Annotated in this window: 44 protein-coding genes and 5 pseudogenes; 25 read left to right on the forward strand and 24 right to left on the reverse strand. The window is 69.0% G+C overall.

Annotation, left to right across the window (positions count from 1 at the left end):
* The first annotated feature begins 209 nt into the window (after positions 1-209).
* The 5 genes from ACFV8T_RS36015 to ACFV8T_RS36035 all read left to right on the forward strand — a co-directional run bounded on the left by ACFV8T_RS36015 (position 210) and on the right by ACFV8T_RS36035 (position 2,515).
* Positions 210-689 (forward strand): hypothetical protein, encoded by a 480-nt coding sequence (locus tag ACFV8T_RS36015; protein WP_385335806.1) that lies wholly within the window; start codon positions 210-212, stop codon positions 687-689.
* Between the two features lie 55 nt (positions 690-744).
* Positions 745-873, forward strand: coding sequence for a hypothetical protein (locus tag ACFV8T_RS36020; RefSeq protein ID WP_385335808.1), 129 nt, complete (start codon positions 745-747; stop codon positions 871-873).
* 20 nt (positions 874-893) lie between these two features.
* The gene (locus tag ACFV8T_RS36025) at positions 894-1,754 is read left to right on the forward strand and encodes an alpha/beta fold hydrolase (protein WP_385335810.1); all 861 of its coding nucleotides are present in this window, start codon (positions 894-896) and stop codon (positions 1,752-1,754) included.
* Between the two features lie 135 nt (positions 1,755-1,889).
* Positions 1,890-2,144 (forward strand): hypothetical protein, encoded by a 255-nt coding sequence (locus ACFV8T_RS36030; RefSeq protein ID WP_385335812.1) that lies wholly within the window; start codon positions 1,890-1,892, stop codon positions 2,142-2,144.
* Positions 2,141-2,515 (forward strand): PIN domain-containing protein, encoded by a 375-nt coding sequence (locus ACFV8T_RS36035; RefSeq protein ID WP_385335814.1) that lies wholly within the window; start codon positions 2,141-2,143, stop codon positions 2,513-2,515. Before ACFV8T_RS36030 ends, ACFV8T_RS36035 begins: the two co-directional genes overlap by 4 nt.
* 37 nt (positions 2,516-2,552) lie before the next feature.
* On the opposite strand, the gene ACFV8T_RS36040 is transcribed toward ACFV8T_RS36035, so the two are convergent.
* Positions 2,553-2,825, reverse strand: a complete 273-nt coding sequence (locus ACFV8T_RS36040; protein WP_385335815.1) for a DUF6225 family protein — start codon at positions 2,823-2,825, stop codon at positions 2,553-2,555.
* A 214-nt stretch (positions 2,826-3,039) separates the two neighbouring features.
* On the opposite strand from ACFV8T_RS36040, the pseudogene ACFV8T_RS36045 reads away from it, so the two are divergent.
* Positions 3,040-3,310 (forward strand): annotated as a pseudogene (locus tag ACFV8T_RS36045) (Ku protein); the annotation flags it as partial.
* Here the strand turns inward: ACFV8T_RS36045 and ACFV8T_RS36050 are convergent.
* Positions 3,225-4,082, reverse strand: a complete 858-nt coding sequence (locus ACFV8T_RS36050; protein WP_385335943.1) for a zeta toxin family protein — start codon at positions 4,080-4,082, stop codon at positions 3,225-3,227. The pseudogene ACFV8T_RS36045 and the gene ACFV8T_RS36050 sit on opposite strands and share 86 nt — an antisense overlap.
* Before the next feature lie 260 nt (positions 4,083-4,342).
* The gene (locus ACFV8T_RS36055; RefSeq protein WP_385335817.1) at positions 4,343-4,903 is read right to left on the reverse strand and encodes a zeta toxin family protein; all 561 of its coding nucleotides are present in this window, start codon (positions 4,901-4,903) and stop codon (positions 4,343-4,345) included.
* Positions 4,904-5,287: 384 nt separating this feature from the next.
* On the opposite strand from ACFV8T_RS36055, the gene ACFV8T_RS36060 reads away from it, so the two are divergent.
* Both ACFV8T_RS36060 and ACFV8T_RS36065 read left to right on the forward strand, forming a co-directional pair.
* Positions 5,288-6,544 (forward strand): IS110 family transposase, encoded by a 1,257-nt coding sequence (locus tag ACFV8T_RS36060; protein ID WP_385335945.1) that lies wholly within the window; start codon positions 5,288-5,290, stop codon positions 6,542-6,544.
* A 752-nt stretch (positions 6,545-7,296) separates the two neighbouring features.
* Positions 7,297-7,665, forward strand: coding sequence for an SH3 domain-containing protein (locus ACFV8T_RS36065; protein WP_385335819.1), 369 nt, complete (start codon positions 7,297-7,299; stop codon positions 7,663-7,665).
* Positions 7,666-8,098: 433 nt separating this feature from the next.
* On the opposite strand, the pseudogene ACFV8T_RS36070 reads toward ACFV8T_RS36065, so the two are convergent.
* Together ACFV8T_RS36070 and ACFV8T_RS36075 are read right to left on the reverse strand one after the other, a co-directional pair.
* Positions 8,099-8,602: pseudogene (locus ACFV8T_RS36070) on the reverse strand (transposase); the annotation flags it as partial.
* On the reverse strand, positions 8,557-9,129 hold the full coding sequence (locus ACFV8T_RS36075) for a winged helix-turn-helix domain-containing protein (protein ID WP_385335947.1): 573 nt from the start codon (positions 9,127-9,129) through the stop codon (positions 8,557-8,559). The pseudogene ACFV8T_RS36070 and the gene ACFV8T_RS36075, both read right to left, overlap by 46 nt.
* Positions 9,130-9,421: 292 nt before the next feature.
* Between ACFV8T_RS36075 and ACFV8T_RS36080 the strand changes: the two genes are divergently transcribed.
* Positions 9,422-9,802, forward strand: coding sequence for a hypothetical protein (locus tag ACFV8T_RS36080; protein WP_385335821.1), 381 nt, complete (start codon positions 9,422-9,424; stop codon positions 9,800-9,802).
* 11 nt (positions 9,803-9,813) lie between these two features.
* Complete coding sequence (locus ACFV8T_RS36085; RefSeq protein WP_376220966.1) at positions 9,814-10,389, forward strand: TetR/AcrR family transcriptional regulator; 576 nt, start codon at positions 9,814-9,816, stop codon at positions 10,387-10,389.
* Between the two features lie 478 nt (positions 10,390-10,867).
* Here ACFV8T_RS36085 and ACFV8T_RS36090 read toward each other — a convergent pair.
* Positions 10,868-11,032, reverse strand: a pseudogene (locus ACFV8T_RS36090) (transposase); the annotation flags it as partial.
* A gap of 126 nt (positions 11,033-11,158) precedes the next feature.
* Positions 11,159-11,878: pseudogene (locus tag ACFV8T_RS36095) on the reverse strand (IS6 family transposase).
* A 279-nt stretch (positions 11,879-12,157) separates the two neighbouring features.
* On the opposite strand from ACFV8T_RS36095, the gene ACFV8T_RS36100 reads away from it, so the two are divergent.
* Positions 12,158-13,825, forward strand: a complete 1,668-nt coding sequence (locus tag ACFV8T_RS36100) for a serine/threonine-protein kinase (RefSeq protein ID WP_385335823.1) — start codon at positions 12,158-12,160, stop codon at positions 13,823-13,825.
* Between the two features lie 215 nt (positions 13,826-14,040).
* Positions 14,041-14,283 (forward strand): annotated as a pseudogene (locus ACFV8T_RS36105) (transcriptional regulator); the annotation flags it as partial.
* A gap of 53 nt (positions 14,284-14,336) precedes the next feature.
* Here ACFV8T_RS36105 and ACFV8T_RS36110 read toward each other — a convergent pair.
* From ACFV8T_RS36110 to ACFV8T_RS36140, 7 genes are read right to left on the reverse strand one after another with little or no spacing between them, the layout of a single operon-like run.
* Positions 14,337-14,942 carry a hypothetical protein gene (locus ACFV8T_RS36110; protein WP_385335953.1) on the reverse strand — a complete coding sequence of 202 codons (606 nt, stop codon included), beginning with the start codon at positions 14,940-14,942 and terminating at the stop codon, positions 14,337-14,339.
* A gap of 2 nt (positions 14,943-14,944) precedes the next feature.
* Complete coding sequence (locus ACFV8T_RS36115; RefSeq protein WP_385335825.1) at positions 14,945-16,765, reverse strand: DNA/RNA non-specific endonuclease; 1,821 nt, start codon at positions 16,763-16,765, stop codon at positions 14,945-14,947.
* Positions 16,762-17,655 (reverse strand): sensor domain-containing protein, encoded by an 894-nt coding sequence (locus ACFV8T_RS36120; protein ID WP_385335827.1) that lies wholly within the window; start codon positions 17,653-17,655, stop codon positions 16,762-16,764. The genes ACFV8T_RS36115 and ACFV8T_RS36120 overlap by 4 nt, the downstream gene beginning before the upstream one ends.
* Before the next feature lie 37 nt (positions 17,656-17,692).
* Entirely contained in the window at positions 17,693-17,920 is a 228-nt protein-coding gene (locus ACFV8T_RS36125) for a hypothetical protein (RefSeq protein WP_385335829.1), read from the reverse strand.
* 54 nt (positions 17,921-17,974) lie between these two features.
* The gene (locus ACFV8T_RS36130) at positions 17,975-19,921 is read right to left on the reverse strand and encodes a hypothetical protein (protein ID WP_385335831.1); all 1,947 of its coding nucleotides are present in this window, start codon (positions 19,919-19,921) and stop codon (positions 17,975-17,977) included.
* Positions 19,918-20,889 (reverse strand): protein phosphatase 2C domain-containing protein, encoded by a 972-nt coding sequence (locus tag ACFV8T_RS36135; protein ID WP_385335833.1) that lies wholly within the window; start codon positions 20,887-20,889, stop codon positions 19,918-19,920. Before ACFV8T_RS36135 ends, ACFV8T_RS36130 begins: the two co-directional genes overlap by 4 nt.
* Positions 20,886-21,569 (reverse strand): hypothetical protein, encoded by a 684-nt coding sequence (locus ACFV8T_RS36140; protein ID WP_385335835.1) that lies wholly within the window; start codon positions 21,567-21,569, stop codon positions 20,886-20,888. Before ACFV8T_RS36140 ends, ACFV8T_RS36135 begins: the two co-directional genes overlap by 4 nt.
* Positions 21,570-21,789: 220 nt before the next feature.
* Here ACFV8T_RS36140 and ACFV8T_RS36145 point away from each other — a divergent pair, with 220 nt between their 5' ends.
* Both ACFV8T_RS36145 and ACFV8T_RS36150 read left to right on the forward strand, forming a co-directional pair.
* Positions 21,790-24,129 (forward strand): helix-turn-helix domain-containing protein, encoded by a 2,340-nt coding sequence (locus tag ACFV8T_RS36145; RefSeq protein ID WP_385335837.1) that lies wholly within the window; start codon positions 21,790-21,792, stop codon positions 24,127-24,129.
* Positions 24,126-25,022, forward strand: a complete 897-nt coding sequence (locus tag ACFV8T_RS36150) for a DUF6801 domain-containing protein (protein WP_385335839.1) — start codon at positions 24,126-24,128, stop codon at positions 25,020-25,022. The genes ACFV8T_RS36145 and ACFV8T_RS36150 overlap by 4 nt, the downstream gene beginning before the upstream one ends.
* An 88-nt stretch (positions 25,023-25,110) precedes the next feature.
* Here the strand turns inward: ACFV8T_RS36150 and ACFV8T_RS36155 are convergent, their stop codons facing one another.
* Positions 25,111-25,272 (reverse strand): DUF6207 family protein, encoded by a 162-nt coding sequence (locus tag ACFV8T_RS36155; protein WP_385335841.1) that lies wholly within the window; start codon positions 25,270-25,272, stop codon positions 25,111-25,113.
* Between the two features lie 142 nt (positions 25,273-25,414).
* Positions 25,415-25,546: a hypothetical protein gene (locus tag ACFV8T_RS36160; RefSeq protein WP_385335843.1), complete on the reverse strand. Its 132-nt coding sequence runs from the start codon at positions 25,544-25,546 to the stop codon at positions 25,415-25,417.
* Between the two features lie 122 nt (positions 25,547-25,668).
* Here ACFV8T_RS36160 and ACFV8T_RS36165 point away from each other — a divergent pair, with 122 nt between their 5' ends.
* A complete protein-coding gene (locus ACFV8T_RS36165; RefSeq protein WP_385335845.1) occupies positions 25,669-25,866 on the forward strand; it encodes a hypothetical protein in 198 nt (65 codons plus the stop codon).
* Between the two features lie 995 nt (positions 25,867-26,861).
* Here the strand turns inward: ACFV8T_RS36165 and ACFV8T_RS36170 are convergent.
* The gene (locus tag ACFV8T_RS36170) at positions 26,862-28,139 is read right to left on the reverse strand and encodes a hypothetical protein (protein WP_385335847.1); all 1,278 of its coding nucleotides are present in this window, start codon (positions 28,137-28,139) and stop codon (positions 26,862-26,864) included.
* A gap of 728 nt (positions 28,140-28,867) precedes the next feature.
* On the opposite strand from ACFV8T_RS36170, the gene ACFV8T_RS36175 reads away from it, so the two are divergent.
* The 5 genes from ACFV8T_RS36175 (at position 28,868) to ACFV8T_RS36195 (ending at position 34,494) form a co-directional block, all read left to right on the forward strand.
* Positions 28,868-29,779: a hypothetical protein gene (locus ACFV8T_RS36175; protein ID WP_385335849.1), complete on the forward strand. Its 912-nt coding sequence runs from the start codon at positions 28,868-28,870 to the stop codon at positions 29,777-29,779.
* A 65-nt stretch (positions 29,780-29,844) separates the two neighbouring features.
* The gene (locus ACFV8T_RS36180; RefSeq protein ID WP_385335851.1) at positions 29,845-30,948 is read left to right on the forward strand and encodes a tyrosine-type recombinase/integrase; all 1,104 of its coding nucleotides are present in this window, start codon (positions 29,845-29,847) and stop codon (positions 30,946-30,948) included.
* Positions 30,949-30,962: 14 nt separating this feature from the next.
* Positions 30,963-31,310, forward strand: a complete 348-nt coding sequence (locus ACFV8T_RS36185; protein WP_383080021.1) for a helix-turn-helix domain-containing protein — start codon at positions 30,963-30,965, stop codon at positions 31,308-31,310.
* Positions 31,307-33,721, forward strand: coding sequence for a site-specific integrase (locus tag ACFV8T_RS36190; RefSeq protein ID WP_385335853.1), 2,415 nt, complete (start codon positions 31,307-31,309; stop codon positions 33,719-33,721). The genes ACFV8T_RS36185 and ACFV8T_RS36190 overlap by 4 nt, the downstream gene beginning before the upstream one ends.
* Positions 33,721-34,494, forward strand: coding sequence for a carbon-nitrogen hydrolase family protein (locus ACFV8T_RS36195; protein WP_385335854.1), 774 nt, complete (start codon positions 33,721-33,723; stop codon positions 34,492-34,494). Before ACFV8T_RS36190 ends, ACFV8T_RS36195 begins: the two co-directional genes overlap by 1 nt.
* A 53-nt stretch (positions 34,495-34,547) precedes the next feature.
* Here the strand turns inward: ACFV8T_RS36195 and ACFV8T_RS36200 are convergent, their stop codons facing one another.
* The 6 genes from ACFV8T_RS36200 to ACFV8T_RS36225 all read right to left on the reverse strand — a co-directional run bounded on the left by ACFV8T_RS36200 (position 34,548) and on the right by ACFV8T_RS36225 (position 39,096).
* On the reverse strand, positions 34,548-35,543 hold the full coding sequence (locus ACFV8T_RS36200; protein WP_385335856.1) for a recombinase family protein: 996 nt from the start codon (positions 35,541-35,543) through the stop codon (positions 34,548-34,550).
* Between the two features lie 197 nt (positions 35,544-35,740).
* Positions 35,741-35,926, reverse strand: coding sequence for a hypothetical protein (locus ACFV8T_RS36205; RefSeq protein WP_385335858.1), 186 nt, complete (start codon positions 35,924-35,926; stop codon positions 35,741-35,743).
* On the reverse strand, positions 35,902-36,351 hold the full coding sequence (locus ACFV8T_RS36210; protein WP_385335860.1) for a hypothetical protein: 450 nt from the start codon (positions 36,349-36,351) through the stop codon (positions 35,902-35,904). The genes ACFV8T_RS36205 and ACFV8T_RS36210 overlap by 25 nt, the downstream gene beginning before the upstream one ends.
* Positions 36,352-36,612: 261 nt before the next feature.
* On the reverse strand, positions 36,613-37,062 hold the full coding sequence (locus ACFV8T_RS36215) for a hypothetical protein (protein ID WP_385335862.1): 450 nt from the start codon (positions 37,060-37,062) through the stop codon (positions 36,613-36,615).
* Positions 37,063-37,273: 211 nt separating this feature from the next.
* Positions 37,274-38,086: an aminoglycoside N(3)-acetyltransferase gene (locus ACFV8T_RS36220; RefSeq protein ID WP_385335864.1), complete on the reverse strand. Its 813-nt coding sequence runs from the start codon at positions 38,084-38,086 to the stop codon at positions 37,274-37,276.
* A 47-nt stretch (positions 38,087-38,133) separates the two neighbouring features.
* Positions 38,134-39,096, reverse strand: coding sequence for an alpha/beta hydrolase (locus tag ACFV8T_RS36225; RefSeq protein WP_385335866.1), 963 nt, complete (start codon positions 39,094-39,096; stop codon positions 38,134-38,136).
* A gap of 109 nt (positions 39,097-39,205) precedes the next feature.
* Here ACFV8T_RS36225 and ACFV8T_RS36230 point away from each other — a divergent pair, with 109 nt between their 5' ends.
* Positions 39,206-39,835: a TetR/AcrR family transcriptional regulator gene (locus ACFV8T_RS36230; RefSeq protein WP_385335868.1), complete on the forward strand. Its 630-nt coding sequence runs from the start codon at positions 39,206-39,208 to the stop codon at positions 39,833-39,835.
* 198 nt (positions 39,836-40,033) lie between these two features.
* Here ACFV8T_RS36230 and ACFV8T_RS36235 read toward each other — a convergent pair whose 3' ends face one another.
* Positions 40,034-43,243, reverse strand: a complete 3,210-nt coding sequence (locus ACFV8T_RS36235) for a Tn3 family transposase (protein WP_385335870.1) — start codon at positions 43,241-43,243, stop codon at positions 40,034-40,036.
* Between the two features lie 165 nt (positions 43,244-43,408).
* Here ACFV8T_RS36235 and ACFV8T_RS36240 point away from each other — a divergent pair, with 165 nt between their 5' ends.
* The 4 genes from ACFV8T_RS36240 (at position 43,409) to ACFV8T_RS36255 (ending at position 45,071) form a co-directional block, all read left to right on the forward strand.
* Positions 43,409-43,840, forward strand: coding sequence for a hypothetical protein (locus ACFV8T_RS36240; RefSeq protein WP_385335872.1), 432 nt, complete (start codon positions 43,409-43,411; stop codon positions 43,838-43,840).
* On the forward strand, positions 43,833-44,048 hold the full coding sequence (locus ACFV8T_RS36245; RefSeq protein ID WP_385335874.1) for a hypothetical protein: 216 nt from the start codon (positions 43,833-43,835) through the stop codon (positions 44,046-44,048). Before ACFV8T_RS36240 ends, ACFV8T_RS36245 begins: the two co-directional genes overlap by 8 nt.
* Positions 44,045-44,506: a hypothetical protein gene (locus ACFV8T_RS36250; protein WP_385335876.1), complete on the forward strand. Its 462-nt coding sequence runs from the start codon at positions 44,045-44,047 to the stop codon at positions 44,504-44,506. The genes ACFV8T_RS36245 and ACFV8T_RS36250 overlap by 4 nt, the downstream gene beginning before the upstream one ends.
* Before the next feature lie 70 nt (positions 44,507-44,576).
* Entirely contained in the window at positions 44,577-45,071 is a 495-nt protein-coding gene (locus tag ACFV8T_RS36255; RefSeq protein WP_385335878.1) for a DinB family protein, read from the forward strand.
* Positions 45,072-45,182: the final 111 nt, after the last annotated feature.

Raw genomic sequence — 45,182 nt, forward strand, 5'->3', positions numbered from 1 at the left:
GCGCTCCCCGATCGCTTACGAAAACACCTTCCGCCCAACAACAACTACCCTGACCCGAGCCGCATAGACGTGTTCAAGATCCGGGGTCAAGGCCCCTGCGGGACACCAGCGCACATCTGTACATGGACTACTGACCTGGGAGGGGCGATGACCGACAATTCCCACAGTGCATCGGCCCGCTGCGTTGCCGCAGTCCAGGAGGAGGGGCAGTGATCGAAGACTTCTTCGCACGAGTGGAGGGCCGGTGGCCGGCGGGCCGGGCCGAGGCCACCCCGGCCACCGACGACCGGGACGTCGCCGTGCTCTGGTACGACGCCCTGCGCGAGCAGGGCATCGAGGGGATCGTCTGCAAACGCGGCAGTGTCGGCTACCCGTCAGGTCAGCGACGGCGGTTGAAGGTTCGGCACGCGGACACGGTCGACGCCCTGGTGCTGGGCTTTACCGGCCCCCGGCTCAGACCGCACCATCTGGTCCTTGCGGTGGGGGACGAGGGCGGGCCGGCCAGGATGTCCGCGCGCCTGGAGCCCGTCCTTGCGACTCGTGTCAGTGAGGCATTGAGCGGCACGGTCGTGGTGGGGGAGAGGACGGCAGGGGGCGAGCCGTACACGCGGGTGGAGACGGATCTGGTCGTGGAGGTGCTGGCCGGGTCTGGCCGGCACGGCACCCTCACCGCGATCCGGATATGGTGAGGGTGCCGTGCCCGCTGGTCAAGCGGCGACCGGGCAGGGCACACGGTGACGTTCAGTGGATGCCGGCTGTGGTTTCTTCGGCATCGACGAGAAGACCGCCATCCGCTACGCGAACTCCGCCCGGCAGCTGCTGGACCTGGTCCCGAGGACAACGGGCGCGAAGTGCTGTGGCACGTCCGCGTGAGCGTTCTCTACGGTGAAGCCATGCCCACCGAACCAGCCCCGGGTCAACCCGTACGCGCGCACCTCACCACTCCCGACGGGCGGCGCCTCTCGTACCTCGACTTCGGGCCGGCAGAGGGAAGGCCCTTGCTCGGGTTGCACGGACACCTTGGCGAAGGAGCTGACTTCGCGGACCTCGCCCGCGACCTGAGCCCCGACGGGTGGCGGGTGGTCGCACTGGACCAGCGAGGGCACGGGGACTCCGACCGGGCGAAGCAGTACGACCGGAACGGATACCTCGACGATCTGAGCCTCCTGCTCACACACCTGGGCCTTGATCATCAGCCCCTGCCCGTCCTGGGGCACTCCCTCGGTGCCATCAACGCCTACTACCTGGCCGCGGCCCGACCTGACGCGGTAAGCGCCCTGATCAACATTGACGGGCCTGCGCACCTGCCACTTGTGAACCCCGCCCCGCTGTCCGTACTGCTCGGCCTTCCGTACTCCGCCCCCACACGCGAGGAACTCCTAGCCGCCTGCGGCTCCCTGACACCCTTGCTGGAAAACGGACTCCGACCGCACCACGACGGGTGGCGGCTCGGCTCTCACCCCACGGACATGATCGACTCCGACACCCACGTACTTGGCAACCACTGGCACCAATGGCTGGGCTCCCACTGCCCCGCGCTGCTCCTGCACGGCACGGCCAGCACCGTGCTGCCCACCGCGCAGGCCCGCGAGATGGCATCCCGACGCCCCGGCACCGCCCTGGTTGAACTGAACGCCGACCACTGGCCTCATCTACGGAGACCGAAGGAGTCGGCGGTTGCAATCCGCCAATTCCTCTCCGCACTACCGACAGGACTTGGCCCTGGCGGTGACCGGTCTCAGCGTCCGTGGTGAGCTTCCAATGGCCTGGCCTTGCGGCCTACCGGCGACCGCTGCGGCGCCGGTAGGCCGCAGGTGCGCTCCGTGCCGCGAAGCCTGTGGTCCGACAGCACTCTCCCTCAATGTTCTACCGGCGGTAGAGTCGGTGGTATGAGCAAACCGACGAGCATCAAGACCAGCGAGGAAGTGCGCGACCGGCTGCGGGTCCTCGCCGCTGAGCGCGGTACCACCATCACCGAGCTCCTGGAGGAGCTCGCCGGCCGCGAGCTCACGGGAGCCGAGCGTGAGCAGCGTGCTGTCGAGGCTGCCAGGGAGCTCGGCATCGAGTACACCGAGCGGGTCCAGCAGGCTGGGCAGGATGCCTGGGCGAGGATCCGCGCGCATCAGGGCGGCGCCGCCGCGTGAACCTGACGGTCGTCCTGGACCACACCGCTCTGGCAGCTCTGTATCGTGCGGATCCCTTCTTCGCCGGCCTGTACATCGAAGCCTCCCGCGGCACCGGCCGCGTCATCGTGCCGTCGCTATCAGTCCTCGCTGCGGAGCGGAAGGTCACGGGTGCGGGCCGGCACGCGGCGTCACTGCGGTTCGCGGAGAACGTCCCGTTCACCGCCGGGCATGCGGTGGATGCGATGGACTGGAGGAACGTGGACTGGCCGGTGGCTCACGCGGCTGCGATCGCCTGGCACGCGGTGAAGGCGGGGAACCCGGTGACGGTCCTGTCGCTGGAGCCCGAGCTGTACGCGGGTACCGGCATCACTCCGCTGAACCTCACCTGATCCCTTGCCTGGGTGAGGCGCCGCGGCGGGTACCGGTTCAGTCCAGACGGTCGTAGGCGCCCGGCTCCCAGTCGGCGAACAGCGTCAGCGCCTCCGCCGTCTCGGTACGTTCCGGCGCCGTGGAAGTGGCCGGCCACCAGTTCTCCACCTGATGCGCGTCCACGAGGACGAAGTCCCGGTACCCGTCGAAGTCGCCGGGGTCGCCTGCCACCCCGATATGGACGGGCGCGTCATCGGGCAGGCCCTTGAGCGCGTCGCGAAGCTGCGCGGCATTCCAGATTTGCGGGGTGTGTTCGAAGGTGTCGGTCATGGGCACAGCGTGCCGGACCGGACAGCACTGCTGGCGCAGACACGGCCACGCCCCGGGCCCGAGCACCGATCCAGGCCATGGCCCGGGGTTCGCGAGCGGCGCAGACCGGGCCCACGCCGGCAGCCGTGCCCCCGGCGACCACGACAAGGGTGAGCAGGCGTCGGGCAGGGAAGGAGACAAGGCACGGCATCGCAGGTCGAGGTGGTGACCCAGGATGGCCAGACCCGTATGGACAGGGATCGTCTCATTCGGGCTTGTCTCGCTGCCGGTCGCTCTGTGACACCGCGACCGACAGCCATACGATCCGCTTCCACCAGCTGCAGCGCGGCACCGCGGACCGGATCCGCAACCGGCGCGTCAACGAGCGCACCGGCGACGAGGTGGACCTGGACGAGATCGTCAAGGGCTACGACACCGGCAGCGAGTACGTGATCGTCGAGCCCGAGGAGCTCGACGACATCGCGCCGGGGCGGTCCAAGGCCCTGTGGGCATCAGTGGCCAGGCCAGTGCGGCGATGTCGACCAGGTCCAACCGGTACTGCGGCAGCTCGCCCTTCAGTCGCTGGAGGGTTGCGAAGAGCTGGGCCGCTTCGGCCGCCGTGTACGGGCGGTGCTGCTCGGCCTCCAGGACGTCCCCGCCCCGGGGCGTTCTGTTCCAGGCCCCGTCCGGGGTGCGCTCGTTGCGGTACACCGCGGTCAGGTCTCTGCGGATGACGGAGGTGCAGTGCACGTACGGCGAGTGCTCGGCCGCGCGGACCACGTCGGGAACGACCTGGAAGGTCGTGTCGTGGGCGGCGGCCGCGGTGAACCTCGGGGTTCCGCCCAGGCGGGCCACCTCGGCGCACCGGGTCGCGGTGCCCAGCCGGCTGTCCGCGGCGCGCGCCCCGATCACGACCAGCTCCACGCGGCGGCCCTCCCGGTGATGGCGGCGCGCACCGTCGAGGAAATGGCTGACGCTGTCCGGGGCGATCTCGATCAGCATGTCCCCGCGGCGCGCCCGTACGTACGCCTCGGCCATCTCCTGCCAGGCCCGGTAGTCGGGCCTGATGCGGGCGGAGGCCGTACGCGGTTGCTCCTCGAGGAGCCGGCGGTAGTCGGGGTGCATCGCTTTGAAGGTGCCGCCCTCGATCCGGGTGGGCCTGCGCCGGCGCAGCGCGCGGCGCAGCATGCGCGCCGTGTGGGTCTTCCCGGATCCCTGCGGGCCCATCACGTACAGGGTGACCGGGTCGTCCTGCGGGGTGATGGAGTTCAGGTACATCGGGACGATGAGCTCGTCGAAGATCCACGTGTGCTCGCTGGGGGACAGGCGGTGGTAGTCGATGCCGGGCGGGCCCGTGAGCGGCTGGGCGATCCGGCGTACCGGCTCGGCCAGCGCGAAGGCGCGCTCCAGCCCACCGGCCACCGTCAGACGGCGTTCCGGCGTGAGCACGGCAGGGTGCAGCCGCTGCTCCGCGCCGGAGAGTTGGTGGCGGAAGCGCCAGGTCTCCGGCCCTGTCCACGGCCGGGCCCAGTCCGCGGTCAGCGCCTGGGGCGCGGCCGGCGCACGAAGCCAGGAGGTGTTGTCGGGAGCTCGTTGCGGTACAGGGCCTGAAGGCCGCGCCGCGCCACCATGACCTGGTCCGCCATCCGCTCGGCTTCGACGGCCTGTAAGAAGAGCGGCAGGTTGCGGGCGCACTGGTCGAAGTTGCCCCAGGAGACGTACCGGCCGACGCCCTCCTCGGCGACCTGCGTCAGGTAGCGGTCCAGGCCGCTGAGTTGTGCGGTGGCCTCCGCCACCAGCTCGACGCGGTAGCCGGCTGCGCGGTAGGAGCGGGCCGTCGCGCACGCCTCCTCCAGGTCGGCGACGGGCTCTTCCAACACGATGTCGAACCGCTTGTTCCGTGCGTACGCCTCGACCTCCGCCTGCCACCGCAGGACGTCCGGACGGATCCGCACGCCCGCCGTGCGGTCATCACTCCGCAGGAGGTCGGCGTAGTGGGGGTGGGCCCTCTTGTAGAGGTCGCGCCCGATCAGTACCGCGCCGCCCCGCCGGGCAAGGACTGCCAGCAGGAGGTCGCACAGCCCGGTGGCTTCGTACACGACAGTGAGCAGCGTTCTGACAGCAGTTCGGGAGGCGCTGCGGAGGCTAGCCCGCTTCGAATGTTCACGGCTTTGAGTAGCAGCTCGGGGCGTAGGTGAGGTCGGCCGCCTGCCGCTCCCAGAAGGGCCGGGCAAAAGCGCTGGCTACGGGGGCAGGTGGTCCGTCGGTGCATGTGGTAAGGCTTCCTCGGGCCTCAAGCCCCCCATTACCTTCTTGGTGGCCTCGCAATGGGGCGCCCGGCCTCCGGAGTTGGCATGACTTTCTCCCCCTGTTGAACGCATGGCCAGGGGGTGGTGTCACCGGCTCCGGAGGCATCGACAGACCGCTGATTAGGGGCATGACCACCGGCTTGTCCGCAAGTCGGGAGGCTCTTCGTAATGTGGATGTGGCGATCGGTGCCGTGGGACGGCTGGGCAGGGGACGACCGGAGGACGCACGTGATCGACACGAGTGACATCGGCGCTTTCCTCGGCCTGGACGTCGGCAAGGGCGAACACCACGCCACCGCCGTCACCCCGGCCGGGACGAAGGCCTTCGATAGGCGGCTGCCCAACAGCGAACCCAAGCTCCGCGAGGTCTTCGGGAAACTGCAGGCCAAGCACGGCATTGTGCTCGTGGTGGTCGACCAGCCGGCCTCCATCGGGGCCCTGCCCCTGGCGGTGGCCAGGGACATGGGCTGCCCGGTCGCCTATCTGCCTGGGCTGACGATGCGGCGGATCGCCGATCTCTATCCGGGCGAGGCCAAGACCGATGCCCGCGACGCCTTCGTCATCGCCGACGCGGCCCGCGTCATGCCGCACACACTCCGCTCGGTCGACCTCGAAGACGAGACCATCGCCGAGCTGGAGATGATCGTCGGGTTCGACGATGACCTGGCCGGCGAAGCAACCCGCGTCAGCAACCGGCTCCGCGGCCTGCTGACGCAGATCCACCCGCACTTGGAGCGAGTCCTTGGCCCGCGGATCCAGCACCCGGCCGTCCTGATGCTGCTGGAGCGGTTCGGGTCCCCGGCCCAGATCCGCAGAGCCGGTCGCCGTCGACTGATCACTTTGATACGTCCGAAGGCGCCGCGGATGGCCGAGAGACTGGTCGAAGAGATCTTCACCGCCCTGGACGAGCAGACCGTGGTCGTCCCGGGCACGGACGCGGCCGCACTGATCGTCCCCAGCCTGGCCGGCTCGCTGACCGCCGTCCTCGACCAGCGCAAGCTCCTCGCGGCCAGGATCGAGGAACTGCTGGCGAACCACCCTCTTTCCAAGGTCCTGACGTCCATGCCGGGGATCGGCGTCAGGACCGGAGCCCGCATCCTCATCGACGTCGGCGACGGCAGTTCGTTCCCCTCCGCCGCCCACCTTGCCGCCTACGCCGGCCTCGCCCCAGCGACCCGGAGCTCAGGCTCGTCGATCCGCGGCGAACAACCGTCCCGGAGAGGAAACAAGCAGCTCAAACGGGCCTTCTTCCTCTCCGCGTTCGCGGCCCTGGCCGACCCGGTCTCCCGGGCCTACTACGACAAGAAGATCAGCCAGGGCAAGCATCACACCCAAGCCCTCCTCTGCCTCGCGAGACGACGAGCCGACGTGCTCTTCGCGATGCTCCGCGACGGCACCTTCTACGAGTCCCGGGCCGCCATGTCAGGCTGATCCTCATCACGATCACCACAAACAGCGCAGTCGTATTCGTCAATCGAGTCGATCACGACTGAGTGACCGCAGTAGTCGCACGGACGCATGCCCTCATCAACCGACTCCTGCTCAGGCGCTCCATCGCTCATGCCAGCCAGAGTGCCAGGTGAACTCACGCCCGACACCGACCTGACCACCTTGACCAAACCCATAGGGGCACCCCCCCCGGGAACGGGCCTGGTTCGCCCTCTGCCGGGCGCCTGAGGGGCTTGTGTGGCCGCCGGGGCGGCCGGGCTCATGGGGCTGCACGCTCCGTGATCACCGTGGCGCAGGCAATGCCCTGCATCTGCTGTCGCGGTGTAGCCGGTGCTGCGGGTCGACGGCGATGCCGTGGATGACGCCGACCTCGGGGTGCGCGGTCTGCCCGTCCGGACCGAGCTGGGTCGGGCCTCGGTGAGCACGACCCGCGCGCCCTCCTCCACCAGCTGCTTCTCGCAGGCGTCGAGCAGCGTCGAGGCGACTCCCCGTGAGACCGGTGCGCTGGAGGTCGACCCGCATCGGTCTACCATTGCAATTGACGCTGCGCCATGAAGTGTCGCAGGATCGAGCCGGATAGGGAGATCTTGCTCCCCTTTCCGAATAGGAACATTCAACGGGGCCCACCTGACGTGCTGTTACGTCGGCGCAGTTCGGGAGAAGCGCGAATCGCTGCAACAAGCCCGTCGGCTTCTTCTGGTGTCAGGCCCCCTACACCATCGGGGAATATTTCAATGCACAAGCATCTCAGCAGCTCGCGCCGGACCGGGCGAGTAGCCGCGTCTGCGGCCATCACCCTCCTCGTCGCGGCTGGTGCCACGCTCGCCACCGTCTCCCCGGCTGCCGCCGTCGGGACGTCGGCCTGCACTAACTACCGGTACGACTGGAACGCCACGATCAACACCGCCTCCGTGAACTTCCGCAGCGGGCCGGGTACCTCCTACTCGTCCAAGGGCCTTCTGGCCAAGGGGACCAAGCACCTCATGCGCTGCTTCAGCTCCTCCAAGCCCGCTGGCTACTCCTGGAGCTACATCAAGGTCACATCGGGCCCCCACACCGGCGTGTGGGGCTGGGTCCGCGCGGACCTCAGCACCCCGGCGTAGGAATCGCGCGGCCGCCGCACCCGGCACGACAGCCGTGCGGCCCGAACGATGAAGTGGGGAGCCGACGCCCGACCCCGGGCGCGGCTCCCCACAGCACGTCAACGGCGGGCAGCCGACGCCCGGCCGCCCGCCCCGTTCCCCGCGCCCGCCCGCGAGGAACTCGCCGTCGCCGAGCCCGGCACGCCCACGCCTGGCCACCAGGCCCCAAGGACGGCGCGATCCCCGAGCAGGTCGCCGCCGAGCTCGGGGTGAGCCGCTCCACCCTGTACCGGGAACTGCGCAAACACCCCGAGAGCACCACCGTCGAACAAGTCGCACAGGAGGGCTGATCAGCCACCCATCCCACATCCCTACTGTGCGATGTGTCGGTTTCATGTCGGTGAGCTGGTGGCAGTGACGGGTGATCAGGTGGGCGTCTTCTTGCAGGTCTCTGGCTTATGGCGACGGCTGCTATGAAGCCGTCGAGGGTGTCTGGCCGGTATTGAAGGCGTTTGAGCCGGTTGCGTACGAGGACTTCAAGCCTGTCCAGGGCGACGACGGCGAGGTTTGCCAGGCTGCGTTTGACGTGCGCCCGCACCCCCTCGACCGGGTTCAGGTCGGGCGAGTAAGCGGGCAGCAGGAACACCGTCAGCCATTCCCGTGCGTCGATCAACTCTCGTATCGTGCGGGAGACATGGGTGTTGAGCCGGTCCCACACCAGCACGATCGGTGCCTTGATGAGCTGGTGGGTGCCGTCGACCAGGGCGATGAAGTCGCGCTCGCTCATGCTGCGGCGCTTGCCCTTGCCCGAGGGGTGGGTGCGCAGGCGGTGGCAGAGTCGGGTGCGGGAGCCGGGCCGCATCGCAATCAGCCCGGCCACCGACAGGCGTCCCGAGCGCCGTCCGCTCACCGTCACGACCGGGGTGCGGCCGCGTCGGCCCCAGGTCCGGCCTCGCAGGGGTCTGCGGGTGAAGCCTGCCTCGTCCTCGAAGCAGATGTAGCCCCCGCAGGCCGCCCGTGCTCTTTTACCTCCGCCCAGGTCGCCTCCTTCCACACGGTGACAGCCTGCTCGTCGCGCTCGGCGACCCGCCGGGCGGGGACCTGCGGGGAGAACCCGAGCCGGTGCATCAGCCGGGTGGCACCCGAGACGCTGTAGGAGACGTGGAACTTCCTGCCGATCAGCGTGGTCACCCGAGCGGCCGTCCACACCTGGTCCTCCACCCAGCCGTGCGCGGCCGGCCCCTGTTGGAGATACACGGCCAGCTTCTCCAAGCAGCGCGGGGACAGGCGGCACCGCGACCCGCTCGGACCACGGGAGGCCAGAGCCTGAACACCGCCCTCCCGCCACCGTTGGTGCCACTGGTAGGCCGATTTCAGGCTCACCCGCAGCCGCCGCGCGGCCTCCGGCGGCTTGATCCTCTGCTCGAACAGCTCGGCTGCCTGCATACGCACCGTCTCCCGGCGCCGACGTCCCGCGGCGGTCAGCCCGCCCCCATCCGCATACCTCACACACCACGGGATACAGCCACCACTCCAGGCCCTTCAGGGACTTCGCGCAGATTCACCCCAACGAGCCGAGGTCAGTACAGGTGGCTCACTGTCATGAAGGCGGTACATCGTAGCCACGGCCTGGACCACACGGCAGAAGGAAAAGTCAGAACTTGCGGCAGGTCGCCAGCTCTCCGCCCCACCGTCGCACCAGCGTCACCGGTGGCGCCTCATGGGATGTCGCGCAGACAGGTTGCATTTCCTTATCCACCCGGATAACTTTATCCGGGTGGATAATAATCTCTACGGGTGCGTTCGCGCCCTGTTCGTCACCGTGCTCGCCATCTCCATCGCCACCCTCGGCATCGCCGCCCTCATCGGTGGCAACGCCGCCGTGTGGATCCGCAGCATCATCGTCACCGCGATCGCCGCCGTGCTCATCTCGTTGGCAGGGAAGGCATCCCGCGGCAGCCGCGCCGCTTACCTGCGGATGCGGTTGATGTCCACCGTCGCGCCGCTAGCAATCATGATCATCATCGCCCTGCCGCACGACGGCTTCCCGATCTGGATGAAGGTCGAACAGGCCGTCGTCGGCGTCTTGCTGCTGGCGGTCGCGGTCATCGTGGGCCGCAAGGACGTACGCCAGGCCTACCCCAAGGCCGGTGAGTAGGCCCGATGAGTATGACCACCCGTCAGGCGGCGACCGCAGCCCGCAAGGACCAGATCATCCGTGCCGCAATCGCTTTGCTGGCCGAGCGCGGCTACCAAGCCACCACCTTCGAGGCCATCTGCGACAAGGCAGGACTCAGTAGCAAGCGACTGATCACCTACCACTTCTCCAGCAAGGACGAGTTGTTCGCAACCGTGGCCGACCAAGTTGTCGCCGACGCCGAAGCACACATGCAACCCACCCTCGACGCCGCAACCGGCGCCCGCGAACTACTCGCTGCCCTCATCCAGACGAACGTGGCATTCATCGCAAGCCATCTCGAACAGATGCGAGCGCTCCAACAGATCGTCCTCAACGGCGACCACGCCTGGGACCGGCACCACCTCGAGTCGCTGAACCGACTGGCCGGCCTATTCGACAACGGCCAGCGCACCGGCGCCTTCCGGCCCTGCAACTCGCAGATCATGGCGGCGGCGCTACGAGCGTCGCTCGACAGCACATACGGGCTGCTTTCCGCCGGCGTCGACGCCGAACTATGCGCGAAGGAACTGGTCGAGCTCTTCGACCGCGCCACCCAGCCCGCATGAGCACACGCACATCCTCGCCTGCACTACCTGTCCCGGCGAGTTCTCGAACGGCTTCTTCGGTATCTGAACGAAATAGGAGACGGGTCCTCTTTCCGCCGCGCAACTGTCAGGGAGGCGGCGAGGAGGACCCGCAACCACAACCTACCGACGCCCCCACCCCGGCGTTCCCGGACACTCCGCCATCCCTGCGCGCGTCACCCGATCAGTGGCTCCCGATCTCGCTGGCGCCGGTGATGTCGAGTCGGTCTTTGACCAGGTGGCGGCAGGCGCCCTCGATGATTCCCGTCGCGATGGGCCAGCCGCGTTCCAGCGCGGTGTCGTAGCGCAGGTAGCCGATGGCGTCGTCGATGCCTTGCGGCGGTTCTTTTTCAGCCGGGCGGCGCGGGCGGCCTTGTCGAGGGAGGTCGCGACCTGTTCGGCGCCGCCGCCGAGGATTGTGCGGGCGTGACGGGCGACGAAGGTTCGGCGGCCGGGAACCCCGCAGCTGGCCGCCGGTGACCTCGGTCGCGTCGTCCACCGGTCCCAGCCGGACCGCGTCCAGGATCGCGGTCCAGGACGTGGCACCCGGCTCCAGCACGGCCACGAAGGAGTAGGGCCAGCCCGGAATGAACCGCGACGCCGTCTTCGCCCGGCCATAGACGTGGGTGCGCCCGTCGCGGCCGAGGTCGGCGGCCAGGGCGGCTGACCGAGGGCGCTGTCACGTTGTTGGTTGCGTGGGTCTCTGACGGTGCGTTGGGGCGTAGTGGGGGCCGGGGTTTCGGGCTGGTGCTCAGGCTTCGGCGGGCTGGTCGGCGGCGCCGGTGGCCTGGTCCCAGCTCGCGAAGCGGATGGTCGTCTCGGCTCGGTAGCCGGGGGCACTCATCAGGTGGTGGCGGGGCCGGAAGTGCGGTGAGATGCCACTGAACGCGGACAGGAACCGCTAGGCCCCGCCGGTACTGCGGAAGCCCTTCATCGCGCGTTCACGCTGCCTCGTCGGCTGATGACTGTTCTCGGCCCGGTTGTTCAGGCCCTTGTGTGAGCGGTGCTCGACCGAGGGCATGACCTCGCGGTGGGCCGCGCCGTAGGAACGGAGCTTGTCGGTGACGATCACCCTCGGTACCGAACACGTCTTCTTCATAAGGCGGCGGAAGAACCGCCTGGCCGCAGCGGTGTCCCGCCGGTTCTGTACGAGGATGTCGAGCACGTTGCCGTCCTGGTCGACGGCCCGCCACAGGTACTTCTGCTCTCCGTTGATCTTGAGGAAGACCTCGTCCAGGTGCCACTTGTCCCCGGGCCGGGGCTGCCGGCGGCGCAGCGCGCCGACGTAGGCCTGCCCGAACTTGGCGCACCAGCGACGGACCGTCTCATAGGAGACGGCGACACCGCGCTCGAGCATCAGCTCCTTCACCTCGCGGAACGACAGCGGGGAGCGGAAGTACAGCCACACGCAGTGGGAGATCACCTCGACCGGGTACCGGTGCCCCTTGTACGACGGCGGTGCGCTGTCCACGGACGACCCCTCCCACCATGACCAACCAGAAGATCATCCCACCCGGTCAGTCAACGTGACAGTGCCCAGTCTTGAGCATGGAGATTTCCATGACCCAGTGCAGAAGGCCCAGCCGTCCAAGATCTTGGGCCAGAAGGTAGTACTGGATCCACGCCGCCTTGCCGACGCAGCGTCAAGTCGGCAGTCCTCACGGCGCCGGGCTTGCTGTTGGGCCCGGTGCCATTTGGGTACCGGAGTAATGTCGGGAGGTCAGATACATTCTGAACGGGGGCTTGTGTGGTGCAGGACCAACTTCTCGGGGGCCGTTACCGGCTGATTCGTCAGCTGGGTGAAGGTGGCATGGGCCAGGTGTGGGAAGCGCACGACGGCACCCTGGAACGCCTGGTCGCGGTAAAGGTGATCACCCTGCTGTCCGGCGGCGGCAGTCGGGGCGACGAGGCGCGGACCCGGTTCCTCCGCGAGGCACGGATCACCGCCCTGCTACAGCATCCCAACATTGTGACCGTCCACGACCTCGGCCAGGCCGAGGTCGAGGACGGCAAGGCCCCTTTTCTAGTGATGGAGCTGCTCCGCGGCGAGGGGATTGACGCAGTGCTGCGTCGCGGACCGGTTGGCCTGTCCGAGGCGGCCGAGTGGGGCGCGCAGATCTGCGACGCGCTCGCCGAAGCGCACCGGGCCGATGTCCTGCACCGGGATATCAAGCCGTCCAACATCCAGGTCATGCCGTCGGGGGCCGTGAAGGTCCTGGACTTCGGCATCGCGCGGGCGGCCGACCCGTACGCAACGGCGGACCGGCTCACCCAGACCGGCTTCATCGTGGGAACGCCCCCGTACATGGCCCCCGAGCAGGCCCGCGGACGCCCCGAGGCACGCAGCGACCTGTACGCGCTCGGCTGCCTCCTCTTCGAGATGATCACCGGTCGACTGCCATTCCAGGCCCCGGACACCCTCGGCTACATCACGGCCCACCTCACCCAGGAGGCACCCGCCCCCAGTTCGATCGCAGAGGGAATCCCGCCGACCTGGGACGAGGTCATCCTCACACTGCTGCGCAAGGACCCGCGCGAGCGAGACACCAGCGCAGGCGAGCTCGCCCGCGTCCTGCGGCAGCTTGGGCGCGCCTCCTGGCACCCGCCGACATTGGTGGACCGGCGCGGTGCAGCCGCCGAGTTGGCAGCAGCGCGCAGGCATCAGATGCGGGAGTTAGCCGCAGCGCTTTGGCGTCTCGAGCACAGACGTGCTCAAGAGCGGCGGCAGCAGCAGCATGAGCTGGAGCAGAGGCAGGCGCGGAAGCCGGAACAGAAGAGGGATCGCAAGGAACCGCCCCGGGACGCCTTCGCGTTGAGCGTGAGGGACCGCCGTCCGGGAGAGTTTCCACGCGCGTTGCGCTGGCATGTCCCAGGACTCTGCTTGAAGCTGCTAATCGGCGCGATGGTACTGATCCTGTGGGCAGCGATCTACTACCAATTCCACCCAGAGGAAGGCTGGATTCCCGTCGGACCGGATTACGGCGTGATCGCCATTATGGTGCTCGTGTGCGCGGCCTGGGAGCACGTCTTGGTGACGGACAAGAAGAATCACTGGCAGAGCAGGACCCGCCTCGACGCGGGGCATCTCACCATCGAACAGGAGGTCAAGCGGCACGGGCAGATGCGCGTCGCCGTGTTCTCTATCCCCTGGGCGTCGATCGACCGGATCGGGATCCAGGGGAATGGGTGCGAGGCCCCACTCGTCGTCTGGTTCCGCGCCGACAGCAGGCCCACGAAGGAGTGGATGCAGCGGACCGGCGTCAGGCGCCCCGCGGCCGGGGACTGCTTGATCCTCTGCTACCCGGCTCGCGTCGCCTACGGGCTGTGGCCCGCGAGGGCCGTGATCCACCAGCTGCGCACGGAGCTCGCCGCGTATGCCGACGGCAAGCACGTCCTGCCCTCCGAGCGCCTGGTCTGAGACTGGCCCGAAGACAGCTCCCGGGGCGTCATAACGAACTCGACCAGGTAGCCGCCCCGGCAGGTAGTCAGCTTCTGCAGCATTGCGGGCACATAAGCCGTGGGCTGGGATTGGTGTTCGTGCAGGCGTAGGTCACCCGGCGGGCCACGACCAGGACGAAGCCCGCGAGGCGCTGACCGCCGCCTACCCGCTCATGCGCGAGGGCGCCGACGCCGTTGGAGGAGAGGCGCCGGCCGTCGACCGCGAACCTGGACCGCATTGAGGCCGCCTACCGCCAGGTCCGTCGCCAGAACGTCGCCCGGCACTTGCTCCGGCGCCTGAACGCCGACGGCGGGACCCGGGTGGAGATCCACCCGCTGAACCAGTCGCAGGTACCCCGCCCGCTCCAGCGGATGGCGGAGTACCGCGCGATGAACGTCCGCCGCTGGGACCGCATCGTCGAAGCCTGGTCGGCCGGCAGCGGGCCGCCCCCGGCACCCGAAGGCACTGGGGGCGGCGGACATGCCAGCAGTCATTCCCAAGGGTTGGTCCCTGACTCCCACGCGGCTTCCTCGTCCTGGTCATGCAGGAATCGCGGCCGGGTGACACCTCGGAGGGAGGTGTCGCTGATCGGCCACTCCTCGAACCCGTCACGCAGCAGCCGGAGCAGGAATTCGGCCATTCCGCCCGGGTACACGGACCAGGCGAGTTCGAAGCGCGAGTACACCGCGACCGGCCACCGGTCGGGGTCCGAATCAGCGGCAATCCAGGCGAAGGTGTCGGCCGCGGTCGTCTCTCCCCAGATGAGGAGGTCCTCCAGGCGGTACTCCCCGGCTTGGACGGGAGCAGCCCAGTTGTTCACGGTCGTGTCGGCGAGCGCGTGAGGTGCGAGCGGTGAGACCTTGTTCTGATGCAACTCTTCAGAAGTGACGGCGGGAGTGCGGATTCCCACCATCTCCTCGATCGAACCGTGGCCGAACAGTGCCACGAAGGCCCGGTAGTCGGCCGGGAAGAGGCGACCATACACCGCCTCGGACGCGTTCCAGTCGATGGCGTCGCCGCGGGTCGGCCCGATGACCGTCAGTTCCTTCGCGAGGTCCGTCACCACGGCAGGCCCCCGGCTCTGTTCGTCGCTCATTTCTACGGTTCCCATTCGGTCGGGGCGTCTTTGCCCATGTTGTGCCACTGCTGGTCCTTCAGGCTGAAGATGTCGTTGGGGACGTAGTTGTTGAAGAGTGTCACCGCTCCGACGCCGGGCGTGTACTTGGTGGCCTGCATGTGGAATTGCGTCGGGACCACCCTTGTCCCGTTGTACTCCGGGGTCACGGTGTAATGGACGACCACACCACGCTCATTGTTCAGCACCTTTCGAACTTCACCCTCGTAGTAGGCCATGTTCCCGGTGTGGTGAGGCGGCGATCCCCCCTGCTTCGTGGAGTTTGCCGTACGGGAGCACGTGGCGAGGTTGTCGTAGCCGGTGCCCGAGCCACCGAGCGAACCGGCCAACAGGTGGCAGGCGTTGCGCCAGAACTGGGCAGGCCGGTCGCCGAGGCCGGCCGCGTATATCGCCGCCCAGCGGTATGCGGGTGGAGCCACCGTCTTGGGGGCGGTGCGGGTTCCCTTGTTGTTGTCGATGAAGTCCTTGGTGAGGCATGCCTCCGCGCCTTGGGCACGGCCGGACCGGTCGACCGGCAGGTATGTGCGCCATCCGCCACCGAAACCGCTCCGGCAGTCGGCAGGATCGGGATCGGGGGACGGCGGGTTCGAGGGGCCGGGCTGGGACAGGCTCGGCGCTTCCTCGACGGACGTGACCTCGTCGACGACGCGCTGCTCGCCGGCCTGGTGGACGACGAGCCCGCCGGATGCCAGCACCTCCGGCGCCGGGGCCGGGAGGGCGGCCGTCCCGGGCGCTCGCACCCGCAGCGCCGTGTAGTGTCCGTTGGGCTTGCGGACCAGCCCGTCGTAGGTGACGGACGGGCTGCCGAGCGCCGCCGCCTGCGCGGCCGGGAGCCGCCGGACGGCTTCGGGTGTCAAGTACGCCATGCCCGGTCGCATGTCGACGGTAGTCCCGCTCTGCTTCGCATACTGCTTCAGTGCAGAAGTCCGGGGCTGCCGGTAGGGGGTGTCGCCGGTGTCCTCGTCCTGGCTGACGGACCGGTTGCCGGCCTGCGGGGCTGGAGCAGGCGCGTCCCCGCCCCGGTCCATCGCGGCCGCCGGGTTCGACGGAGCGGAGGCGAAACTCTGGATCACCTGCGACATCTGCGCGAGCAGTTGCTGGCTCTGGGACTGGAGCTGCTGTGCCTTCGTCCTGAGCCCGTCGGCCTTGGTGTCGTTGGCCTTGGAGGCGGCGCCGAGCCGGGAGGACCTGGCGTCGACCTGGGAAGCCTTCTGCTTGATCTGGCTCTCCTCGCCCTGGATCTTGTCTTCCACGGCGTTTTCCTTGCTCTTCTCGGCCTCCAGTTGGCGCGCCTCGGCGTCGTAGGCATTGGCTGCGGCCGCCTGCGCCGGCAGTCTGAACCTGTTCGGTTTGGCGTTGTGGGCGGCGATCTTGCCGTGCAGGGCCTTCGCGCGTTTGTTGTGGCCGCTGATCTCCTGGCTCACCGCGGCAACTCTGGTGTTGAGCGCGGTCTTGCTGTCGCGGATGGCGGCGGACTCCTTGGTGATCCGCTCCGCCTCGGCGACCACGGCCTTCTCCTGCTGCGCCAGCTTCGCCGCCTGCCGGTTCGCCTTGTCGATCTTCTCGAAGAGGGTCGCCAGGGCGGCCTCGAAGCCCCCGGGCGCCACCAGGGGAACGGGGGCGAGCGTGCCCGCCGGTGCTGCAGCCGCCACGGCGTCGGACGCCGCGATCGTATTCACCCCTGCGGCGACGATCGGCGCCAGGAGCGCCATCAGCACGAGCTGGACGATGCGGGGCAGCATCCGCCGGCGGCGCGCGGCCGTCCTGCGCGGGGGCGGGGTCATCCGGTCACCTTCCCTGCGAGCCCGTCGGCGATCTTCGAGGTGGTCGGCGCGCCGTCACCGGCCTGACAGACGGCGACCTGCACCAGGCTCGTGTCCTTCACCCGCGCCTGGTGGTAACAGGCCCAGCCCGCGGCGCCGTCCTGGGTCGCCTTCCACGTCACGACGACCGCGAACGGCGCGTGCGCCGTGTAGGCCCACTTCGACGTACGTCCGGCCTGGTCGGTGAGTGTCGAGGACGGGCACTTGGTGAGGCCGGCGGCGAGCGTGCGGAAGGCCGCGGTCGCCTTTTTGCTGTCCGGGAACACGCCGATCACCTGGTTCACGGTGTAGCTGCCCGAGCCTGCGGCGTCCTGGTAGGTCGCCGACAGGAACGCCTTCCACGCCTGCCCGTAGACCGACTGCGTCGTCGGTCCGGCGGCGATGACGCATTCCGACGGGGTCACGGCGAGCGGGGCGTGCGGCCGGTTCGACTGGGGCCCGGCCACCACCGTCGTTCCGGCCAGTTTGCTGACGCTGTCGGCGCTGAGCAGGTCCGCCTGGACGGTTCCCTCGGCGATGTGCGGCGGGAGGCCCGTCGGCTTTTGTGGCCAGAACCACCACCCGATGCCGGCCAGCAGGAGGCAGGGCATCACCGCGGCCACCAGCAGCCGCCAGTGGCGCAGCACCCCAACTCCCCGGCGCGCTGCCCGCGCCCCGGGCGGGGTCACCGCCCCGGGCGGTGTCACCGACGCGGGCGGCGGCTGGGCGCCCGGCCCGGCAGCCGGTTGAACGGGCACGGACGGCGCCGCGCCGTCGTCGCGGCCGAGCTGGGGTGGCACCGCGCGTGGCGTCTGCTGCCAGGTGGGCGGCGCCGGTGCGGCCGGGTCCTGGTTCCAGTAATGCTTCGTCATGACGTCCTCCTGGTGGCGGTGCTCGGGTTAGCGCCGTTCATCGGCTGCACGAGACGGCGAGGACGAACAGCAGGAACAGCACGGCGAGGACGCCGAGGCAGCCGCTGCCGCCCTCCGGGTTCTTGGTGTTGGCCTCGACCGTTCCGCCGGGGCACAGGCCGGGGTGGCGGTCGGTGTAGTGCGTGATCTGCGCCCGCTCGCCCTGGGACTCGGTGCCCCAGGAGGTCTTGAAGTCGCACTCGCCGCACCGGTAGCGGTATGCCATGTCGGATCCTTAACTTTGTCGGTGGGATGGTGGATCGGTTGCCGCGCGGCGGGGTCAGCGCCAGCGCCAGCAGACGGTGTAGCCGAGGTTGTGGAACTCGTTGGAGCGCCAATAGGTGGAGGCGTCCTGGCCGCAGAACGCGGGGTGGTTCGGCGTGCTGGTGCGTCCGGTGACGTAGACGTTGGAGCGGTCGCAGCTGCCGACGTTGGTGAAGGTGGAGCCCGACTTGAACAGGCATTCGCGGACGGTGGCGTAGCCCGCGTCATCGGGGAACACCATGGACAGGCACTGCAGGACGTCTTGGTCGGCGCCTTTGGGGCCGGAGACGGTCCGCCACTGGTTGTAGTGGGGCCAGCTGTCGCACTTGGAGTGGTCGCTGGTGCCGCGGTAGACGGCGAGGACCTTGAAGGCGCCGGTCCGGCAGGACAGCAGCGACCACGGGCCCGCGCCGTTCGGCCCGAAGACGCAGTCGCCCTGCCGGGCGTGGTAGGAGTCCCCGCCGGAACTCTGGTAACTGAGGCACAGGACCCGCGAGTAGCGCTTGGAGCTGACGCTTTCGTCGTTGTCGGGCACGTTGGCGCAGCCGTCCAGGTCGGTGCTGCCCTCGTTAATCCGGACGACCTTGAACGTCCCGGTGGTGCAGGTGGTCGGGGTGAGGTCGGCGTGACCGCTGGTCCCGGTGTCGAAGAAGCAGTCGCCGACGCCCGCGGTGGCGACCGGATCGGTCGGACTCGGGCTCGGGGTGGGCGTGGGTGTCGGGGTCGGGGTCGGGGTTCTCGGACGGGTGCTGCTGAGGGTCGGATCGGGCTGCGGGGTCCGGTACGAACTGCCGGCGGAGGGCGACGGGTGACTGGCCATCCGCGGGTCGCTGTCGGCGGCCGAGCGGGCGTCGGCCGGGTGGGAGTCGTCACGGTGGGCCACGAACAGCAGCACTGCCACGACGGCGGCCACGGCGGCGAGCACCTTGCCGACCCGGGCCGCTGTGCTGCCCACTCCCGCGCCACCTGCTGCCGAACCCGTCGAACCTGCTCCGCTGTTGACGTGTGGTCGCGGGGCAGCCAGCCCGGTCGGCGGCTTCGGCTGCGCTCCCCTGGCTGCTTTCGGCCCGTGGCTGGGCTCCAACTTGTTGGAAGCAGAGGCCAGTTGCTCGGACCAGGCGGCGGGCGTCGGCCGGGCGGCCGGGTCCGTTCCGAGCGAGGCACGGGCCAGGGCGCCGAGGGCCGGGTCGATCGCCGCCAGCGCGGCCGGGTCGGTGGTGCTCTGGTCGCGGGCGAAGAGGCGGACGGCGAGCAGGGCGAGCTTGTAGGTGTCGCTGTGCCGGGTCGCCCGTTCCTCGCCCGCGGGGACGTGCCAGTCCGGGGTCTCGGCCTGCGGCAGTACCGTCGCAAGGTCGGTGCGGGCCGCGTCACAGTCGATGAGGAAGCATTCGGGCTGCGGCGCGAGGGCGAAGAGCAGGTTCTTTGGCGAGAGGTCGCCGACGGCGACGCCGAGGCGGTGCAGCCGGTCGAGGGTGGTCGCGAGGTCGGCGAGCAGCCGCAGCCGGTTCCGGTCGGTGACGGTCAGTCCGATCCCGGCGACGTAGGCGTCCTCGTTGAGGAGGTACTCCAGGGTGGCGAGCCTGGGCGAGCCCTGGTTGCCGGCCGCCAGGGTCCGGAGCGTGAAGCGGAAGCGGTCGGGGGCGGCCCGCATCAGGAACCCGCACGTCTGTCCGCCGCGCCGGACCACGGCGGCCGGCCAGGCGGTCTTCTCGCACAGCCAGCGTCCCTGTTCGCCGGTCAGCCGCCCAGGCAGTGCGACCGCGGCGGCCAGCGCGGCGGCGTCCACCTGCGGCAGCACCGCAGGGGCGTACTCCTTGTAGACGACCTCCCAACCGCCGTCGGCCGCTAACTCGTTGATGTGCTTGTTGCGCACCGAGTGGACCGATCCCTGGCCTCCTCGGCCGAGTTCCCCGTCCAGGGCCAGCGTGGCGAACTCGACCGGGCCGGCCGGCCGCGCGCTCACCTCGCTCCCTCGGCCCGGGGCCAGATCGCCAGCAGGGTGCGGTCGTCGTCGAAGGTCTCCCGGGTGAAGTCCAGCACGTGGCCGAGCCACAACGGCGGCGGTGGCGAATCGAGGTGACGGGCAAACAGCTCCCCGACCCTGCCGTCGCCCTCGCCTAGCGGGTCGCCGAACCCGTCGGTGCCGACCAGCAGCATCCACGGCTCGGCCAGCCGTCCGACGGCGGTCTCCGGCCGGTCGGGGACCAGGGGAAGCGGGGAGACCTCATTACTGACCAGCGGCGTGCCCGGTACGGCCTTGCTGCCGAACAGCGGGTGATAGCCGCCGCCGGCCCGGTCGAGGAGCCACGCCCCGGAGTCGCCGATCCGGAACACTTCGGCCTCCAGGACGTCGCCCGCGGCACGGACCACCCCCGCCACCAGGGTGGTCGCGTACAGCCGGGCCACCTCGGCCGCCTGCGGCGCGGCGACGCCGAGCCGCCACCGCGCCAGTTCGCGCAGCCGTTCCGCGGCGTGGGCCGCGACGTCGGCGCCGTCCAGCCGCTCCGCGCTCCGGTCGAGCAGGTGCAGGATGCGTTCGACGGCGGCCCGGCACGCCTCGACGGCGCCTTGGTGGGACTCGGCGGCGCTGGACACGCCGTCGGCGACCGCGAAGACGATGCTGCCGGTGGCCTCGTGCACGGCGGCGCGCGCCGCGTCCTGGCGCGGCTGCCGGTAGTAGCGGTGCTTGGCGCCGCGGACGGAGGCGAACCGCAGGGTGAGCCGGTCGGTGGACCAGCCCTCGCACTCGCTGTCGGGGAAGTCGAAGGCGTACTGGCTGGGCGGCCGGGCCTCGAACTCCAGACCCGGCACGTCCACGGTGATCCGCTGCCACGGCACCAGGTCCGGTCCGGTCGCCGGGGGCGGCCCGGCGGGCCTCGGGGGCGCCGCCGGCGGCACGGGGTCCGGGTCGCCCCGGCGGGCGGGCGTCACCTGCCGACCTCGTCGATGGCCATGGTGAACTGGTCGGGCCGGTTCACCACCAGCTGCGGGTTGGCCGAGTTCAGGGCGTGTCCGGAGGCCACCAGGCTCATGGTGAGCGAGTGGAAGAACTCCGAGATCGCCCGGCCGACGTCGGTTCCGGACTTGGCGAGGAAGGCGAACTCGGGGCGGGTCGCGACCTTGACCATGGTCTGCGCCCAGGCGTCGCCGAGACCGCAGGCGATGATGTTCGGCGCGGTCGGCGTGCGGTCCCGGTCGGTCAGCTCCGCGTGCGGCGCGTGCCAGGACGAGCCGTCGGTGGGCTGGCCGTCGCTGAGCAGGAAGACCACCGGGCGGTGCACCCGGTAGCCCTCGCCGCGCAGCCACTTCACGTCGTGGGGGATCCGCTGCAGCAGGTCCTCGAAGACGGCCTGGTAGTTGGTCACCCCTCGGATCACCAACCGGGGCACCGTGGTCTCGGTGCGCATGTCGGCCACCGCGAGCCGGACCTGGACGTCGTCGGAGAAGCCCAGCACGGCCAGCCGGAGCTTGGCCGCGACCATCGGCTCCGCCCGCAGCTTCTCGCACAGCGACGCCACCCCGTCCCCCAGCTCCCGCTGGTACGGGGCCATCGAGCCCGACTCGTCGGCCACCACGTAGGCCGGCAGCAGGACGCCCTTCGCCTCCGCCATTGCAAACACCGCCTTTCTCAAGTTCACGCAACTGGTGTCGCGGACGGGGCGGCCCGGGCCGCGCAACGAGGTGCGCCGGGGGCCGCGGAACCGCTGTCCGCACCACCGATGCTGGCGTCACATCAGGCAAACGCACAGGTCACAGCACCGGTCATATGTGACCGGTCGTCAGCGGTAGGCTCGCGTCTGTTCTTTTGAATCTTCGGGGGAAGGGCGGGGCGTGGCGGAGACGCTCGGAGCACTGGTGCGGCAGTTACGGAAGCAGGCCGGTCTGACGCAGTTCCAGCTCGCCGAGCGGGCTGGGCTCGGCGAGAGCACTGTCCGCCGGATCGAGACCGACCGGCCCTTCGACCACCGGCTCGGCACCATCAACCGCATCGCGGACGCGCTCGACGCTGGCCCCGAGGACCGCCGCCGGCTGAGCGCCCTCAGCGGGGGCACCGTCCCGGAAGCCCCGGTACCCCCACCACCGGAACCACCGCCGCCGCCCCGGGACCACGGCCCGCTTGCCGACGCCGCCGAGGAACTGGCCCGCGAGAGCCGGCAGCGCTGGCGCCGCGAGGAGGCCCAGCACCGGGTGCACCACCCGTTCGCACTTCCGGTGCGCTGGCAGCAGGTGTCGGCGGGGGTGGCCGACCAGTCGGCGAACGCCCACCTGCTGGCCCCCGGCGAGGCCTGCACCGAACCGGACCTCAGCGGCGACCTGCGGCGGGTCGCCGAGATCTACCGGCGCGTGCCGTCGGGCCGGCTGGTGGTCCTTGGCCGGGCCGGATCGGGCAAGTCGATCCTGGCGGTGCGGTTCGCCCTCGACCTGCTGGACGCCCGCACCCGCAACGAACGGGTGCCGGTGATCTTCAGCCTCGGCGCCTGGAACCCGACCACCGTGGCCCTGCGCGACTGGTTGATCGCCCGGCTGCTGCGCGACTACCCGCACCTGGCCCGGCGGGTGCCCAGCGGCAAGACACTGGCTGCGGACCTGCTCGACGACGATCTCGTCCTCCCCGTCCTCGACGGGTTCGACGAACTCGCCGAAGACCTGCGCGCCCCGGCCCTCGAAGCACTCAACCTCGCCCAGCTGCCGCTCGTCCTGACCAGCCGGCACGCCGAGTTCACCACCGCCGTCCGAGAGGCGCACGCCCCGCTGGCCGCCGCCGTCGTCCTGGAACTGCGCGACCTCGACCTCGACGACCTGCGCGGCTACCTGCCCCGGACCGACCCGGCCTTCCCCGGGCCCGCCGACACCGACGGGCAGAGCGCGACCTGGGAGGCCGTCCTCGACCCCGCCCAGGCGGCGGAGAGCGCCGGCCGCGCTAACCTCGCTGCCGCGCTGCGCACCCCGCTGATGATCGCCCTCGCCCGCACCATGTACAGCGACCACCCAGATCGGCGGCCGGGCGAACTCCTGGACACCGCCCGTTTCCCCGACCCCGATGCGATCGAGGAGCACCTGCTGGCCGGGTTCGTCCCCGCCGTCTACCGCCCCCGTCCCACTGAACGGCTCGACACCGCCCACCGCCGACCCGGATCGTGGGACGCGGAACGCGCCGAACGCTGGCTCGGCCACCTCGCCGACCACCTGACCCGACTCGGCCGCGAACGGCAGGACCTCACCTGGTGGGAGGTCGGCACCGGCATGAGTCGCCTCTCCCGCACTGTGATCATCGCCGTCCTGGCCGGCATCGCCTTCGGCGTAACCACCGCGATCGGCAACGTCCCCGTCGACCTGGTCGCCACCTCGCACAGCCTCCGGTTCGCCGTCGTCCGCGGCCTGCTGGTCGGCGTCCTGCACGGCCTCGCCGCCGGCACACTCTTCGGACTCGTCTACTGGCACGCCTCCGCCCGCGCCGCCCTCAGACCCTCGCCGGTCCGTATGCGGCTCGGCATCGGCACCCCGACAACCCGCCGCAATGCCCGCATCCGGTTCCTGATCGGTCTGTTGGGCGGAGCGGTCGGCATGGCGCTGCTCATCCTGGTCGACGAAGGCCTGGTGGCCCCGCTCGGCCTCGCTGACGGACAGGGTGCCAGCATCGACGCCGGGCTTGTGTTCGTTGTACCGATCGCCCTCTCGATCGGGCTGGTCTTCGGCCTGATCGCCCTGTTCGAGGCCCCGGTTCGCACCGAAACTGTGGTCAGTCCCGCAGACCTACTGCACATCGACCGCCGCAACGTCGCCTACCACCTGCTCACCTGGACTCTCGTCCTCGGCATCGGCGTCGGTCTGGTCAACGGCATCGTGTATGGGCCGCTGCGCGGCTTCGAGGTCGGCCTGGTGTTCGGGCTGGAGGGCGCGTTCGGCGCCGGGCTCGGCTACGGACTGAGCCTGACCGCCTGGGGTCAGTGGGTGGCACTGGCCCGCATCTGGCTGCCGCTCACGGGCCAACTGCCCTGGGCGCTGATTGCCTTCCTGGACGACGCCCACCAGCGCGGCGTGCTCCGCCAGGTCGGCGCGGTTTACCAGTTCCGCCATGCCTGGATCCAGAGCCACCTGAGCCGCAGCCACCAGCAGCGCCACGGCCGCGGACAGCGCCGACGCGACCACTCGACAAAAGGGGCACGATGAGCGCCGAATCCCGTACGCACCGTCCGAGCGGGCGCGCCCGGCGCGCTGCCGCTGCCGCGACCGCCACCGCTCTTGTCGGCGCCCTCGCCACCGCCCCCGCTGCCGCCCGGCCCGCCGCCCCCACCCTGCACTACACCTGCGTCTTCCCGACCATCGGCGGACAGGCCATCACTGCCAGGATCTCCGCGGACATCCCGGCCACCCTGCCGGCCGGCGAGTCCAGCCCGGCCTTCGCTATCCAGGCGGCCGCCACCGTCGAGGCCTCCTTCACCCTCGGCCTGCGCTACGTCCTCGGGGTGCGCACCATCGAAGGCTCGGTCGACGCCGAGACCCGCGTCCTCGCCCCGCAGAGCGAGACCGCCGTCCTCGTCCACCTCACCATCACCCGCACCGCCGTCCCCGCTTCCGGCTCCTTCGAGATCCCTGCCACCGGCAACGCGCCCCGACTTTCCTTCACCCGCCCCGGCACCGGACGCGTGACCGCCGGCAGCTTCACCCTCCACCTCGTGCCCAAGGACGCCGACGGCAACCTGGCCGGGCCTGGCCGGGTCGACGTCCCCTGCACCCTGAACGCCAGCCAGGACAAGACCGTCGCCCCCTTTGAGGTCACCCCCGCGAAAACCTCCCCCACCCCGTCCCCCACCGCCCCGGCCTCATCCTCTGCAAGCCCTGCCACCACCCCGCCGGGAACGGACGCCTCCGCCGTCGCAACCCCGGCCGCCGCCACCGTCACCCCGCAAGCCCCTCCACCGCCGGCATCCGCCGTCCCGCTGACACAAACCGCCCACCCTGCGGGCGTCGGCCTGATCACCGCCGCAATCGCCGCAGCCCTCGCCGCCATTGCCGCAGCCGCCGTCCTCCACCGGCGGTCGAAGCGCCGCAGCACGTCATGACCGCCCGTCACTGGGCGCTGGTCCCTCTCACCTTGTGCCGGGGCATGTCATGGTGCTGGGCGCCGGATGTCGGCATACACGCGCCCCTTCACCCCCAGTGCTCCCGGTTCGCTGTGTACAGGGTGATACCGGAGCTGGCCCACCGCTGTTCCTGAGCGGCCATGACGGCGTGGGCGGTGTCCTCGTCGGCGGCGGTGATGTCGAGCACCACGAGGCCGGGCTCGGCGATGTGTCGGAAGTCGATCTCCATGCTGCTTCTGACGCGGTGACTGCTCGGCAGGGTTCATGGGCACCGTGCTCGTCATCTGTACGAGCGACGGGGCCCGGGGCGGTGGACGGCGCCGTCTGACCCAGGCCCGATGGAGGGGCGGATGCGGTGAGCTGGTCCGGGTTCAGGGGGTGTCGCCGACCCAGTCCCACCGGTCCGGAGTGTCGGGGCGGGCTTCGTATTCGGCGCGGCCGCCGGCCCCGTACGCGCCGTCGTTCGTGATCAGCATGGCCCCGGTGGCCCGCTCTGCGGGCATCCAGTGGGGACGGCGGGCGAAGTTGCTGGAGCACCTGCGGGGATGCGGGCGGTTCGACCACCCCGGAGACTGCGGGAACAGCGAGGGTGCGGGGGAGCGACCCACCGAGCACGGAGGCTCCGATGGTCGACCCGATCCCGACGTACATCTCGCCCGAGCGGCTGGAGCGCCTGGCGGAGCTCGCCGACGCGGCCCGGCTGCGCGCGGCCCTGTTCCCGTCGCCGAAGCCGACGCCCGCCCGGCGCCGCTCCTGCTCCCGGCAGTACCCCGGCGGCTGGCTGAACTCGTGGCGCACCGCGCGGGGCCGCCGCCAGGGATGAGTGGACACCACGGTGGACTCCACCGCGCCCGGTTCACGGAGGGGAGTGGAGACCACGGTGGTGCGGATCGGGCGGTCCACTCCGGTGCGCTCCACCCGGTGGGGAGTGCGGGGCATCCCGGCATCCGGTGCGCTCGGTGCGGTTCATCGAGCGCACCGGATGCCGGCCGACGATGCACCGCACTTCCGCCGACCGCACCGGCGCACCGCACGGGAGTGGACTCCACTCGGCACGTTCCACCCGATGCGCGTACAGAGGGTGACAGTGCATCGGGTGCGGTGCACTCGATGCACCCCCCTTGACCAGGTGTGCCGCCGGATTCCACCCAGCCCATCGAGTGGAAAGTAACCCTTGACCACTCATGAGTTTCCGAGTGATCTTCGACGTTTCCCCTTGACCATGTCCGCTACCAACCCGGCGACGACCCGCATCGGGCCTCCGAGACACGGTGGCGGAGGGGAGATTTCTCCCTCCCGGCGCACCGCGCACTGTCACCGTCCGTAGGGGTGGTGCGTGGTGCGAACGATGCCGTGGACCCTCGCATCGCGGTGCGTTCCACCGGGTGGAAGCGCACGACACCGTCCGCACCGAGTGGGGAGTGGGGGCCATCGTGCTGCGTACCGGGTGCGGGTGGAGTCCACTCGGTGCGTTCCACCGGGTGGGGAGTGCGTTAGCTAAGCTGAGGTTGGCGACATGAAGGGCCAGGAGCGGAGCCTCAGCCTCAGCGGCCACTCAACCCTTCGCCGAGAAAGTCGAGCGGTCACCAGACTTCGCTGACACTGCTGTCCGGGCGCAGACTTCTCCTGGCATCGCAACCCTGCGATCTGCGGTGCCCGGACTTGAGTGAGATGTCCATCGCGCCCAGCGTCTCGAAGAACTCCGGGTAACTGTCGGTCCCGTCGGTGGGCCGGAGTAGGGACGCGGAGGCCCCGCACGAAACCCAAGACCGGGAGGTCGGGGGTTCACGTGCGGGGCCGCTCACGGGGTGCGGGCCGTCAGACTTCGATCAGGGCGTACGTACCCGTACCGTCCTGCCTGCCGCTGGAGTACTGGCGGATGAACTCCCCGTCCGCGTACCGGTCGTGGCCCATCATGGAGCCGGTGTACTTGTTCTGCACACCGACCATCGAGCTGCCGGGTACGTCGCGGTAGATGTAGAACCGCTGGAGGTCGTCCTCCGTGCAGGTGGCCGTCATGAGGACCGCCCGGTCGGTGGCCGCGTTCTGCTCGGCGATGGTCGCGCACCCGCCGTTGCCCCAGTTCCACAGGGACGCTTCAAGGACCCCGTTGTTCTCCGTCACGTTGCACAGCCGCCAGTTGTCCAGGTGGGCGCTGAAGATCGTCGAGGGTCGCAAGCGGACACCGTCGCTTGCCAGGACAGGGGCGCCCCAGGACAGGGGCTTGCCGGGTACGGCAAACTTGTAGACCTGGGCCTGGCAGTCGAGAGCGGCCCGCTCGCTACGCCCGGTGGCTTTGGGCTGTTCGGAGGACGTGCCGCTGGTGAGAGCCGGGCGCTGCGCGAGACGTTCCCGCTTCTGCTCCGGCGTCGGTGCGACCGCGCCCGCCGGGTGCTCGGCCTTCGCGGCGGCCGAGCCGCAGTCGAGGAGACCTTGCGCCTTGGCCATGATGCTGCCTACGGGCACCGTGTCCTGGCAGCGCACCGCGCCTTCCTCAAGGGTGGTGTAGGTGGTGAAGCTGCCGCTGCCGGCCCCCTCGGCCCACTTCAACGCCCAGCTTCCGTCGCTCTGCAGGGAGCGGTTGCAGTTGAGACTTGCGTAGGTACCGGTGACCTTCTTCGTACCCTTGTAGGCGCCGTAGTAGCCGGGCTGGTTGAAGTTCCACACGACCGCGTTCGACTCGCTGCTGGTGGAGGAGTATTCGACCTTCACGTCCAGGCCCAGGCTCGCGCCGGCGGATTTGAGGGCCTCGACGGGGAAAGTGCCCTCGATCTTGCCGCTGAGGCCGACGGAGACCGTGATGGTTGTCTCGGTGCTGGTGGTGACGGTGTGGCTGCCGGTCGTGCCCTCGGTGACGTACCAGCCCTTGAAGTGGGTGATCGTCGGGGACACTTCGGTGCTCTTGATGTACGGGTGGCGAGTGCCGAGGTCGGCCGCCGTGCAGGCGTCGCCGGGCTGGACCTGCGTGGCGGTGGCGGACTCGGCAGGTGCGGCCGCGGCCGGTGAGGAGGCAAGGCCCACGGTGGCTACGGCGGCCGAGGCAGCACAGGCCATGAGCGCTCTGACTATGCGGCTGACGGGTCTTGTGGGGTGCATCGGTGCCCTTTCCCCCTGGTTGTGTGTGCTCTGTCAAGGGGTGAACGTAGCGGCCACGGGGGTTGGGGGCCCAGAGCTGGCCAAAAGCGATCATAGAGTGGCTAATTCCGCCCCTGTCGTGCACGGGTGACGGACCGGTTTCATCCCTATCGGACCTGTACGTCACCGAACCGGGAAGGCCCCAGCAGGCGCTGTGGGGTCGGTCGCCATGTGCTCGTCGGCATGGATCGGGGAGCCGATCCGGTTCTGGTGACTTGCTGAGCGAGCCGGTATTCGTCCGCCTCGCGGATGAGTTCATGAGGGCGGATCTGGTGCGACTCGAAATGCATGTCACTCGCTCCTGCTGCTGGAGCTCCATGACGTCGGCGACCACGCGGCTGACGTTGCCGGGGCCGCCGGAGCCGCTGCCGGATCTGCCTCCAGCGTGCAGCTCACGCGCGCACGCCGATGTCCGGCATCCGATGTTCAGGTTCCGCACCGCATGCGAAGCGCACCTCCCGGATCGTGCGCACCGGCCGACCGCCTACCCCTTGTCCGGCTCCGGGTGGCCGACCGCCTATCCCTTGTCCGGGTCTGGGCGGTCGCACGTCTCTCCTTGACCAGGTTCGCTACCGGAGTGTTTCCCTTGTCAGAGCCGGTCCCGGCCGCCGATCAGGTCGCGGACAAGCAGCATTTCCTGCAAGACGGCCGGGCTGCGACACGGCGGTCCCGACTTCGCTGATGAGATCGTGAAGCTGCTGGCCGAGTACACGCGAACGTGCACACCCCTGCCGATGCTGGCCGAGAACTATGCCGACGACCGACGGGCCGATGGCTGGTCCGCGGACGATCCCCTGCTGCCGGTGGCCACCGGAGTCCTGGCCCGGCAGGCCGGGTTCAGCCAGTTCTGGTCGAGATGGTTCCCGGCTCTGCGCGGGCCGTTGGAATCCGCGGTCGCCTCGGTGGGAGTGGAGAAGATGTTCGCCCGTCAGGCTTCCGAGGTCACCACGGCGGACGGCACGTCCTCGTTGTCCTGGACCCCGCCGCTGCACCGGCTCCAGGCCGTCGCGTTAGTCGGGATCGTCCGCACAGCCGTGATCGTCGTTCTGGCCGCGGTCTCCGGGATGCGAGCGAGTGAGCTGATGGAACTGCGGGTCGGCTGCCGCCGCCTGCCCGAGGAGCCCGTCCCCGGTCTGACCCGCTACCGCATTGCCAGCAAGGTCGTCAAAGGCCAACCGCTGGGCGGCACCGACGATGAGTGGGTTGTCATCGAACCGGTCTATCGCGCGATCGCACTCGCCGAGCAACTGCACGACGACCCGCACGACGGGTCCTTGCTCTTCGGCCGCTTTGCCTTCGGCGTCCGCTACAAGTGGTTCAAGAACTGGGTCAACTCCGAAGCCGGACAACGACTTGGGCTTGCCCCGATTCCCAACGGGCCGGTCAACCTCCGGATGCTAAGGAGGACCTTGGCCCTGGAATTGGCCTACCGTCCCGGCGGCGTGCTCGCCTCCAAGATCCACCTAAAGCATGTCGTTGTCGCCACAACGGAGGGGTATGCCGACCCTCGGGAATTGCATCAGACGGGTGAGAAGTCGCAGGTCGCAAGCTCAGGGCGACGGGCTGACGGACTCCAACGCTACTGCGAACTAACCGCCTGAGCAGGCATGTTGCCAGATGGATCCCGTCTGATGCATGATCTGCCCTCCAGAAGGGATGGTCTGGAGTGGTGCATCAGCAGAAGGTGGCCCTGGCCGGGGCTGCTCAGATGGAGCTCGTGTCCGGCGTGGTCCAACTGCGTCCGGAGGACGCGATGTTCGACGCGATGCTGCGGGGCTGGAGGGCTCAGCAGAAGTCGCGAGGACTGAAGGACGAGACGATCGAGCCGCGGATGCGGCTGGCCCGCCGGTTCCTCGAGTTCGCGAACGAGTACCCGTGGCAGTGGACTCCGGCCCACCTGGATGAGTGGTCGGCGTCGCTGACGGGCGAGAAGCATCTGGCGCCGTCGACGATCCGCAGCTATCAGGGCGACGTCCGGCTGTTCACCGAGTTCCTCATCGACGCCCGCTACGGCTGGGGCCCGGCCTGCGAAGAAGCCTTTGGGGCCCACCCCGTGGCGATCGCCCATGAGTGGAACACCCTCCCTCACTTGCAGGATTACGAGGGAGACCCCGAAGCAAGGCCGTTCACCCGTGAAGAACTGCAGCGGTTCCTCGACTACGCCGACGACCAAGTCGCCCGCGCCGTGAAGACCAAGCGCAAGGGCGCCCTTGCCGCCTACCGTGACGCCACCCTCTTCAAGGTCATCTACGGCTGGGGGCTCCGCCGGACCGAGACGTCCAAGCTGGACGTCGTCGACTTCGGACGCAATCCGAAGGCTCGCCAGTTCGGCCGGTACGGCACGCTCAATGTCCGCTACGGCAAGGCAAAGAAGGGCCAGCCGCCGAGGCGGCGCAACGTGCTCTCGGTGATGGACTGGGCCGTCGAGGCTGTCGAGGACTACGTCGAGAACGTCCGCCCGCGCTTCGGATTCCCCGACCATCCGGCTCTCTGGATCACCGAACGCGGGGGACGCCTCCAGCCCGGTTCCATCAACGACCGGTTCGAGGCATACCGCGACGCCCTAAAACTCCCAAAAGAACTAGTTCCGCACTCAATTCGGCATTCTTACGTCACCCATCTGACCGAGGACGGAATCGACCGTCGTTTTATCCAGCAGCAAGTCGGCCACGACTGCGACAGCTCCACGGCCATCTACACGCACGTCAGCGACGACTTCATGAACACTGCCCTGAGCAAGGCCCTGGCCCCGGCGTTCGCCGGCGTCTGACGAGGAAGGACCCGATGATGGCCGCCAAACTCGACTACCACTGGCACCTGCGCAAGGTGATGGCGGACCGCGGGATGTTCTCCACCACTGACCTGCTCCCACCCTTGAAGGAACGCGGCATCACGCTGTCGTCGAGCCAGGTCTACCGGCTCGTCGTCGAGCGACCGGAACGACTCAGCCTGAAGATCCTCATGGCCCTGCTGGACATCCTGGACTGCACGATGGACGACCTCATCGAACCGATCGCCACGGCCGGGGCGGCGAAGAAGCCCAAGGAGGCCGCCGCAGGCGGGGCCACCACTTCTGAAGGTGTCGGCGAACTGCGGCCAAGGCGAGCCCGGATCACAGGAGTTGAGCGGTGACGGCACCTGCGCTCGCCGAGGAAGTTCTCGCCGATCCGGTCGGCCTGGTCGTGCGACTGGTCGGCAACGTCGAGAAGCACCTGGACGCCGACCGCATCCGGGACATCGTCTGCACGCTCGTACGCTCACGAGCCGGCCGCCGCAACCTCGCCCAGGCCCTGCACGACAACCCGTCGCTGCTGCAGACCGGCAAGCCACCCGCGCCGTTCCGCGTCGCCAAGCTGCTGATGGCCCTGCACGAAGCGGGCGCCCAGGACACTGCTCTTCCCCGCTGCGGCGAGTGCGGACGCCCGCGCCCCTACGTCGGCAGCCGCTCGGGCGGACGGTGGGGACGCTCGCCCTGCTTCGACACACCCGCCGTCTGCGCGGGCTGCCACCAGCAGCGGCGAGTCGTCAGCCGCGACCGCCACGGTCGGCCCCGATGCGCCAAGTGCCCCGACACCGACGGCGATCCGGTCCAGGAACTCGCCCAGATGATCACTGACCTCGACCCCGCGCTCGACGCGGACACCGTCCGGGCCGCTCTGGAGCGGTCCACGAAGCGTCCGGCCGGGCAGCGTCGACTGGCCTGGGCCGTGATCGACCGTCCCGAGCTGCTGACCGGCGCCGGGCACGAGGCCCCCACTCCGGCCGTGCTGCGGTTCATCGGCGAACTCGTCGCCGCCGGCGCCACCATCGTCGTCAAGCCGGCCTGCCCGCGCTGTCACGGAGTGAAGTCGCTGTCGAAGCTCCTGGACGGCAAGCGGATCTGCCGGGCCTGCTTCGCCAAGCATGCGGCCGTCCCCTGCGCACGCTGCGGCGCCGTCCGTGAACCCGCCACCCGCGATCCCGCCGGACAGCCACTGTGTCCCAACTGCCTGATCCGCGACCCCGTCAACCTGGAGGTCTGCGTCGGCTGCGGCCGCCGTCAGCCGGTCGCCGTCCGTCTCACCGACGGAGTCCGCTGCAACAACTGCAGGCCGAAGGAGATCAGAGAGTGCGGGCACTGCGGCCGCACCTCCCCTTGCGAGATTTCCCGCGCCACCGGGCAGCCCTGGTGCGAACGCTGCCAGCAACGATGGGCGACCTGCAGCGACTGTGGCACCGTCGCCCAAGCCCGCGGCGGCACCTGGGAGGAACCGTTGTGCGCGAAGTGCACCAACCCCGACCCCGACTTCTGGGGACGCTGCCCCGTCTGCACGACCACCTGGCAGCTCAGCCCTCGCCCCTGCCAGCGATGCGTCCTCGACCAGAAGATCCGCGACCTCCTCGGTGACGACACCGGCACCGTCGCGCCCGAACTCGCCGCCTTCCATACGGCATTGACGGACGCCGAGCGCCCGGACGTCGCTCTGGCCTGGATCACCCGGGCAAAAGCCCGGGACCTGCTGGAACGCATAGGCCGCGACGAGCGTCCCGTCACCCACGACCTCCTCGACGAACTTCCGCCGGGCAAGGTGCTGGCCCACCTTCGCAGCGTCCTCGTCGCGACGGGCGCCCTGCCACCGCGCGACGAACGGCTCGTCGCCCTGGAGAAATGGATCACCACAACCGTCCAGGCTCGCACGGACCTTGCCGAACGCCGGATCCTGCACGGCTACGCGGTCTGGCACCACCTGCGCCGGCTCCGCCGCCGCGTCAGCCACCGGCACACCACTCAACTGCAGGACATGAACGTGCGCTGCCACGTCAACGCCGCCGGCAACTACCTCACCTGGCTCGCCGGCAAAGGTCTCACCCTGGGCACCTGCACACAAGCCGACCTCGAACGCTGGATGACCAATCCCGCCTTCCGCTACCGCGACGAGACCGGCCACTTCGTCCGCTGGTCCGTACAGCACCGCCATGCCCACGACCTCACCTGCGGCGTCATCCGCTGGACCGGCCCACAGGGCACCATCGACAGCGAAAAACGCTGGGCCGACGCCCGCCGCCTCCTCAACGACAATGAGCTGCCCACCGCAGATCGAGTCGCTGGACTACTGCTGATCCTCTACGCACAGAAGATCGCCACCATCAGCCAACTCACCGTCGATGACATCGACATCACCGGCGAGACCGTCGCGATCACCTTCGGAACCTCGCCCGTCGTCCTTCCGATGCCGCTGGGCACTCTGGTCCGCGAGCTCGTCGCAACCCGACGCGGCAAGGCCAAGATCGGCACGCCGGACGACACCCCCTGGCTCTTCCCCGGAGGGCAGCCCGGCCGTCCGCTCAGCGACAGCCAGGTCGGTCTGAGGCTGCACAAGATCGGCGTTAGGCCCCAACAGGACCGATCTACCGCCCTGTTCACTCTCGCCGCCGAGCTCCCCGCCGCCCTCCTCGCCCGGATGCTCGGAGTCCACATCCAAGTCGCGGTCCAGTGGCAGAAGGCATCCGGCGGCGACTGGGCCGCTTACGCAGACGAGATCAGCCGCCGAAAGAAGGACTGATGAAAGCCTCCATAGCAATCGCGCAATTTCCCATCACCTGGGACATCGAGCAAAATCTCGCGGCCATCACCTCGCTCCTGGCAGACGTTCAGCCAGACGAGATCGTCGTACTCCCCGAGGGTGCGCTGTCTGGCTACGGCGCCGACCTCTCAGCCCTCGAACGCCTACCGCCCTCGGCCCTCGCGCATGCCATGGACCGCGTCGCAGAGCTAGCTCAGCGCAGAGCCATCCACCTGTTCTGCGGCACTTTGCTATTCGAACGTGGTGCTTGGAGCAATGCCGCCCTCTACTTCTCTCCGGACGGCACCCGCTGGACCTACCGGAAGATAAACCTGGCGATGAACGAGCGAGGCCAACTCGATGCAGGCTCTGAGCTCTCGACGCTCACGATCCACCTGGCGGGCGGACCCATCACGCTCGGCGTCCAGATTTGCCGGGAGATCCGTTTCCCTGAGCAATGGCAGCATCTAGCCGACCGCGGAGCACAGGCTTTCATCTACCTCACCCATGCAGCCAACCCCTCCGAGCCCGCAGGGGTCTGGCGGAGCCACCTCATCAGCCGCGCAGCGGAGAACCAACGGTTCGTCCTGGCAGCTAACGTGGCAGATCCTCACCAGCACTGCCCCAGCATGGTCATCTCACCGAGAGGAGAGGTCCTCGCCGAGGCGAACTCTGGCGAGTCCACCGTGATCAGAACCACGATCGACTCTGACGAGTCCGCCAATTGGTACCTCGGCCAGCGCCGACGGGACCTACTCAAGACGGGGGCGTGACCCAGATACGCCGGAAACCCGCCACGGGATGATCTTGGAGTCTTGAGGGTCTGCTACCTGCCGGAGTTGCGGGCCGGGCGGGGGCGCGGGATGCCGTCGGCGTCCTGGAGAACGACGAAGTCGGCGTGGGCCGCCTCGACGGCCTCGGGGTACACCTCTCTCTTCTCGTGCTCGGCGAGCGCGCGGTAGATGCTTGCGACGCTGGGGGCCTGTCCCTTGCGCTTGCCGGTCGGGATGATCAGGTCGGGCTGGATCTGCTCGACCGACTCGCCGTTCGCCCTGCGCCGGAGCACGGTGTGCAGCATGTCCTCGGTGATGACGGGCGGCCGGCCGCCGTGCTTGCCTTTGCGGGCGGCTGCGTCGAGTCCTTCGAGGGTCGACTCGCGGATGTTCTCCCGCTCGGTCTCCGCCATCGCCGCGAAGAACGCGAACAGCAGGCGGCCGGGCCCGCTGGGGTCGTACATCCCGGGCAGGGGCCCAGCGAGCATCTCCAGGACCAGGCCGTGGGCGGTGAGGTGGTCGGCGAGCGCGGTGAGTTCGGCGGCGTCGCGGCCCAGACGCTTCATCTCGTACACGGTGAAGATGACGCGGCAGTGCGGGGCGTGGGCCTTGATCTGGCGGGCCAGCGCAAGCGAGGCCTCGAACTGCGGGCGGACGCGTACGCGGGTGCTGATCTTCTCGGAGAACACCTTGTCGCGCGGGATGCCGTGCTTGGCGAGCGCGTCGAGCTGGGACTGGAGTTCCTGGGTGAGTGTCGAGCACCTCGCGTACCCGATGCGGATGTCGGCGGTCGGGGTGTCGGGCGCGAGGGCGAGCGGGACGGGGGTGCCGGGCCGCCACGGTCGGCCGGGCCCGCGGTCGGCGGGGGTGGGTACGCGCAGGAGCTTGGCGAGTCGGGGCACCTTGGTGAAGCGGCCGGTGTGGTAGGTGCCAGCGACCGCGCCAGAGCGCGAGCGGCACGGTGAGCCGGGGTCGGCCTTGCAGCGGGGGCAGGGGTGGCGCTCAACGTCGTCGGCGTCGCTCGGGGAAGCCTCTTGAGGGACCGTCATGACCGTGGATGCTGTCACAAACGGTTCTCAGAATTACCCCGAGCCCACCTTTGAGTGAGAACGAGTTCTGCGAACCCACCCGGCGCTTCGCGATCTCCGCGCCATCCTTTTTGATCTTGCTCGGGCAAAGGACCGTTTGCGAGAGGCGCGCAATGGAGTCGCCGCTCCCGGTCTACCCACGTCCCAGCCGGACGCTCTTACTTCAGATCGGCGAGGAGGCCGTCCAGGGCCTTCTTGAGGGCTGCGGTGTTGGCCGCATCGAACCAGGTGGTGCGGATGCGCTCGTTGTTCCCTTTGGGTGTCTCGTGGTCGGCGGCGAGTTGGCGTAGAGGGCGGGTCTCGTCGCTCAGGGAGCGGCCTACGTTCTGGAAGAGGCCGCGCACATACTGGTCCGCGGCGTCGGGGCGATGCCATGGTCGGTGGCCCACGAGGTGAGCGTGGCGAGGTAGGCGTAGTGGACGGTGAGCGTCCCGGTCAGTGCGGAGAAGACGTTGAAGGCGCCCTCGTCCGCGACGGGGAGCGCTCCGTCCAGCTGTTCAAAAAGAGAGTCCACCACCGGGTGCGAGGGGCAGGTCACGGTGACGGAGCGGCGCTCGCGTATGGCGGGCAGCGGGATGGCGTGGACGATCGGGGCGCCGGTGGCGAGGGTTCGGCGCAGGTCGTCGGTGGCGACGCCGGCCATCAGGTTGACCACGGTCTTGTCGTCGTCCACCTTCAGCCCGGCGAGTGCCTCGTGGTGGTCCTGGCGGCACACGGCGATGATCACCACCTCGGAGCGGTCCAGCACCCCCTGGTTGTCGGCGCACACATGGACACCCTCGTAACGCTCGGACAGTTGGGCGGCGGTGCGGGCCCCCGGGGAGAGAGGAAGACGTCTGGCGACGTACCGCCCCCGTTGCGCAGGCCCTCGACGATGGCCCGGCCGATCTCGCCCACTCCGATGATGCCGATGCGCTGCACTGTGTCTTCCTCCATGGTGCGCGGTAGTCGTGACTTGTGTTGGTGCGGGTCTGTGCGGTCGCGATGGTTTCCGTCGGCTCCTCACGTACGGAGTCGAACGGAACCGACGTCACGTCAGTCGGGGTCTTCTCCACAGCAATGTGACCGCGACGATGCCCGCCAGACAGGGAATCATCCCGGCCCAGCCCAGCTCCGGCGGCAGGCCGGTCGCGCCGGAGGTGTCCTTGGTCAGCAGCCCGGCCAGCCCGACGCTGGTGCCGAGCATGAACATCACGGTCGCGGCGGGGCGGGCCCACCACTTGCCTGCTTTTACAGCCCAGGCTGTTGCGAGCCAGGCGAGGACGCCGAGCGCTCCGATGACGGACAACACGACCAGGTAGGTGGTGGCGGCCGAGTCGACCCGCGCCTGGGGGTACGTGGGATAGCCGGCGCGGATGTGGTCGGCCAGCAGATGGGTGGTGCTGTGGTCGACGTACGGGGCGATCGTCACGAGGACAGTGAGCGCCAGGCCTGCGTACATCGCTCCGAGCGCCCCTCGTGCACAGAGTGGCTTCTTCATCAGGGTGCTTCTCTCTTCTTGGCCGATCAGGGCGATGCCGTGGTCGCTGCATTGGGTCCCCTGGGCCCCGGTGTCGGGGACGGCGGCTGCGATGCCGCCGAGGTCGGTCGCGGTCAGGCGCAGGTCGAGGGCAACCAGGTTGCCGCGCAGGTGCGGGCGGCGGGAACTGCCAGGGACCGGTCGTCAAGACCTGTGGAACGGATGAGTTCGCCTATTGGTTCTGTTGGTCCGCGTCGAGTAGTTCGGTGAGGCGGCGAACCGCGAAGGAGACCAGCGGCTGCACCGGGATCAGTCGACATGGGGCGTCGCCGACCATTGCCTCCTCGATGCCGGCCTGCTCCTCGAATTCGCGGCCGATGGCGGGGAAGTACCTCCCGTTGTCGTTGCCTACGTCGAGCGTCTCGACCCACACCCGCTCTCCGTCGAGGTCCCGTGGGAAGCGACGGACCTTCAGGCGTGGGTTGGGTGTGAGTGTTTCGGCGTAGTGCAGGAAGGTGTTGCGGTCGTGGCCGACCCCCACGAGGAGGATGTGGCCCTCGAGGTCGTTCAGACGGCCGAACGGCGACGTGGGGCCGACCGCGAATCCGAGCGTCTGACGGCGAACGATATCGGCTGCCTGAGCGCCGATGGCGGCGACGGACGCCTGCGGATGCGAGCTACGCACGCTCTCGGGCAAGGAACGCAGGTGTTCGGGGACGGCGCCCATGCCGGTGGATGGCAGGTCGGGATGAAAGGTGGGTACGGCCGCGCGCCGTTCGATCACCGCGGCATCGGGGATACCGACGCGATCGGGGTCGGGATCGGTGACCTGCCAGGTGAAGGTGGGAGCGACGAGCGTTCCGGTCGGGCCGAGTACGGTGCGCAGGCTGCCGATCACGGTGGCGGCTCCGCCGTCGACGCGGCCGATGCTGGACAGAGACGAGTGCATGATCACGGACATGCCTTCTTGGACCCCGACCTTGCGCCAGCCCTCCACCAGGTCGGTGTTGGTCAGCCCGTCGGTTCGCGGCTCGGTCATTCGCATGCTTGAGGATCTCCGTCTTCAGGGTGGTGGGGTGCATCGCTCCTCCGTCACCTGGCCAGCGCCGTGCGGAGGAACGCGAGGATCTCCGCTCGGGCAGCCCCGGCCTGTGGTTCCACGCCGGGCATGGCGAGGAACGCGTGCCTCGCGCCCGGGTATTCGGAAAGCCGCACGGGCGTCCCGGCCGCGTGGAGCCGCTCGGCATAGCGGCGGCCGTGGTCGGCGACCGCGTCCTGGGTGGGCACCACCACGAGCGCGGGGGCGAGTCCGCTCAGGTTGTCGGCGTACAGGGGCGAAAGTGTGCCGGCATCGGTTCCCGGCGGGACGGCGAGCCGCTGGAAGAGCCGCAGTTGCGGCAGGGCGTGGGTCGGGCTGTATGCGTACTCGACCACCGACGGGTAGTCGTACATCGTCTCGGTCACGTCGATGGCGGGGTTGACCAGCACCTGCGCTTTGAGCTCCAGGCCGGTCTTCCGGGCCCGGATGGCCGTCAGGGCGCTGATCAGGGCGCCGCAGCTCTCGCCGAAGACGGCCGTGCGCGCTGGGTCGACGCCCCACTGCGCCACGTGCTGCAGCACGTGCTGCAGCACGTCCCAGGCGTCGTCGGCGGCGTTCGCGAGCGAGCTGTCCGGGGCGAGGAGGCGGTGCTCGACCGAGACGACGAGCGCGGGCAGCACCGCGGCGAGGTGGCTGTTGGTCCAGTCGCACTGCACGGCCGTGCCCACGAAGCTGCCTCCATGGACATGGACCACGAGCGGCAGGTCGGTTCGGGCTGTGGTTTCGTCGTCTCCCGTCGAGGCCGGCCGGTAGACCCTGACTGGTAGGTCGCGGCCGGGCAGCGCGATCTGCTGCCAGTCGATCGCGGCGCCGGGGTCCGGTTCCCCGGTGATCGCCCGCATCGCGCTGGAGGCCCGGAAGCGGTTCTCCGCGTTGCGGTAGGCGAGTAGTTCCTCGGCCGTTATCGCCGAGAAGTCCGGCTCCGGCGGCCGCTCCGTGTCAGTGACCTCACCCATATCTCCTCCTCCGTCAGATTTGTGGACCGACGATCTGAAACCTACGTCGTAGGTTTGCTTTCCCGTACGGTAATTTCTACGGCGTAGGTTTGCAAGGGAGGGAGTGGACATGGCCAGACGCACTCAGGGCACTTCAGCGGGACTCGACCGCGAGCGCATCGCCGCCGCCGCCGTAGCACTGGTCGACCGCGACGGCCTGGAGCGCTTCGGGGTACGACGACTCGCACAAGAGCTCGAGGTCGACCCGATGTCGATCTACCACCACATCAAGGGCAAGGCGGCACTGCTGGACGCGATGTCCGAGGCGGTGCTCGCCGAGGTGGCGGCCGCCGCGGACGATGACACATCCCACCACTGGGAGGAAATCGCCCGCCGGACGGCGCACGGCTACCGCGAGATGGCCTACCGGCACCCCCAGGTGTTCCCGTTGCTGGTGACGCGCGCCCAGACCTCGCCGGTGGCCGTCTCCGCCCTGGAGGGACTGGTCACCGCGATGCGTGAGGCCGGCCTGCCCGACCAGATGGTCGCGGACGCGCCCATGGTGCTGTTCAGCTTCCTCAACGGCCACCTGCTGGCACGCACCAGCGACGGGCCTATCGCTGTGCCCGCGTTCGACGCCCCCGCGTACCCGGCGATGGCCGCGCTCAGCCCGCTCATGGCCGACTTCGGATCCCTGACGGAGTTCGACCGGATGCTCGACACCGTGCTCGCCGGGATCAAGGACCGGGCCGCCCCCTAGGGCCCTGCCGGTGTCCGACGCGGGCGCGCAGGTTGTGTGGCAGGCGGTACCAAGGAGTCCGGTCCCGCTTGGCCGCATAACGGTGTTGTCAGCCCTCGTCGTTCCTGTAGCACCTCCAGGAAGGGCTGGCTCGACGACCGCTCGCGGCTGGCCGGGACCACGGCGTTGCCGGCCACGGCCTTCGGGCTGGTGGGCGGTTTACGCGGCCTGGCCGAAGCCTGCGGCTCTCGGGTCGTCGCCGCGCAGCGGGCTGAAGTCGACGTCCAGGTACGGGTTGTACGCCTCGGGCTCAAGGCGGAGTTCGTGGGTGGAGTACTCGCCGAAGCGGCGGATGTGCTCGGTCAAGTATGGCGAGATGTGGGCCAGGTCCTCGGGGTCGATTACGTGCCCCTCCTCCTGGAGCTGGCGCACGATCTCGGCGATGTCCAGGGCATTGTGGAAGATCACCGCATTCGTGAGCAGAGCGTTGAATTTCGCGGTCTTCTCCTGCTCGACGGGGTCGTTGTCGGTGATGACGCCGCTGTTGCCGAACCCGATCCACTGGGAGAACCCGTTGAACGCCTCGACCTTGTTCGTGGCCGCGGTGACCCGACGGCGCAGCGGGGCGTCCGAGAGGTAGCGCAGCAGCTGGACGGTGCGGATCACGCGGCCGACCTCGCGGAAGGCGGTGTACGTGGCGTTCTTGCGCGAGCCCGCGCGCAGACGCCGCAGCAGCAGGGTGGATGAGATGGCCCCCTCCCGTACGGAGATCGCCACCCGCATCAGGTGCCGGAACTGGGACTCGATCAGGTCGAAGTCGATGACGTTGCGGCCGCTCTCCCCGAACAGCGCGTCGATATGCACGTACTCCGCTCTTTTCGTGGGCCGGTAGAAGGTGAGGTCCTTCCAGTTCCTGATCCTGGGCATCAGGTCGAAGCCCAGCAGGTGCGCGAGCGCGAAGACAGGGAAGCTCTGCCCCTGCGTATCCGCGTGCACGGTGGCCGGCTTCAGCTCGCTCGTGTTCTTGAGCAGGCCCTCGATGATGTAGACGGCCTCCCACACCCCGCACGGGATGAAGTGCGTGAACAGCGCGATGTACGTGTCGGAGATGTGGTGGTAGGCGATGCCGCCCGGTTTGCCGTACCGCACCGACGTCTCCGACAGCAGGTTGTTGAGGTAGGTGTCCATGTGGGTGCCGTCCGCGGCGACCGTGGAGCCGTCGCCCCACGCCTGGGAGATGTCCAGTCGGGCGTGCGCGTTGACCAGATCGGCGATCGCCTCATTGAGGGTCGGGATGGAGAAGTGCCGGTTCGCGGCCAGTGACAGCTCGTGCCCGCTCACGCCGGGGATGTGGCGGGCGGCCTCGTAGGGACCCATGTTGGTGCCCTTCACGAAGGTGGTGATCACGTAGCGGCCGAAGGGGTCCTTCAGCTTCGGCTCGTTGCCGGAGGCGGGGCCGAAGCGGCGCCACCACTCCACCCAGTACGCCGTGCGGGAGATGATCCCGATCAGCGAGCGCTCCGGCATCCGGGCCTTGATCTCCTGCTCCAACGCCTTCGCCGAGGCCCGCTGGCCCTCGGAGCGGTGGGCCTTAAGCGAGGGGACGCCGGTCTCGGGGTCGATGACCAGGCCCTCGTTGTCCGGGTATCCGGCGTCCGCCGTGGCGGCGGCCACGCTCAGCTTGTCCTCCAACTGGCGGCGGAAGGAGACTGCGTCGTACGGCACCGCGTCGCCGGGCTCGGCGAGGCCGACCTCCACCAGGTAGTCGCCCAGCTTCGCCTCGACGTCCTCCCACGGCAGGAGCTGTTCGCTCCAGTCGGCGTACTCCTCGGAGCCGGCCACCGCGACGTCGCCGGTGCGCAGTTCCTCGGCGAGCGCGGCGAACATCATCGCCTCGAAGTGCTTGCGGACGAAGGCGCCGGGCCGGTTCTTGTCCCGAACGGCCTTCTGCCAGTTCAGCGTGGCGAACGAGATGTCGACCGGACGGCCGTCCTCGTGGCGTTCGGGGATGTAGTCGCGGGAGGTCTTGTACCGGCGGGCGTGCGCGAGGGCGTCCAGGACCCGGTTGTCCTCGGAGGTGGCCGTGAGTTCCAGGCGGCTGGTCAGGTCGTACATCGTGGAGCGGTCCTTGAGCAGGTGCCCGTACAGCAGCACCTCCCAGTAGTTACCGTGGTGGGCAGCGACCTTCTCGATCTGCTCGTACTGCCCCTCGAACCCGCCGAAGTCGTCCACTGCTGCCGCAGGCACTCCCAGGGCACCAGCCTGCACCCGCAGGGCCTTCGCTATCGTGTGCAGGGCGGGCGCGAGCCCGTCGCCGAGCCGTGCGGCGACCGTGTCGGCCTGCGCGTCCTGGCCGAGTTCCCCGACCGTCGCCAGGATCTCGGCGGTCAGCGCTGCCGCCTTCTCGCGTGCGGCCTGGACGGGGCCGTCGGTGTCGATGTGCTGGAGCACGGTGCGGTAGTTCCCGATCAGCGCCTCGACGATGGCCTGCTGTTGCTCCCGGATGCTCTTCAGCTCCGCCTTAGCCCGTTTGACCTGTAACGCGATCCGCTTGCAGAACATCGTGGTCAGGTCATCACGGGCCCGCATTCGCGCCTTGCGGACCAGGCACACCAGCAGCGCGAGCCGCTTGACCAGGTTGCAGTCCCGCAGCCCCGGCGCGTCCGCGGCGTCTGCCTCCCCGGCGAAGTCCATGATCTTCCCCGAGGCGACGCCGGTCAGCCACACTCCGGTCTCGCCCAGCTCGTCCACCCACCCCAGGTGCTCGGCCTGGGCGCGGAAGTGTGACCAGGTCGGGGCCTTGGCCGACTGCTTCAGCTTGTTGTACTTCGTGGTGCCGGACTCGTCCTTCTCTGACAGCAGGGCCAGCAGCCGTTCCCGGTGGGCCTCGCTGAGCTGGTCGTAGATGCCCATGCAGATCGAGGCGTTCACCTCAGTGCGGGCCTTCGCCGCGAGGGTGTCCAGCGTGGTGAAGCCCGGCAACTCAAGACCGGCCTCGACGACCTTCTCCAGCGCGATGTTGATCAGGTCCGCCGGGCGGTTCTTCGAGACGGCCTCGCTCCGCATCACCGTCTCGGCGATCTTCCGGGCCTTCGCCTTGTCGTACGACAGCCCCGTCCGCTGGCGTACGGCAGTGCGCTGCCGCTCCGCCGTACGGTTTGCCGCCCTCGGAGTGGTGCTCTCCGGCAGGTCCACCGCGCGGCGCACGAAGTCGACGACCGTGTCCGGGATCTCGTCCACCTTCGGGAAGCACCCCATGCGCTGGTACGACTTCAGTGCGAGCAGTTGGGCCAGCAGGTGTTCGTCACAGTCGGTCCGGGCAGCGGCCCACTCGACCTCGTCACGGCTTGGTGCGAAGAACAGATGCAGCTCGTGCGCGGTGATCAGCCGCTTGAACCGCGGATACGCGGTCCTCTCGATCGAGGTCACAACCCACCCCGTTTCAGACGAAACTCAACATCACCATCAACGATGCTGGGCTGAACGGGTGACGGGGCGGGGTACTCATCAGTCCGAGATCATCCCGTGGCGGGTTTCTGCCGTATCTGGGTCACACCCCAAGACGAGCTATCAAGATCGAACAAACGTATAGCAATGGGACGACTGGAGGGCCGCTACGGCCAGGCATTCCGAGAGTTCCAATACCCGACTCCACCATTAGCGCGCCCCGGCGGAGCACAGGCCGAGCTGCTGGCCGAGGTGAACAAGCGCGAGAGCGACCGCAACCTGGATCTGGTCCTGGCCGAGTTCCGCAACTATCAGCAAGGCATCCTGCCAGCCGGTCCAGGAGCTCAGAGCCTCACGGAGTTCTTCGCCAGCATCGACGAGAAGCTCGACCCGGCAGCAGCGTCGGCGCCGAAGACGCAGCGCAGTGACCGCGACGTGCTCAACCTGCTGACCAAACGAGCCAAGGTCCTCCACCTCGGACCCGCGAACTACTGCTGGTTCACCGACCCGTCCCGGGCGCTCTGCCTCAGACTCGCGGGCACCCCCACCGCGGACCGTTCCGCTGATCGGGATGTGTGACTCCGCCCGCTGCCCGCAGGCCACCCACCACCCCGGTCACCGCCCCGTCTGGGCCGAGCACGCCGAACGCACGGAGATCTTCCTCGGCCAGCTCGGCGCCACCCGCAAGACCGAACGCACCCGACTCCAGGCCCACTACGACCGAGCCCTCCGCGTCGTCGCCGAGATCGACGCCGCCGGTGCCACCATGGACGAGGAGTCCGCATGAGAATCTCCGCAGCCCAGCGGACCGAGAACGAGAACCGCATCCGGGCCGCCATGGACCGGCTCCTTCGCGGCGAGATCCCGCCCGGCGGAAAGTGCGACATCAAGACCCTCGCCAGTGAGGCCGCGGTCGACCGCACTGCGTTCTACGGCAGCCGCCCCTACGCTCACCTCCGCCTTGAGTTCGAGCGACGGGTCCAGGCGCTTCGGGACGCCGGCGAGATCCCTGACCCACGCGAGGCCCAAATCGCCCGGCTCAAAGCGGAGGTCGCCAAGCTCAAGGAGCGACTGGCCCAGTCGGAGCAAACGATCGACGAGCTCACGGACTTCCGCAGCCAGGTTCTGGCCAGGCTCACCGCCCAGCACGAGGAAATCGTCCATCTCCGGGAGACCGCCGCCGGGACAGGCCGCGTCACCCGGCTCCCCGCGGCCCGAAGCGCCACATTTGGATCATGCAGCTGAATCTGGCTCACTCAACCATGGGCGCTGCAGCGGAACCGGGACTGTCAGCCCTCGCTGCTACGGTCCGCGGATGACAAAGATCGTGCCCTATACCAGCGGCGAGAAGGAAAGCCTGCACGCCAGCCTCGATCGGCACCGCGATGCGGTGCTATGGAAGCTCGACGGCCTCGACGATGAGGCACTGCGGCGACCGATGACTCCGTCAGGAACCAACTTGTTGGCCCTGGTGAAGCACTTGGCGACCGTCGAATACGGGTGGTTTTGCACAGCGTTCGGACGCGAGACCGAGCCGTTCTGGTTCGATCCCTACACCGAAGATATGAGCGTGGAGCCGAATGAGGCCACCGCAGACATCGTGGAGTTCTACGGCCGTGCCCGAGCCGCTGCCGACAAGGCGATCGAAGAACACCAACTTGACGACCTCGGCACATCCTGGAACGGCAACACCGTGTCCATGCGCTGGGTGCTGATTCACATGATCGAGGACACCGTGCGACACGCCGGCCATATGGACATCGTGCGAGAGCTCATCGACGGAGCAACCGGCGATCACCCGCGGGACTGACAAGGTCTGCCGCCGAGGCCGACCGACGGGTGGACCCGGTGGGACCCCCGGAAAGGGGGGTCGCCACCCCCAAAAAAGAACCCGGAAAAGGGGCCCCCCCCAAGCGCAACG

The sequence above is a fragment of the Streptomyces sp. NPDC059832 genome (genome assembly GCF_042731715.1).
Taxonomy (GTDB): domain Bacteria; phylum Actinomycetota; class Actinomycetes; order Streptomycetales; family Streptomycetaceae; genus Streptomyces.

Bases quoted from the DNA above. Each gene is read 5' to 3' on its own strand.
- ACFV8T_RS36025 (WP_385335810.1), top strand. From the start codon at position 894: ATGCCCACCGAACCAGCCCCGGGTCAACCCGTACGCGCGCACCTCACC.
- ACFV8T_RS36030 (WP_385335812.1), top strand. From the start codon at position 1,890: ATGAGCAAACCGACGAGCATCAAGACCAGCGAGGAAGTGCGCGACCGG.
- ACFV8T_RS36040 (WP_385335815.1), bottom strand. From the start codon at position 2,825: ATGACCGACACCTTCGAACACACCCCGCAAATCTGGAATGCCGCGCAG.
- ACFV8T_RS36050 (WP_385335943.1), bottom strand. From the start codon at position 4,082: ATGTACCTGAACTCCATCACCCCGCAGGACGACCCGGTCACCCTGTAC.
- ACFV8T_RS36060 (WP_385335945.1), top strand. From the start codon at position 5,288: ATGTGGCGATCGGTGCCGTGGGACGGCTGGGCAGGGGACGACCGGAGG.
- ACFV8T_RS36065 (WP_385335819.1), top strand. From the start codon at position 7,297: ATGCACAAGCATCTCAGCAGCTCGCGCCGGACCGGGCGAGTAGCCGCG.
- ACFV8T_RS36085 (WP_376220966.1), top strand. From the start codon at position 9,814: ATGACCACCCGTCAGGCGGCGACCGCAGCCCGCAAGGACCAGATCATC.
- ACFV8T_RS36110 (WP_385335953.1), bottom strand. From the start codon at position 14,942: ATGAGCGACGAACAGAGCCGGGGGCCTGCCGTGGTGACGGACCTCGCG.
- ACFV8T_RS36115 (WP_385335825.1), bottom strand. From the start codon at position 16,765: ATGACCCCGCCCCCGCGCAGGACGGCCGCGCGCCGCCGGCGGATGCTG.
- ACFV8T_RS36120 (WP_385335827.1), bottom strand. From the start codon at position 17,655: ATGACGAAGCATTACTGGAACCAGGACCCGGCCGCACCGGCGCCGCCC.
- ACFV8T_RS36125 (WP_385335829.1), bottom strand. From the start codon at position 17,920: ATGGCATACCGCTACCGGTGCGGCGAGTGCGACTTCAAGACCTCCTGG.
- ACFV8T_RS36140 (WP_385335835.1), bottom strand. From the start codon at position 21,569: ATGGCGGAGGCGAAGGGCGTCCTGCTGCCGGCCTACGTGGTGGCCGAC.
- ACFV8T_RS36150 (WP_385335839.1), top strand. From the start codon at position 24,126: ATGAGCGCCGAATCCCGTACGCACCGTCCGAGCGGGCGCGCCCGGCGC.
- ACFV8T_RS36155 (WP_385335841.1), bottom strand. From the start codon at position 25,272: ATGGAGATCGACTTCCGACACATCGCCGAGCCCGGCCTCGTGGTGCTC.
- ACFV8T_RS36160 (WP_385335843.1), bottom strand. From the start codon at position 25,546: ATGCCCGCAGAGCGGGCCACCGGGGCCATGCTGATCACGAACGACGGC.
- ACFV8T_RS36165 (WP_385335845.1), top strand. From the start codon at position 25,669: ATGGTCGACCCGATCCCGACGTACATCTCGCCCGAGCGGCTGGAGCGC.
- ACFV8T_RS36170 (WP_385335847.1), bottom strand. From the start codon at position 28,139: ATGCACCCCACAAGACCCGTCAGCCGCATAGTCAGAGCGCTCATGGCC.
- ACFV8T_RS36185 (WP_383080021.1), top strand. From the start codon at position 30,963: ATGATGGCCGCCAAACTCGACTACCACTGGCACCTGCGCAAGGTGATG.
- ACFV8T_RS36195 (WP_385335854.1), top strand. From the start codon at position 33,721: ATGAAAGCCTCCATAGCAATCGCGCAATTTCCCATCACCTGGGACATC.
- ACFV8T_RS36200 (WP_385335856.1), bottom strand. From the start codon at position 35,543: ATGACGGTCCCTCAAGAGGCTTCCCCGAGCGACGCCGACGACGTTGAG.
- ACFV8T_RS36215 (WP_385335862.1), bottom strand. From the start codon at position 37,062: ATGAAGAAGCCACTCTGTGCACGAGGGGCGCTCGGAGCGATGTACGCA.
- ACFV8T_RS36220 (WP_385335864.1), bottom strand. From the start codon at position 38,086: ATGCGAATGACCGAGCCGCGAACCGACGGGCTGACCAACACCGACCTG.
- ACFV8T_RS36225 (WP_385335866.1), bottom strand. From the start codon at position 39,096: ATGGGTGAGGTCACTGACACGGAGCGGCCGCCGGAGCCGGACTTCTCG.
- ACFV8T_RS36230 (WP_385335868.1), top strand. From the start codon at position 39,206: ATGGCCAGACGCACTCAGGGCACTTCAGCGGGACTCGACCGCGAGCGC.
- ACFV8T_RS36240 (WP_385335872.1), top strand. From the start codon at position 43,409: ATGGGACGACTGGAGGGCCGCTACGGCCAGGCATTCCGAGAGTTCCAA.
- ACFV8T_RS36245 (WP_385335874.1), top strand. From the start codon at position 43,833: ATGTGTGACTCCGCCCGCTGCCCGCAGGCCACCCACCACCCCGGTCAC.
- ACFV8T_RS36250 (WP_385335876.1), top strand. From the start codon at position 44,045: ATGAGAATCTCCGCAGCCCAGCGGACCGAGAACGAGAACCGCATCCGG.
- ACFV8T_RS36255 (WP_385335878.1), top strand. From the start codon at position 44,577: ATGACAAAGATCGTGCCCTATACCAGCGGCGAGAAGGAAAGCCTGCAC.